Raw genomic sequence first — 57,671 nt, 5'->3', positions numbered from 1 at the left:
ATGGTCGCAATGTGCTCCCGGCGTGCCATCGGCCGGTAATCCCGGATGTATTCCACCCGATCAACCAAACTCGCCGTATTACCAAGGAAGTCCAGCGCAGCAATCCGCCCAGCAGCCCGCCCAACCGGAGCCCGTGTGGGCGGATCGCTGGGGGTCCATTGCGGTAGACGGTGCTCCGAATGGCATTGGCATTGGCATATCCGTCGGTAAGAGGAATAAGCAAGAAGCCGAAAATATTGCGCTCGCCGAATGCCAAAGAAAGGGCGGGCAGGCATGCAAAGTCGGAATTACCTATGCGAACCAATGCGCGGCTATCGCATGGGGGGATACGGGATACGACACAGCGACTGCTTCGACATTGGACCATGCCAAAAAGGCAGCCGTTGAGTCCTGCTCCTCCAGAGGATATGGCAACTGCGATGTCTACTACGCAGAGTGCAACTTTGCAGAGCGGGTCAGGTAGCGCCAAAGGAGTAATACATGCTTCGCGGAAAAATTCTGCTGCCGATACTGATGGCATTCCTCGCAGGTGCGTGCGATAGATCACCCGCGCCCTCAGCATCGATGGCAACTCCCGAAGCGCGGAATAAGCTCACCCCAGCTCGACCAAACGAACAAACAACTTCGGCGGCACTTTCCTGTCCAGCGCAGGAGTTCGATAAGTTCCTGGTGGCGTTTGCCAATGATGTCGAAATTCAGAAGGCATTCGTCACTCAACCTCTGCAAAGTGAATCCGTGGATGCCTCTGCTGAACCAGAGCCGAAACCCGTAACGAAAATGCTGAGTACGGCGGAATTGCACTTTCCTTTAATGCCAAGCTCGCAGCAGCAAGCCAGTGATGGAGTCAAGCTTAGTCAAACGTCGCTGGATTCCAAGGACATGGAAGTGAAGCTCGTCAAAGAGGATACGGATTATCAGATGCTGTTTTTCTTCAAGAACGATGGTTGCTGGAAGCTATATCGCATAAGAGATGATTCTCTCTAAAGACTTAAGGACGATTCGCCATGCCATACGAAGACGTTATGAACATCGTATTGCCGCATCAAGGAAATCGCTCGGCACACCTCACCGCTCACTACGGCGAGCAACGAGCGAAGGGCCCTCATGGTGGCTCCGACTTTAACTATGAAGGTGGTCAGACCGGGATCAATTTGACGCATCCGACGGTGCACTCGTCTGTATCGGGGGAAGTGACCTTTGTCGGCGGTCAGTACGGCACCATCAAGATCAAGGACGCAGAAGGCAACAGCCACGAGATTCTGCATACCCAGACCCAATCGGTTACCGTCGGCCAAAAACTGACGGTAGGTGAAGAAATTGGCACGATGGGCGGGCGCGGCCCCAATGGGGGAGCGCAGTACGCACAGCACGTGCACTATCAGATGAAAGACAGCCAGGGACGACCTGTAAATCCTGAGGAGTTCTGGAGTCAGCGCCCAGTACAAACCTCAACAGGACCACACACTGCCACTGTCGAAAGAACACCGCATGCGCACCTCGATGCAAAGGCGAATGGTTTACTCAAGCATGGAGAGCGCGGCACCGAGGTTCAGGCGCTGCAAACAGCCTTGAACAAACTGGGCTACACCGATGTTCAGGGCAAAACATTGCAGGCTGATGGCGACTTCGGCGCGAACACAAAACATGCGGTAGAAGCATTCCAGCACGATCACGGCTTGAAGGTGGACGGGATAGCCGGCCCGAAGACGCTAGAAGCTATCCATCACCAAAGCCAACGCCAGGAACCCAGGAGTATGCAGACGCCTTCAGCGCCTCTGTCTCGCCTGGATGATGCCAAGCATCCCGACCATGCAATGTATCGACAAGCGCTTAGCGCCGTACATCAAATGGATGCGGAGCAACGACGTACACCCGATCAACACAGCAACAACCTAGCCGCTGCCTTGGTCGTAGCCGCGCGCCGCGATGGCTTGAGCCAGATTCACCACGCCGCGCTGAGTGACGATGCCACCCGCACGTTTGCCGTGCAGGGCGAGCTACGTTCACCACTCAAGCAAATCACCCACGTACAAACCGCCGAAGCGATCAACACACCCGTCGAAAAGAGCAGTGCGGCGTGGGATCAAACCATCCAGCAAAAGCACAAAGAACAGGCGCAACTCACGCAGCAGCAAGAGCAGCATCCGCAGACATCCTCTCGTACGAATACCTCGCCGGGCATGTAACTCAAATGACCATGGAGACACATCGAGCGATCTCGTTTTATGGTTATGGCCATGCCTGCAATGTCGTCTACAGCAAATGTAGTTACGCAGAACGAGTTCGGTGACCTACATCTCAAAATTGCATAACCGCCCCATAGGTAGCGGCAACCTACGCCATAAAATTCGTGACCACCGTGAAATAGGCCCAATGGCCGTTATTCACAAGGAACCAGCTAGAGCATGAGACGTCTCTCCACCATCTGCATGTTCTCGCTGTGCTTTCTGGCATCGGCTGCGTCGGCATTTTCCAGCGAAGCTACGACGCCCGTCGGAGGCAAGTTGCGTGACTCGTATATCCAATGCACGGCGGCCGCCCATGATGTAGCGCCGGCAATGCAGGATTGTGTCGAGAAAGAATTCAAATACCAGGATGGCAGGCTGAATACCGTTTATCGGAAGCTCCAGTCCACTTTGCCGGAAGCTGGAAAAACCAGCCTGCGTCATGAGGAAAGAAGCTGGCTGGCCGACAAGGACAAAGCCTGCTCATTGGACGCAGCAACCGCTGGGCAAGCTCAACGCATTGTGCCGAATGTCTGCTCACTGAAGCAGACGGCTCGCAGAGCGGACGAGCTTGAAGAAATGCTACGCAACGCCGGCACCACATCGGATAGCAGAGGACTGGGGGCAACCCTTGGAGTCGGTTCGCAGGACAAGGAAAGCAAGATGGATGACTTGAAAGCATTCGCCACCGGCGGGGCCAGAATTCTCGACGCTCAGACCGGTGACCTCAATGGCGACGGCCGGCCGGATGCGCTATTGGTCCTGGACCCGCCCAACAAGGGCAACGAGAAGCTCGGCGAAGGCCCCTCACGCGAGGTGTTGCTGCTGGTGCGCGACATGGCCGGGCAGTTGCAGAAATTTGCCCACAACGACCGTATCGTGCCCTGCGCCAGTTGCGGCGGCATCGCCGGCGATCCGTTCGGCTATGTGCGATTGGAGCCGGGCCAGTTCACCATCGTCAATGGCGGCGGTAGCCGCGAGCATTGGGCCGACGAATACACCTTCAAGTATGTCCCCGAACAAAAAGACTGGTTGATCGCCAAGGTCGTTCGCCGCGTGGAAGATCGCGAGACGGGCGAGAAAAAAGTGATCGATTTATCCGCCAAAGATTTGGGCAGCATCAAGTTCAAGGATTTCGACCCCTCCAGTCTCCCGGAGGCCGAACTGCCCTGAATGGGATTTCCGCCACGGCCGGCGGAAACATGGCAGGCAGGGAATAAAGCCGACACGTAAGGGAAGTTAATCAGGAGTTGCACATGACTACGGATCGAGAAACACAGGTGTTGCTGGATGCCACGGCGGCAGGAATCAAGTCGCCCAGGGAATTGGCCAATTACATGGCCCAGGTCACGCATGAATCGAATGGCCTGAACCGGCTAGAGGAAAGTTTTCGGTATACCAAGGGGATTTCGCAGATACCGGTGCAGTCCGCATGGCGCCATGGCGAGGCCGCCCTGGAATCCGCGCGGCTTCAGGCCATGCAGGGAAAACCGGAGCAACTGGCAGAGCTGATGTATGGCGGGCGCAATGGCAACGACCAGCCCGGCGATGGCTATACCTATCGCGGGCGCGGCTATATGCAGCTCACGGGCAAGGACAATTATCGGGCGGCGGGCGAAGCGCTTGGACTCGATCTGGTCAAGCACCCGGAACTCGCCGCCGAACCTAAGAACGCCTCCAAAATTGCGCTCTGGTATTGGGAAACCAACGTGCCGGAAGCCGCGCGTGAAGATGTCAAAGAAGCTACTAAAGCGATCAATGGGAAATACAACGGCCTGGAGGATCGCCGCGAACGATTCGCTAGCTGGGAGAAAAAGCTAACGCCCGAAGTCATGGGGCGCCTGTCGGGCGAAGTCGGACCCGTAGTGCCATCAGCTACCCAGCGGACCCATGACACCTCTACGCATACTCCGGCCGGTGGCGCTGCCCTGCACCTGGACGGGCATGCCGATAGCATACGGAAACTGCAGCAAGGCCTTAGCGAGCTTGGCTATACCGATGCACAACACCAAGCCCTGCGCGCGGACGGCCACTTCGGCCCTGCCACCCGATCCGCCGTGCAAGCTTTCCAGCACGATCATGGCTTGAAAGCCGACGGCATCGCCGGCCCGAAGACCCTGGAAGCCATCCATCGCCAGAGTCAGTTACACGAAACCAAGGCCGCAACGACGCCCTCGGCTCCCCTGCCCCGCCTGGATCATGCGACGCATCCCGATCATGCGCTGTACCAGCAGGCCCGTGGCGCCGTGCAACGGCTCGATACCGAGCGGCAACGCACACCCGACCAGCACAGCGACCACCTGGCCGCCGCACTCGTGGTGGCAGCGCGACGCGACGGCATGAATCAAATCCACCATGTGATGCTGAGCGACGACGCCTCACGCACCTTCGCGGTGCAGGGCGAGCTGAAATCGCCGGTCAAGCAAGTCACGCATGTGGAAACCGCCGAAGCGGTCAAGACACCGATCGAGCAAAGCAGCGTCGCCTGGAAACAGCTCATGCAGCAAAAGCAGCCGCAGGAGCAATCCAGCCCTCAGCTTGGCTCCGGCGATATGACTCGGAGAGCGCCATGAGACACGTCAGCGACTCCACAACGTCAGGCCGCAGTGATGGCGGCTTTACCCCAACGAATCGAATAGCCCAGCCATGTCCATTCGCCTGACCTCTTCGCTCATCCTATCTCTGGCCTTGACCACCTCGGCGTGCAGCTCACCTATGAAAACTCCAGACATCAAACAGAATCCGCATCCGAAGACTCGCTACGAAATTACGGTCACCATCAACGATGCACCCGGACCGTTCGATTCGGTGGCCGGCGTGGTGCATTACATGGTGGAAAACGATCGCTGCGTGCCGTTGACTCCGATTAGCGGCGCCACGCTGGCGCCGGAAAAAAACTTTCCGATTACCTTCACCCGTGTCAGCGACAACGTCTACAAGGGCACGATTTACGCCGATCTCTTGCAGGATGAGGACTATTACGGCCTCGGCGTCTGCCATTGGGCCGTAAATACGATGTGGGCGACTTTGAAGGTCAAGGGTGTCGACTTCAGTCCGGCCATGGATCTGAAGGAGATTGTCTCGCAGAAGCCCACTCCGACTTATTTTGTAAAAGCCGATTACTTCAATACCGATAAGGAACGGAGCGCCTTCGGCACCACTAACCGCTCGCTTTTCCAGACGGAATCCAGCACTGACATTTTCTCGATGACGTTATCTGCCAAAGAGGATTTCCAATGAGCATCAGCACCGCCGATAACGCGTTACTGTCGCAGGATTCCTACAAAGATCACCGATTGAATGAAGTCATCGAGCTCGGTGGCGTCAAATACAAAATCCTCGATCACGCCGACAACCCTTCCACAGGCTATCAGGCCACCGCCTATCAGCGCAGTGATACCGGCGAGGTCGTCATCGCCCATCGCGGTACCGAGTTCAATAGAGAGCCTGTGCATGATGGCGGCGTGGACGCAGGCATGGTTCTCATCGGGCTGAACGCACAAACGCCCGATGCCATGGCCTTCACCAAGAAAGTCATGGACGAGGCGAAAAAAGACGCGGCAGAGCACCATTATCCGCTCAACGTCACCGTCACCGGCCACTCGCTCGGCGGCACACTGGCGGAGATCACCGCTTACAAATACGGCCTGCACGGCGAAACGTTCAATGCCTACGGTGCCGCCGGCCTGATGGAAGGTGTACCCAAGGGCGGCCACCAGGTCATCGACCATGTCCGTGCCACCGATGTAGTCAGCGCGGCCAGCACGCATTTCGGTGAAGTGCGTATCTATGCCGCCAAGCAGGATATCGACATTCTCAGCAAAGCCGGCTACCGCGACGACAGCGGAGCATTGAGTCCGCGCAATCCGATCAAGGCGGTCGACTTTAGCGCTCACGCCATCGACAACTTCGTGCCTAACGGCAAGACCCTCGGCGGATCGATCATCTCCCCGGAAAGCCAAGCGCGCTACAACGAGCATCACGGCATGATCGACCGCTATCGCAGCGATGTGATGGATCTGCGCACCGGGTTATCGGCCTCCTGGGAAGTACCCAGAGCCATCGTCGGTGGCGCGGAAGAACTCGGCCACGCCGCAGGCAAGAGAATCACGCAAGGAGTCCATGTCGCCGAGCATGCGGCGCACTATGTCGCCCACGAAGCTTCGCAGGCTTACGACGCAACGCGCCACACAGTGACCGAAAAAGTTACTCAAGGCGTCCACGCCGCCGAGCACGCGGCTCACTATGTCGCCCATGAGGCCACCCAGGCCTACGATACGGCACGCAAAGAGGTATCGCACGGCGTCCATGCGGTTGAACAGGTAGCGAGCAAGGCCGTCAACGAAACCTCGCATGCGCTTCACGCCGCTGGTCATGCCGTGAGTGAAGCCAGTCATGCCGTGAGCGAAAAGGTGTCGGGCGCGTTCGATACCTTGAGCCATCCCGGTTCGTGGTTCGACAACAAGCCATCCACGCCAGCGGCTGCAGCACCGGCTCGCCTGGACCATAGCTCGCACCCCGATCACGCGCTTTATCAGCAGTCGCTTGGTGCCGTGCATCGGCTGGATGCGGAGAATCACCATGCATCCGATCAGCGCAGCAATAACCTGGCCGCAGCCCTGGTCGTAGCGGCACGGCGCGACGGCTTGAGCCAGATCCACCATGCCGTACTCAGCGACGACGCCAGTCGCACCTATGCCGTGCAAGGTGATCTGCGCTCGTCGTTCAAACAGGTCAGCCATGTGAACACTGCCGAAGCAGTCGCCACGCCCATCGACAAGAGCAGTGCCGCGTGGGAGCAGGCCGCGCAGTCCAAGCACGCGAACCAGGCGCAGCTCGCACAGCAGCAGGTGCATCAGCAAGCACCCACCCAGCCCAATCCCACGCGAACCATGTAATAGGGAATCAAGACCCATGAAATCGACCAACATTATGACGATGCTGTGCGCGTGTTTCTTGGCGGTATGTTCGTCGCCGTCTCAATCGGCGCCGACGAATGTCACGCAAGTCTCCGCCAGAGCGTCGATGTGCGAAAAAGCCGACAAGATCGTTTTTTCATGCCCGCTGGATAACGGCAAGAAAGTCGTATCCATGTGCGCGGCCGGCGATGTCGGCCAGGGCCAGGGGCATTTTTACTACGCCTACGGCCGCCCTTCCGCGCCGGAACTGGTATTTCCCGGCAAAGATCAACCCGCCGACGGGGCGTTCACTCGCACCCATCTCGGCTTTGCCGGCAATACGGGAGGATACGCATACGCGTTTCTTAAAGATGGTTACAAGTACATCGTTTATTCGGTATCCGGTGAAAGCAACCTGCGGGACGGCGGCGTGATCGTGCAGCGCCCTGGGGAAACCACGGCTGCAAAGAAGTCGCCATGTCAGGCCGCCAAAATCATCGAATCCCAGGATGACAACGTGATCGATGCGACGCTGAAATGGAAAAGCGATTCGGACATCCAATCGCATGGCCTTCCCAGCCTGCACTAACCGCCCGCCACCCTGAATTTTGCCGGAGAACGCAATCATGTCATCCAAAGACAACGCGGATTACCTGATGGAAATGGCCACCCGCGAGGGGATTCAAGGCCACAAGGAATTATCCAATTTCATGGGCCAGATGCAGGTCGAGTCGGGCGGGTATTCGCATATGAGCGAAAATCTGAACTACTCCGGCAAGCGTCTGCTCGAAGTGTTCCCGGGACGCAACGGGATGAACGATATCGCGGCTGCCAACAAGGTTGCCGCCGGCGGTCCCGAAGCGGTCGCCAATGAGATCTACGGCGGCCAATGGGGCAAGGTCAATCTCGGCAACACCGAGCCTGGCGACGGCTGGAAATACCATGGCCGCGGTTACGTGCAACTCACCGGCCGCGCCAATTACGAAAGCACCGGCAAAGAGCTGGGGCTGGATCTGGTCAATCACCCGGAGCTGGCGGAAAACCGCGAAGTCGCCGCCAAGATCGCCATCCATTATTGGAAAGACCGAGTCGTCCCCAATCACCATCAAGATGACGTCAAAGCCGCCTGTCACGATATCAACGGCGGCTATAAAGGCTTGTCGGACAGAAGAACCGCCGCTGCCGCCTGGGAATCCAAACTTGAGCACGGCTATGTGCCCGGCGCCCCGGCTCCTGCATCTCCCGCCGCTCCTGGCAACCATGGCTCCACCGACAACAACCGTCATCTTCAACAGATGCTCAATCAGCACGGCTATCACGATGCAGCGGGGCATCCCCTGAAAGCAGACGGCGACTACGGCGCGCGCACCAAGCAGGCGGTGGAAGCCTTCCAGCGCGAGCAACATCTGAAAGTGGATGGTGTTGCCGGTCCTGCCACCATGCACCGACTGGAAGCATTAACCCAACACGCGGGCACCAAACCCGAACAGTCAGCGCCGCGCCTGGACCAGGCATCGCACCCTGACAACGCCATGTATAAGCAGGCCCTCACCGCCGTACACCAACTGGACGCGCAACATCAACGCACACCCGATCAGCACAGCAACAACCTGGCCGCGGCCCTGGTGGTGGCTGCACGCCGTGATGGGATGACGCAGATCAATCACGTCGTACTCAATGACGATGCTTCGCGTGCCTATGCGGTGCAGGGCGATCTCAATTCACCGCATAAGCGCATCGCCGATGTAGCGACCCGGCAAGCCACGGCAACATCGGTGGAGCAAAGCAGTCAAGCGTTGCAACAGGCAGCGGCGCCGAAGCAGCCCGATCAGGCGCAGGCCCCGGTACTTCTGCAGCCGACACAACAGACCGCGAGCCCTGCGCCGAGCCGATAAAGCAAATGCATACATGCCAAGGATTCACAGCGGGGATAACGATCCGGCTCCACTGTGCTTCAAACCGTCTCTTCAGGGTCACAGTATCTTGACTTACCTTGTAATCACCCTGGTCGGCAGTAGCATTTCCGACCGGCCCAAAACCACATAATGGTTTCACCTTAGTACGGAAACAAAGGAGTTTGCATGAAAGGTTGGATTTTTACGGCCGCGATGCTTGTATCAATGCAAGCCAGCGCGCAGTTTTATGAGTACATCAATTATCGAAGCAATGATCCCTTTGTGTTTTGTACTAAAGGGCAAGGCATTCCGACTCAATGCTGGTGGCCGCTGCCTCCATATACCGGCGCCTTCATGGTAAATCCTGCTTGCCGACCGCCTAATCCATATGGGAAGCAATGGACGTCGGATGACTGGGGATCGTATTACCAATACCTATCGGTTTGTCCTATGGCCATAACATCCGGCTCCTGGTCAGGCGGTGGATCGCCCGAATTAACACCGTTCAAGCATTAATCACCGAGTAGCTGTCGCGCCATGCATACCGCAGGCAGCGCAATGCGGTGATCTATTTTGCCCTGCAAAGGCCAAGATAGGTTTTAACGACCCCCCAAGCTTTTCCAGAATAAACGTCCCCGCAAGGGGAAACCGGCACCAGGGTAGAATTTCATGAGCAAGGCTAAATGGTATTGGGCGGCCGGACTGATCTTGGTCGCCCTGGTTGCAGGGGAATATTTTTCCGGTCTTCTGATACTTCTTTTTCTTAAGCTGGGTTCCGGTCAGCTCCAATGGGATACCTATTGGAGTTATCTGCGTGCGCTGAATTTGCCGCAGGTGCAACCCTATCTCAGTCACATCAAGTTGGCGGGCTATATAGGGTTTGGCTTGCCGGTCCTGCTCTGGCTGATCGCGCTGTATTTCCTGGCCAGAAAGAAAAAGCAGTCGATGCACGGCGATGCTCGCTTTGCCAGGGCGCATGACTTGAGCAAGCACGGCATGTTCAAGCCGTCGGACAACGGCATCCTGGTCGGAAAATTCAAGGGCGACCTGGTTCGACTCAGCGGCCAGCAGTTCGTCATCCTGGCTGCGCCGACGCGTTCGGGCAAAGGTGTCGGTGTGGTTATTCCGAACTTGCTCGAATACCAGGAATCGACGGTGGTCCTGGATATCAAGCAGGAGAACTTCGAACTGACCAGCGGCTGGCGCGCCAGCCAGGGCCAGGAGGTCTACCTGTTCAATCCCTTTGCCGAAGATCGCCGCAGCCATCGCTGGAATCCGCTCAGCTATGTGTCGAAAGATCCGGCCTTCCGCGTTTCGGACTTGATGAGCATTGCGGCGATGCTTTATCCCGATGGTTCTGACGATCAGAAATTCTGGGTCAGCCAGGCGCGCAATGCGTTTATGGCCTTCACGCTGTATCTGTTTGAGAAATGGGAGGAGGACGAGAAGAACGACATACCGCAGAAACTCAGAATCAGGCCCACCCTCGGCGCCGTCTATCGGCTGTCTTCCGGCGACGGCTCAGAATTGAGAACGCTCTATCAGTGGCTGGCTCAGCAAGCTTTCCTCAGCGGCAATGCGCATTCCGCTTTCGCCAATCTGCTGTCGCAGGCGAACGAAACTTTCGCCTCGATTCTCGGCACCTTCAAAGAGCCGCTCAATGCCTGGATCAATCCGGTGCTGGACGCCGCCACCAGCGAAGACGATTTCTTGCTGACCGATGTCCGCCGCAAAAAGATGACCATCTATATCGGCATTCAGCCGAACAAGCTGGCCGAAAGCCGTTTGATCGTGAATCTTTTCTTCAGCCAGCTAATCAATCTCAATACCAAGGAACTGCCGCAGAACAACCCGGCATTGAAGTACCAATGCCTGCTGTTGATGGACGAGTTCACCTCAATCGGCAAGGTGGAAATTATCGCCACGGCAGTTTCGTACATGGCCGGCTACAACATTCGCTTGTTGCCGATCATCCAGAGCATGGCCCAGCTCGACGCCACCTACGGCAAAGACGTCTCACGCACCTTGATGACCAATCACGCGCTGCAAATCGTCTACGCGCCGCGCGAGCAGCAAGACGCGAACGATTACTCCGACATGCTGGGTTACACCACGGTGCGCAAGGAAAACATCACGCGCGGTGGCGGTGGCCGGGGCGATGTCTCCCGCAGCCAGTCCGAAGAGCGGCGCGCCTTGATGCTGCCACAGGAGCTGAAAGCGATGGGGCATGAGAAAGAAGTTTTCCTGTATGAAGGCATCGCCTTTCCGGTGATGTGCGAGAAAATCCGTTATTACCAGGACAAGTACTTCACCGCCCGCTTGCTGCCGAAAGTGGAGATAGCCACGCTGGCGATCTAAGAAGCGTTTCCGAAGCTGCGGGCACCTCACTCGCAGCTTCGGAGCTAGACTTAAGCGCATGACGCTCCCCCCGGCCCTGCTCAACCTTCTCCGCCAGACCTTCGCGGCCGACGCCTGCTCATTCGATGAGGCCGAGCGGCTCGCTTACGCCTACGACAACTCGCGCCGCCATGCCATGCCCGATGCGGTGGTATTCCCTACCGAACACGCGCAAGTCGAGGCCCTGGTACAAGCCTGCCGCGCTCATCGCATCCCGGTGATCGCACGCGGACGCGGCACCAACACCACCGGCGCCACCGTACCCGTCGATGGCGGCGTAGTGGTGAGTTTCGAGCGGATGAACCGGATCTTGCGCATCGACCCCGACAATCGCCTGGCCATCGTCGAGCCCGGCGTATTGAATGGCGACCTGCAACAGGCATTGAAACCTCTCGGTTTCTTTTGGCCGCCCGACCCCACCTCTTCGCCCTGGTGCAGCATCGGCGGCAATCTGGCCTGTAACTCGGCCGGCCCGCGCACGGTGAAATACGGCAGCCCGCGCGAGAACACACTAGGCCTGCGCGCCGTGGCTGGCACCGGTGCCGGTTTTCGCTGCGGCACCTATACCAGCAAGGGCTCCACTGGTTACGACCTGACCCGGCTGCTGATCGGCTCCGAAGGCACCTTGGCGCTAATCACCGAAGCCACCCTGAAACTGACCCCCAAGCCCTCGGGCATACGCACGCTGCGCGCTACTTATCGCGATGTCGGCGCCGCGGCGCGTGCGGTGGCGCGGATCATGGCGCAGCCGGTGACGCCTTGCGCGCTGGAGTTCATCGACGATGTGGCGCTGAAACTGGCCCGCGACTACGGTGGTGAAGGCGTACCGCTTGCCGGCGCCATGCTGATGATCGAAGTGGACGGCGAACCGGATACCCTGGCCGGCGCCGCCGAAGCGGTATCACGCGCAGCGCAGGGCGATGGCCTTGAAGAGTTAAAGGTTGCCCAGACCGCCGAAGAAACCCAGGCTTTGTGGTCGGCGCGCAAGGCACTGTCGCCGGCACAGCGAACGATTTCGCCGAACAAGATCAACGAAGACGTCGTGGTACCGGTTAGCCACTTGCCCGAGCTGGTCGACGGCATCAAGCGACTCTCCGCCAAACACGACGTGTTGATCGTGACCTTTGGCCATGCCGGCAACGGCAACCTGCACGTCAATCTGCTGCCGCGCGACGACGCCGAACGCGAACGTGCCCACGCTTGCCTGGCCGAAGTCTTCGCGCTGGTGATATCGCTCGACGGCACCCTGTCCGGCGAGCACGGCATCGGCCTAATCAAACGCGAGTTCATGCCACTGGCGCTGTCGCCTGAAACACTGGGGCTGATGCGCAATGTCAAAGCGGCTTTCGATCCCGATGGCATTCTCAATCCCGGCAAATTGCTGCCCTAAGCCAATCTGAGGAAATTGTATGAAGCTCATTGCATTTGCACTGCTTGTGCTCGCCAGTTTCTGCACAACCTCCTGTAGTCAGCAAGCTTTGATCGACAAGGTCACGCCGCACCCTGAATCCGAATATGCACAGGATGTGATTGCAGAACTACGCGCCGGGCAAATCGATAACGTGATGGCAAAGCTGGATCCGAAGCGACAGACTCCCGAGATTGCGACGAAGCTTCGCGAAATCCAGGCTTACTTTCCAAGCGGCAAGCCAAAATCAATCAAAGTAGTAGGAGCCCACTCCGGTTTTCATGCCATCGTAAGTACGACTACGAAGAGTTCGTCCGATCAACGTTACGGCCTGGTCTATGAATACGAATTCGAGGACAGCTGGGCCATCGTCTACGTCATGCTGATAAAGGTCGACGGCAAACTCATGGTCGATAGCATCAACCTGGATCGAATGACGCAATCACTCGAGCAATCAAATGCTTTTACCTTCCAAGGCAAAGGGGCATTGCATTGGATCTTTGCCGCGCTTGTCTGCGTCATACCGTTGTTTTGCCTTTACGCGTTCATCACGTGTCTGCGCACACCGATGGTCAAACGCAAATGGCTATGGGCGATCTTCACCTTGATCGGCGTCGTTATGGTTAAGCTCAACTGGACCACCGGCGATTTCGATTTCCATATCGTTAATTTCCAACTGTTCTCTGCCTCGGCGTTCGCTGCCCCCTACAGCCCATGGATCTTGGCCGTCTCATTCCCACTAGGTGCGGTTTGGTTCTTGATTCGTCGCAAAAGCCTGATGCCGCAACTCGCCCCGGTGCCGTTAACGGCACCTCCGCAACTGCCAAAAGCGGAATCCTAGGAAATCATCTTGAAGTGCTTGCTGGTCATGGCTCACCCGCTGCCCGACAGCCTTGCCGCTTCGCTTGCCAGTCACGTCCATGACTCGCTCAAAGCGAGTGGCCACGAGGTCGAGATTGAAGATCTTTATAAAAACGCCTTCGCCCCGGCGTTGAGCGCCAGCGAGCGCTCGAGCTACTACACCGCGGCCTATGCAGGTGCCGGGGTAGCCGCGGAAATCGAACGCCTACGCGATGCCGAAGCCATCGTGCTGGTTTTTCCAACGTGGTGGTTCGGCTTTCCGGCCATGCTCAAAGGCTGGTTCGATCGGGTATGGGCACCCGGCATTGCCTACGACCACGCGCAAGACCTGGGCGCGATCACACCGCGCCTAACCGGGCTACGCCGGGTGCTGGTGGTGACCACGCTAGGTTCGCCGTCGTGGGTCGATCGCTGGATCATGCGGCGACCGGTGAGAAGAATCCTCAAGACTGCGATTCTCGGCACCTGTGCCGCACAGTGCAAAATGCAGATGCTCTCTCTTTACCAAAGCGAACGAGTAACGCCAAAACGAGTAGCGCGGTTTCGTCAAAGCATTACGCGAGCGCTCGCATCGTGGTGACTGCGGTCACTTGATATAAGACCGCAGCACCTTAAGCACATCTTCCATTTCCTGCTGATGCTCGGCATCGGCGTTGGGGTCGGCGACATGGGTGCGTAAATGCCCCTCCAGTACCTCGCCCATCAAGCCATTGATCGCACCACGCACGGCGGCGATCTGCTGCAAGGTTTCGGCGCAGCCGCGCTCTTCGGACAGGCCGCGCTCCAGCGCATCCACTTGGCCCTTGATGCGCCGCACGCGGGCGATCAACTTGCTCTTATTTGCAACGGTATGGCCCATAGCTGCTCGAATCCGTATACTAGGGGGCAGTATATGCCCAGGTGGTGAAACGCATGTTGCCCGATCTTGTTCAACTCTTGAGCCAAGGCAGCAGCCATCTATGGCTGTTCATCCCCACCGCGATCCTGCTCGGCGCCCTGCATGGGCTGGAGCCGGGGCATTCGAAGACCATGATGGCGGCCTTCATCATCGCGATCCGGGGCACTGCCACACAGGCCGCACTGCTTGGTCTGTCCGCCGCATTTTCACACACGTTGATCGTATGGCTGGTTGCGCTGCTCGGCCTGTACCTGGGCTCGCGTTTCGATATGAATGCCAGCGAGCCGTACTTTCAGCTCGCCTCGGGCGTTTTGATCGTGTGCATCGCGCTGTGGATCTTGCACCGTACCTGGCGCGAGCATCAGCACGAACTGGCTCATGCACGCGAGCATCACCACGGTCATACACACGATCATCATGCACATGCGCCCTCCCCGGTGCGCAGCTATGCACATGCCTTTACCGCGTCTTCGCCGTTACCCACCGAAGGCCTCGTGTTCACCCAGCCGACCTCTCAGCCGGCCGACTATGAAGATGCTCACGAGCGAGAGCATGCGCGTGACATTCAACGCCGCTTTGCCGACCGCAACGTCAGCACGGCGCAAATCGTCATGTTCGGCCTCACCGGCGGCTTGATCCCCTGCCCGGCGGCTATCACCGTGCTGTTGCTTTGTTTGCAGCTCAAGCGAATTTCGCTGGGCGCGACCCTGGTGATCTCGTTCAGTATCGGCCTGGCCTTGACCATGGTGCTGGTCGGGGTGGCCGCCGCGATGGGCATGAATCAGGCGATGCGTCGCTGGCCGTCGCTCGGCCAATGGGTGCGACGTGCCCCATATGCATCAAGTGTATTGATCGTGCTGATCGGGTTTTATGTGGCGTGGCAGGGCTGGGTCGCACTGCACTGATAGGTCTCTTTGCGGGCATCAAGCTCCGCGACGGGTAAAGATCAGATGCAGGCCGAACAGCACAAATACCGTGCCGGCAAAACCGTCGATCCAGCGCGACAAACGCAGATAACCGCGACGCATCGCCGGCAGGGCAAACAGTGCCGCCACCAGCGCGAACCAGATAAAGGTTTCCACCAGGACCAGGGTCCACAGCCCCCAGCGCACGCCGGTACTGACCTGATCGCCGATAAAGGCAGAGAACACGCTGCCGAAGTAGATCACCGCCTTCGGATTAGCCAGGTTGGTGAGCAAACCGGCCCGCAAGGTCGCCAGATCGCCCTGCTGCAACACCGGTTGCGGGGTCGCGCTCGTGCTGGGTACGCGCCATGCGCCGCGCAACATCTTTACCCCCATCCAGGCCAGATACAGGCCGCCGGCAACGGCAATCAAGCGCTCCAGCCACAACAATCGCTGCAATAACAACTGCAGGCCAAGCAAGGCCAGCGTCGACCACACGACGACCCCAAGGGTAATCCCCATCACGCCGAACAAGGCCTGTCGGCGCGAGCGACTTACCGCCGTCTGCGAAACGAAGAAAAAATCCGGCCCGGGGCTGAGCAAGGCGATCAGGTGCACGATGGCAATGGTCAGAAACAAACTCATGCAAAGCTCCCGTAGCCGCAGTGATGGCGAGGAAGCATAGAGCCTGCGTAACATCTCAGAGTAGCCCGCTCGGAGATGTTAGGCAGGCTCTTAAGACTTCAGCGGCAAAGTCACCCCGCCCCGCATTGCAGCTTGCCGCAACAAGGCCGGCTCATCTACGCTGCCAGCGTCTTGCCGTTGGTACCCGCAACTGTGCTCACGCCACTTGGCCCTGAGTAGACCGGGTATCCCGAGGGGGAGTCACTTGATCGCCGCTGGCAGTGTTTTCCTGGTCGCCGGGAAATGCTCTGTGCTCGTGATCGCCTGGGTACGACCCCCACTCACTTACGCTACGTAGAGTCCATGAGCATCAAATTTCGACTGATACTGATGAATTTCCTGCAGTTCTTTATCTGGGGGTCGTGGCTCATCACCATCGGTGCCTACTGGTTTCAGAACAAGCATTGGTCGGGCTCTCAGTTCGGCGCGATTTTCTCCACCATGGGCCTGGCTTCGCTATGCATGCCGTCCATTCTTGGCATGATCGCCGACCGCTGGATCAACGCGGAAAAGCTCTACGGCATGTTGCATATCGGCGGCGCCGCAGTGCTGTTCATGGTGCCGATGGTCGACAACCCGCACACCATGTTCTGGGTCATGCTGCTGAACATGGCGTGCTACATGCCGACCATCGCCCTGGCCATTACGGTCGCTTACAACGCGCTCAAGGGCAGCGGCAAAGACATCATCAAGGTTTACCCGCCGATCCGCGTGTGGGGAACGGTCGGCTTTATCGCCGCCCTGTGGGTGGTCAGCCTGCTGCATCTGGAAACCACCTCGGGGCAGTTCTATGTCGCTTCGGGCGCATCGCTGCTGCTTGGCCTGTACGCCTTCACCTTGCCCAAGTGCCCGCCCAAAATGGAGCGCAAGAGCAGCGACTCGCTAGGCGAGACTCTGGGGTTTACCTCGTTTGCGCTGTTCAAGAACAGCAAGATGGCAGTCTTTTTCATTTTCGCGATGCTGCTGGGCGCGTCGCTGCAATTGACCAATGCCTACGGCGATACCTTCCTGCATGACTTCGCCAAGGTCGATGCCTACAAAGACCTGATACCGGTGAAATACCCCGCCATCATCATGTCGATTTCGCAGATCTCCGAGACGTTGTTCATCCTGGCGATTCCGTTCTTTCTGAAGAATTTCGGCATCAAGACAGTGATGTTCACCAGCATGATGGCCTGGGCATTGCGCTTTGGGCTGTTTGCCTACGGCGATCCGGGCAGCGGCCTGTGGATGATCGTGCTGTCGTGCATCGTCTACGGCATGGCGTTCGACTTCTTCAATATCTCCGGCTCGCTTTTCGTGGAGACGCAGAGCGATCCGAAGATTCGCGCCAGCGCGCAAGGGCTTTTCATGATGATGACCAACGGGGTCGGCGCCGTACTCGGCAGTTCCATCAGCGGCATCGTGATCGAAAAGTTCTACACCTCCCCCATCGATCACAGCAAGAACTGGCACGGCATCTGGCTCGCCTTTGCGCTGTACTCGTTGATTGTCGCGGTGCTGTTTTTCTTCCTGTTCAAGCACAAGCACCAGCCGGCCTCGGAGCAAGGACCACCCCCTCTTCCGATCTGAGCCCCGGCCACGGCCAGCAGCCAAAGACTTTCACGCCGTGGCGACCCGCTCAAGCATGCGCTGAGCCTGCCCGCACCGCCACACCCGCTACAATGCGCGAATGCTGATCGGCCCCTACCGCATCGATCCGCCGGTCGTGCTTGCACCGATGGCCGGCGTCACCGACAAACCTTTTCGCCTGCTGTGCAAACGGCTGGGCGCGGGTTTGGCCGTGTCGGAGATGACCAACGCCGATCCGCGTCTATGGCAGACGCGCAAATCACTCAAGCGCATGGATCACCTGGGCGAACCCGAGCCGGTCAGTGTGCAGATCGCTGGCTACGACCCAGCCATGCTGGCCGATGCGGCGCGCTACAACGCCGACCACGGCGCGCAAATCATCGACATCAACATGGGTTGCCCGGCCAAGAAAGTTTGCAACGTGTGGTCCGGCTCAGCCTTGCTGCAAGACGAGCCGCTGGTAGCGCGCATTCTCAGCGCCGTGGCGCAAGCCGTCTCGATACCCGTCACGTTGAAAATTCGCACGGGTTGGGATCGCGAACATAAAAACGCCCTGACCATCGCGCGGATCGCCGAAGACTCCGGCATCGCCGCATTGGCCGTACACGGCCGTACCCGCGCCGACAAATACGAAGGCGAGGCCGAATACGAAACCATCGCAGCCGTGAAAGCGGCTGTGCGCATTCCCGTACTGGCCAATGGCGATGTGCTGACACCGCAGCAAGCCAAGCACGTACTGCATGTCACCGGCGCAGATGCGGTGATGATTGGCCGAGGCGCGCAAGGCCGGCCGTGGATTTTTCGCGAAATTGCTCATTACCTCGCCACCGGCGAACAACTCCCCGAACCCACACCAGCTGAAGTCGCCACGATTCTGCTCGATCATCTCGAACAGCTCTACGCGTTCTACGGTGAGCTGCAAGGCCTGCGCATCGCCCGCAAGCACCTGGGCTGGTACGCCAAAGATCGCGCCGAGAATGCGGCTTTCCGCCACGTGGTCAATCGTGCGGAAACTGCCAGCGACCAGCTACGGCTGACTCGGGATTACTTTGCGGCGCTGGAAGATGGGGCGCAGTTGGCGGCCTAGCGCGACAGGCTTGCCTGCGCACCGGGAGAAGAGTGAAGGCTGCTGCAAGAACGCACCCCCTCCCAGCCTCCCCCTGCACGCAGGGGGAGGGGCAAAAGCGCAGCGCGCTCTGCTTTTGACGTTGCTCTTGACCTCGGGGCCCCTGTGCGTCGGTGAGGGTCGGACGACAAGGCCCGCAGGGGCATCGACATGGATGTCGATGCCTTTTCGCCAGGGCAGGAAGCCCTGTCGAAAAGCCCGGCCGGCCCTCACGTACCCGAAGGGCGACTCACCGGGGTGCTCTTTCTTTTGGTTACTTTTCTTTGAGCAAGCAAAGAAAAGTGACTCGACCACCGGCAGGTGGCCGAAAGCCCGCCGCAGGCGAGCCAGATCACGACACCCCCTCCATTGACTTCAGCCATCCATGCATCTAACGTCCCCCTTGCTGAAGGTTTCCATCTCTCCATCCGAATAGAGAGATGAAATTAAAAGGGAAGCCGGTGAGAATCCGGCGCTGCCCCGCAGCGGTATGTGGAAACGACCCCCGTCATTGGCACTGAGCGCGATGCGCCTGGGAAGCGACGGACAGTAGGCGACGCCTCGCGGCGTCGGGTCCATGAGCCCGAAGACCTGCCCCAGCCGAGTACCGGCCGCGAAAGCGGTCACGGGCTCGACCGACCTGGAATCCCGCGGGGGAATCCGGCGCGCTACCGCAGCGATGCGTCGGTGTGCCTTGCCCGTGGTGAAACCGGCTCGCCCGCGGGGGCGAAGGTCATCGGTTCACGCGTCCGGCAACGGCTGCGTGCCGCCCTTCGTTCCTCTTTGCCATCGATCCGCAAGAGGAATACGACATGTCATCGCAAGCCAACACCACCACCCACCCACACATCACCTATCTCGGCTTTCCGCGCATGGGCCGACGCCGCGAACTCAAGCGCGCGCTGGAAACCTATTGGCGCGGCGAAACCGACGCCGCCGCCCTGCTCGCCACCGCCCGCGAACTGCGCCAGCGGCATTGGCAGCAGGCCCGTACAGCGGGCGCCTGTAGCGTGCCGGTGAATGATTTTTCGTTGTACGACCACGTGCTCGACACCGCCGTGCTGTTCGACGCCGTGCCTGAGCGCTACCGCGCCCTGCGCCAGGCCGACCCTTTGGCCGGCTATTTCGCCATGGCACGCGGCGGCCACGGCTTGCACGCACTGGAGATGACCAAATGGTTCGATACCAACTACCACTACCTGGTACCGGAGCTACACGCAGGCCAGCGCTTTCAACTGACCGGAGATAAACCGCTGGCGGAATGGCGCGAAGCACAGGCATTCGGGCTGGATGCGCGCCCGGTGCTGTTAGGGCCGGTGTCGTTCCTGCGCCTGGCCAAGACCACCGATGGCAGCGACCCGCTCGCCCTGCTCGATGCCCTGCTGCCGGCCTACGCACAACTGCTGCAGCAATGGGCAGACGCCGGCGTGCCCTGGGTGCAACTCGATGAACCCTGTCTGGCACTCGACTTAGACCCAGCCAGCCGCGAAGCCTATGCCCATGCTTACGCCGTACTCGCGCGTGGCCGCACGCCGCGGCGGCTATTGGCTACGTATTTCGGCGCCCTGGATGACAACCTCGCGCTCGCCGCCTCATTGCCGGTAGATGGCCTGCATATCGATCTCGCCCGCGCACCCGAACAGCTCGATGCCGTGTTGGCCGCGCTACCGCCCGGACGCGTACTCAGCGCCGGGGTGATCGACGGCCGTAACATCTGGCGCAGCCAGCCCACCCGCGTGTTGCCCTTGCTGGAAAAAGCCATCGCGAAACTCGGCACCGAACATCTGTGGCTGGCGCCCTCGTGTTCGCTGCTGCACGTGCCGATCGATGCCGCACAAGAAACCACTCTTGCACCTGAATTACGCGCCTGGCTGGCCTTCGCGCTGCAAAAGCTCGAAGAGCTGAAACAGTACGCGCAAACGCTGGCCGGCGACGAAGCCGCACGCGCCGCACTAAGCGGCCAAAGCGCCCTGCTTGCCGCACGCGCCAAGGCCCCCGGCGTGCAACGCAGCGACGTACGCGCGCGACTGAACGCGCTCAGTCCGCAGGCCGCGCAACGGCGTTCCGCGCTTACCCATCGACGCGTCGTACAAGCGCAAGCATTGGCACTACCGCTGTTGCCGACTACTACCATCGGCTCTTTTCCGCAGACCGATGCCTTGCGCCACGCGCGCGCCGAACACCGAGCCGGCCGTCTAAACAACGACGCTTACGAGACCTTTCTGGCCGAGGAAATCGCCCAGGCGCTACGCCATCAAGAAGCCATTGGCCTGGATGTGCTGGTACACGGCGAGCCCGAGCGCAATGACATGGTGGAGTACTTTGGCGAACAACTCGAAGGCTTCGCCTTCACCCGCCAGGGCTGGGTGCAAAGCTACGGCTCGCGCTGCGTCAAACCGCCACTGATCTGGGGCGATGTAGCGCGCACCGCGCCGATGACGGTGCGCTGGTCGGCCTACGCACAATCGCTCACCGAGAAACCGGTGAAAGGCATGCTGACCGGGCCGGTAACCGTGCTGCAATGGTCCTTCGTGCGTGATGACTTGCCGCGCGAAACCGTCTGCCGCCAGCTCGCCCTGGCCTTGCGCGACGAGGTACATGACCTGGAACACGCGGGTATTCAAGTTATCCAGATCGATGAACCGGCGTTACGCGAAGGCCTGCCGCTACGCCAGGCCCAGCAGGCGAGCTACCTGGCATGGGCGGTGCAATGTTTCCGTATTGCCGCCGGTGGCGTGCGCGATACCACGCAGATCCACACTCACATGTGCTACGCCGAATTCAACGACATCCTGGAGGCCGTGGCGGCCCTGGATGCGGACGTGATCTCGATCGAAAGCAGCCGCTCACGGATGGAGCTGCTGACCGCGTTCGAGCAATTTCGCTACCCCGGCGATATCGGCCCCGGCGTTTACGACATCCATTCGCCACGGATTCCCGGCCATGAGGAAATCACCGAACTGCTGCGCAAAGCCCTGGTCGTGCTCGATCCACGTCAACTATGGGTCAACCCCGATTGCGGCCTGAAAACCCGCCATTGGGCGGAGGTGATCCCGGCGCTGGAGGCGATGGTGAATGCCGCGCGGGCGCTGCGTGGCGAGTTGGCCTTGCAAGACTGAACTAGCGCGCTGCAGCCCCTGCCCTGCGCGCAGGGCAGGGGCTGACTGAGGCGGGCCAGTCCCTGCGCAGAGAGGGCGTTCTACCGAGTTAGACGGCTGAACACCCCCTCACTGCCATTTTCTTGCGCTACCCTTCCCGGTGAAATCCGTCCCCGCCGCGTGTATCATGCGCGACTTCCTCCATTCATCTCTCTATCCGTAGAGAAGGATATATGCCGCGATGAGCAGCCATCTCTTCACCTCCGAGTCGGTCTCCGAAGGCCATCCGGACAAAGTTGCCGACCAAATTTCTGACGCCGTGCTTGACGCGATCATCGCGCAAGACCCGCGCGCCCGCGTTGCCTGCGAAACCATGGTGAAGACCGGTGTGGCGATTGTCGCTGGCGAAGTCACCACCAGCGCCTGGATCGACCTGGAAGCGCTGACCCGCAAGGTCATCATCGACATCGGCTACGACTCTTCGGACGTCGGCTTTGATGGCGAGACCTGCGGCGTGCTGAACCTGATCGGCAAGCAGTCGCCCGACATCAACCAGGGCGTGGACCGCAAGAAGCCCGAAGAACAGGGCGCTGGCGACCAGGGCCTGATGTTCGGCTACGCCACCAACGAAACCAAAGATTACATGCCGGCGGCGATCTACTACTCGCACCGCCTGGTCGAGCAGCAGGCCAAGGTCCGCAAGAAGAAAAACTCGCCGCTGCCGTGGCTGCGCCCGGACGCCAAGAGCCAGGTCACCCTGCGTTACGAGAACGACGTAGCCGTCGCTATCGACGCCGTGGTGCTGTCGACCCAGCACGACCCGAGCGTCAAGCAGAAAGACCTGATCGAAGCCGTGCGCGAATACATCTTGAAGCCGGTACTGCCGTCCAAGCTGCTGCACAAAGGCACCAAGTTCCACATCAACCCGACCGGCAAGTTCGTCATCGGTGGCCCGGTGGGCGATTGCGGCCTGACCGGCCGCAAGATCATCGTCGACACCTACGGCGGCTGGGCTCGTCACGGTGGCGGTGCGTTCTCGGGTAAAGATCCGTCCAAGGTCGATCGCTCGGCGGCTTATGCCGCGCGCTATGTGGCGAAAAACATCGTCGCCGCCGGCATCGCCGACCGTTGCGAAGTGCAGGTCAGCTACGCCATTGGCGTGGCCGAGCCGACCTCGATCTCGGTGACCACCTTCGGCACCGGCAAGATCAGCGACGACAAGATCGAAAAACTGATCCGCAAGCATTTCGATCTGCGTCCGTACGGCATCATCAAGATGCTCGACCTGATCCACCCGATGTACCAGCAGACCGCCAGCTACGGCCACTTCGGCCGTACCCCGTACGAAGTGAAGGGTGCCGACGGCAAGACCTACACCGCGTTCTCGTGGGAAAAAACCGACAAGGCCGACGCCCTGCGCGCCGATGCCAAGCTGAAGTAAGCATTACTACAGCAGTAAGACAAACGGGCCGCCTTGTGCGGCCCGTTTTTTATGGTCCCGACAGGCATGCGAGACGGCGATAGCCGGCTTTCCACGCGTATACGGCTACAATAGCGCCATGTCCCTTATCCAACTCCAGCGCGTCGATTTCAGCATCGGCGGCCCCCTCTTGCTCCAAAGTGTCGATCTTTCGGTCGAAGCGAATGAGCGCGTGTGCATCGTCGGTCGTAACGGCGAAGGCAAATCCACCCTGATGAAGCTGATCGCCGGCGAGTTGCATGCCGACGACGGTGAAATTCGTCTGCAAAGCGGCGTTGTCGTCGCACGCATGGCGCAGGAGGTGCCGCAGGACACCGCCGGTACGGTCTTCGACGTGGTGTCCGACGGTCTTGGCGATCTCGGCCATTTGCTGGCGCGTTACCACCACCTGTTGGCCGAAGGCGACTTTGATGCGCTGGGCGACGTGCAGACGCAGATCGAAGCGCAACACGGCTGGGATCTCGACCGCCGCGTCACCGAAGTGCTGACCAAGCTGGAGCTGCCGGCCGACACCGACTTCGCCGCCTTGTCCGGTGGCATGAAGCGCCGCGTGCTGCTGGCGCAGGCGCTGGTGCGCAAGCCCGACGTACTGTTGCTGGACGAGCCGACCAACCATCTCGATATCGAAGCCATCGGCTGGCTGGAAAATTTTCTCAAGCAGTTCGCCGGCAGCATCATCTTCATCACCCATGACCGCAGCTTTCTGCGCGCCTTGGCTACTCGCATCGTCGAGATCGATCGTGGTCAGCTAACCAGTTGGCCGGGCGATTACGACAACTACCTGCGCCGCCGCGAAGAGCGTCTGCACGCCGAGGCCCAGGCCAATGCGTTGTTCGACAAAAAGCTGGCGCAAGAAGAGGTCTGGATTCGCCAAGGCATCAAGGCGCGCCGCACCCGCAACGAAGGCCGCGTGCGCGCACTGAAGGCGCTGCGCAATGAGCGCGCCGAGCGGCGTAATCTGGTCGGCAACGTCAAGATGGCCTTGGCCAATGCGCAGGCCTCGGGCAAGAAGGTGATCGACCTGGAGCACGTGCACCAGGCCTACGGCGGTCGTGTGCTGATCGACGATCTCACCACCACGCTGATGCGCGGCGACCGTGTCGGCATCATCGGCCCGAACGGCGCCGGCAAGAGCACCTTGCTCAAGATCATGCTGGGCGAGCTGGCCCCGCAGCGCGGCGAAGCCACCATCGGCACCGGTATCCAGATCGCCTACTTCGACCAGCACCGCGTGCAGCTCAACGACAAGCTCAACGCGCTGGACAACGTAGCCGAGGGCCGCGAATTCATCGAATTGAACGGTCAGCGCAAGCACATCATCGGCTACCTGCAAGACTTTTTATTCTCGCCTGAGCGCGCACGCGCGCCGATCACCCGACTCTCGGGCGGCGAGCGCAATCGCCTGCTGCTGGCTAAGTTGTTCGCCCAGCCATCCAACCTGTTGGTGATGGATGAACCGACCAACGATCTCGACGTCGAGACGCTGGAGCTGCTGGAAGAACTGCTTACCGAATACCAGGGCACCTTGCTGCTGGTCTCGCACGATCGCGAATTTCTCGACAACGTGGTCAGCAGCACCCTGGTGCTGGAAGGCAACGGCCGCGTCGGCGAATACATCGGCGGTTATAGCGACTGGCTGCGGCAACGTCCGGCCGCCGCACAAGCGGTGGCCGCGGCGGCAGCCAAGCCCGGCCTGACGCGACAAGATTCGGCACCGGCACCGAAGCGCAAGCTGAGCTTTAAGGAACAACGCGAGCTTGAGCAATTGCCGGCGCGGCTGGAGCAGCTTGAGGCTGATATCGCCAAGCGCAGCGAAGCCATGAACGACCCGGCGTTTTTTCAGCAGGATAGCGCTGCGATCGTCAAAGCCAACGAGGCGCTTGCCGCCTTGCAAGCTGAGCACGACAAGGTCTTTGCGCGCTGGGCTGAATTAGACGGCTAAACGCCTTACCCCCTACATAGAGCCAAAAGCTCGCCTCAGTCAGCCCCCTCCTTGCGACCGAAGGGAGTCCCTTTTTCGGGACTCACAGGGGAGGGCTGGGGAGGGGTCTGCGTTCTGCGTTCAACCCGTATTCTGCAACCCCTGCGACACCCCATTCACACAAGCCACCAGCGCAGCAAGCAAAGCCTCGTCCTGCTCGCCGCTAGCGCGCCAACGCCGCAACAAATCCACTTGCAGCAGGCTCATCGGGTCGATGTAGGGGTTGCGCAGTTGAATCGACACGGCGAGTCGCCGGTTGTCGTGCAGCAGTTCGTCACCGCCTTTCAAGCGCAGCAACCAGTGTCGGGTGCGTTCAAATTCGGCGTGGATCAAGCTGAAGAACGATTCGTGCAACGGCCCGGCCAGGCGAGAGAAGGCTTCGGCAATATCCAGATCGCACTTGGCCAGCACCATCTCGACGTCATCGAGCATATTGGCGAAGAACGGCCAGTCGCGAGCCATCTCGATCAAGGCCGCCTCGCCATAATCGGCCACACCGCGCTCCAGCGCCGCGCCCAAACCGTACCAGCCAGTGATGATCGAGCGGCACTGGGTCCAGGCGAATACCCATGGAATCGCGCGCAGGTCTTCTACGCCGCGCATGCTGCGTCGGCGCGAGGGGCGTGAGCCCAGGGTCATGCGCTCGATCACATCGATCGGCGTCGCCGCGCGAAAGTAGTCGATAAACCCCTCACGCTCGACCAGTGCACGGTAGGCCTGCCGACTGTTGGCCGCCAGGGCGTTCATTCGCTCGCGCCAACTGTCCTCGCGCGGGTCGGGCGTGCGCGGCCGCAGGCTGGCGCGCAGCACCGCGCCCACGGTCTGTTCGAGATTGCGCAACGCCAGCGCGCGAATACCGTACTTGCGATGAATCACTTCGCCTTGCTCGGTCACCCGCAATACGCCGGCGACCGAGCCACGCGGCGACGACATCAGCGCCGGCGTAATACGCGCGCCACCACGGCTGGCCGAGCCGCCGCGGCCGTGGAAAAACGACAAACGAATATCGGCTTCGCCCGCCACCGCCAGCAACTCGACTTGCGCGCGTTGCAGACCCCAGCGCGACGCCAGCGTGCCGCCGTCTTTGCCGCTGTCGGAATAACCCAGCATGACCCATTGGCGATTGCCGCGCGCCGCGAGATGGCGGCGATAAACCGGGTCGTCGAACAAGGCGCGCAAGGTGGCCGGCGCATTGCTTAAATCATCGACCGTTTCAAATAGCGGGGCGATATCCAGCGGCACACCGGTCTGCCCGAGCAGGCCGCCGTATCTGGCCAATGCCAGCACCGCCAGCACATCGGCGGCCGAACGCGCCATGCTGATGATGTACAGACCCACCGCTTCGGCACCGTAGCGATGACGCGAATCATGCAAGGTGGCGAAAACGGCGTGCAGCGCAACGGCATTCGCCTCGGCGCTTGGCGCAAACGATTGCTCGCCGCTGGCATACGGCCGCAACCGCTCGATGCGCGCCACCGGATCGCGCTCAAGCCAGCCGGCCTCATTCAGCAGCGCCGCCAGCGCCTCGTCGTGTACGCGCGAATCCTGCCGCACGTCGAGCCGCGCCATATGAAAACCAAAACTGCGCACGCGCCAGATCAAGCGCTGTATCGCGTAAGCGCCGGCATACAAGCCACGGTGGTCGATCAGGCTGGCTGCGATCAGTTTCAGGTCATCGAGCAATTCATCGGCGGACGTATAGCCTTCCAGATGCGTATCGTCGTCGGTGGCCTGCAGCCGTGCGCCGATCATCGTCAGCAGGCTGCGATAAGGCATGTCGGCGTGGCGTGGCCGCACTTGCGCCGCCGCGCCGGGGAAACGGGCTCGATAGTCGGCCAAGCGCTCGACCAGGCTTGTGTCCAGCGCGACACGCCCTTCGGTCTGGCTGAGCAGCCGCGCCAATCCGGCGACATCGGCCTGGTAATGCTCCAGCACATGAGTGCGCTGGGTGGCGAGGCTGGCGGCGATGGTGTCGGCACCGACATTCGGGTTGCCGTCCATATCGCCGCCGACCCAGGTGGCGAAACTCAGCAAGCGCGGCAATGGCACGGCCACGCCATACACCTGCTGCAAGGCATCGGCGAGCGACTCGTACAGCGCCGGCACGATGCGGTAGATCGGGTTGGCGAGGTAAAAGCCGACGTGGTGGTGTTCGTCCTGCACACTGGGCCGCACCGGTGACGCCTCGGCGGTTTGCCAGGTGGCGTTGAGCGCCATAAAGATGCGGTCGTCGTCTTCTTTGCGCTCTTGCGGCGTGCGGGTGGGGTCGAAGTTATCCACCAGCGCGCGCACGATGGCCTGCTCTTTTTCCAGCAACGAGCGGCGCACCGCCTCAGTGGGGTGGGCCGTGAATACCGGCTCGACCTGCAGCCGCATAAGCCAATCGAGCAACTCGTCGGCCTGCACCCCTTGCACCTTCAATTGCGTCAGCACGTCGAGCAATGATTCGGGCTGCGGCGCACGGCCCTCACGCTGATAGTCGCGGCGGCGGCGAATGCGATGCACCCGCTCGGCAATATTCACCGCCTGGAAATAACTGGCGAAAGCGCGCGCCAGCGCTTCGGCATGAGTCGGTGTCAATTCGGTCAACAGACTCGCCAGCGACGGCGACAAGGGCTGCGTTTGCTCGGCATGCTGGCGGCGCGCGATGGCGGCAATGCGCACACGTTCGACTTCGGCAAGAAAGTCTGGCGAGACTTGCTCGGCCAGCATGTCGCCGACCATGGCGCCCAATCGGCGCACGTCATCGCGTAGCGGGGCTTCGGAAAGGGCGAACTCGGGGCTGCGTAGCTGGTTCATCGAGGCGATGCGGTCCGCAGGGAGTGGAAACTGAAGAGACTACCCCAAGCCGCCGGCTTTTGCTGCACTGCCACAAGTCGCTCTCGACTTGACGCTTATCTGCACGCGGCGTAGTTTCCTTCGGGTCGCCGCATATCGGCGACCGGGCGTGACAACCCGACTACAAAGGCGCAGAAAAAGCGCCTCCAGGCGCTTTTTTGTTTGCGCGGCACACCGGCTTATGGCGGGCGTGTCGGGCAGGCTTAGGCCTGGCCGGGATCCTTTGTACTCGGTTGTCACCCCGGCACGTCCGCCACCCTGTGTTCGACAGGGTGGCGGCTCCATCTAAAAAGGAGCTTCAAGATGGCCGCAACCGAAACCACACCATCCACTGAGCGCACTCGCTTCAGCGACAGCTACCAGATCGATCCGAACGCTACGCCCGAGAGCCTGCACGACGATGTGAACGAAATGCTGGATCACGCTCGCGCCATTTCTCTGGCGTTGTGCCACTCGCTTACGCCACATGCCGAGGTGGATTTCAACCACCTCTCCAGCGTGTTCGCTGCCATCGCCAATATGATCGATATGGCGCAAAGCGCCTCGGACCATGCGCACATGCAGTTGCAGCGTGAGCGGGTCAAACCCAAATCCAAACCACTTTAAAAACCCGGTAGGTTGGGGTGAGCGCAAGCGAACCCCAACGTTGCGCAACGTTGGGGTTCACGGCGAATCTCGACTACGCCATGTTGGGTGTCACGGCGAATCTCAACGTGCGCCTGTTGGGTATCAGGGCGAGCCTCAATGGTGCGCAACGTTGGGCATCACTTCGTTCAGCCCAACCTACCGAGCTATGCCACTCGCTTACGCCGAACGCCGAGGTGGATTTCAGCCATCTCTCCAGCGTGTTCGCCGCCATCGCCAATATGATCGATATGGCGCAAAGCGCATCGGACCATGCGCACATGCAATTGCAGCGTGAGCGGGTCAAACCCAAATCCAAACCACTTTAAAAACCCGTAGGTTGGGGTGAGCGCACGCGAACCCCAACGTTGCGCAACGTTGGGGTTCACGGCGAATCTCGACTACGCCATGTTGGGTGTCACGGCGAATCTCAACATGCGCCTGTTGGGTATCAGGGCGAATCTCAATGGTGCGCAACGTTGGCATCACTTCGTTCAGCCCAACCTACGAGGTGGTGCGTTTAGTGCTTGCCTGCCACTTTGCCTGGGCCGATATATCGCTCTAGCCAACGGTTAGTTTCAGCCAACATCTGCATCACCGATTCGCGTGCCCGATAGGCATGCGCCTCGTTCGGTAGCAGCACCAGGCGCGCCGTGCCGCCCAGGCCCTTGACCGCGGCGTACATGCGCTCGCTTTGAATCGGGAAGGTGCCGGAGTTGTTGTCTTGCTCGCCGTGAATCATCAGCAAGGCGTCTTTGATCTGGTCGGCATAGTTGAACGGTGACATGGACTGATAGACGTCTTTGGCCTGCCAGTAGTTACGCTCCTCGGCCTGAAAGCCGAACGGTGTCAACGTGCGGTTATAGGCGCCGCTGCGTGCGATGCCGGCTTTGAACAAGCGCGTATGCGCAAGCAGGTTGGCAGTCATGAAGGCGCCGTAGGAGTGGCCGCCTACCGCGATGCGGTTGCGGTCGGCGACACCACGGCGTACCACTTCGTCCACCGCTGCCTCGGCGCTGGCGACTAGCTGCGGCACATAGCTGTCGTTGGGCTCTTTATTGCCCTCGCCGACGATCGGCACCGAGAAGTTATCCAGCACCGCATAGCCCATGGCCAAGAAAGCCTGCGGCCCCCAATAACTGATGCGGTTGAAGCGATACGGCGAGTCGGTGACCTGGCCGGCGGCATCGGCCGATTTGAACTCGGCCGGGTAAGCCCACATCAGCATCGGCAGCGGGCCGTCGCGCTTGGCATCGTAGTGCGGCGGTAGATACAGCGTGCCGGTCAGCTCCACACCGTCTTTGCGCTTGTAGCGAATCTGCTGCTTGTTCACGCCGCTGAGTTGCGGCGTGGGGTTGGCGAAGCGGGTGAGCGCGCGTGGTGCCGCGGCGGGTTGAGCGCCGAGACTGCGTACAAAGTAATTGGTGGGCTCGCTAGGCGACTCGCGTGCGGTCAATACCGATTGACCATCCTTGTCGAGCATGGCCTTGGGCGCTTCGTAATACGGCGCTTGGGAGCGAAATAGCTCGGTGGTTTGTCCGTCGCGCAGGCTGACTTTATGCAGAAATGGTCGATCGCCCTCGGGTGAAGCACCTTCGCCGATGCGATAAATGCTTTCGCCATCCGCCGCGATCAGCAAGTGCGCCTGCCCGTGCTCGTCATGCACCATCACCGGCTCGCCGGGATCTTTGTAGCGGTCTTCGGACGATGCTTCGCGGATCAATTGCGGCGCGCGCTCCGGGTGATCCGGTGCGATTCGCCATTGTTTGATTTTTCGCGTCTTCCACCAGGACTCACTCAGCAGCGCCAGCTCGCCATGGCCCCAATAGGTGCCGACGTAACGCATGCTTAAGCGGGCCAGTGTCACGGGCGACTGATTGAATGGCGCCGCCTGCATAAACACGACATCGCGAATATCGGCCTTGCTGGCCGGGTCGCCGCCGTCTTGCGCCTCGGCCCAGACCAGGCTGGCCGTAGCATCGTTGCGCCACTCGATCTCACGCACGCCGGTAGCTACCGCATCGTTGCCGGTGGGCAGGCCTTCGATCAACGGCAGCTCGGCTATTTGTTTAACCAGCTCGCCGTGCAGGTCGAGCACTTCGATGCGACGCGGAAAACTATCGACCGGCACCAGATACGAGAACGGCCGCTCGATGCGCTGACGCAACAGGTAATGCCCATCGGGCGATGGCGCCAGCGACAGTGTGAGTGACGGCGCGCCGATGTTGGCGACCTTGCCTTGCAGGTCGATCAACGCGGCCTGGGTCAGCATGTAGTGCTCGAAACGGCGCGCATCGTCGTCGTTCTTCAATAAATCCTGATAAGTGCGAATGGCTTTGACGCCGGCACCGGCCTGAGTCACCTGCACATTCGGGCCGGTGGGAATGCCATCGGATACCGGCACCGCGCCCTGCCCTTCGGGCCGCAACTGCACCAATAGTTGCTGACTGTCCGGCATCCAGCGATAGCCGGTGCCGGCGACGGTGTTCAGCGGCAAAGCCGTAAGCCGGCGCGCTGTGCGCGCGGCGACATCGACCAGCCACAGCTCGTTGCTGCCGGCCTTCGCGTCGACCTGATTGAAAGCCAGATAGCGTTGATCCGGCGACCATTGCGAACTGGCCACAGCGAGCGGCTTGGGCAAGCCTTGCAGACGGATCTCTTTGCCGCTGGCGATATCCAGCAGCCATAAGTCGCTGCCAAACACGAACCGACTCTGCGCATAGGTGCGCGGATTGATGCGCAGGCCGGCCAGCTTCAGCTCCGGCTGCGCCACCACGTCCATACCCGGCAACGCCGGCGTCTGCGTGAGCGCCAATAGGTCGCGATGCGGGCTGATGGATAACTGCGGCGGCCGCGGGGCATCGACCACGGCCTGCAAGGCGGCCGGTGGCAGCTCGTAGCCACCGACAGGCGCCGTTTGCGCCATCAGCGCCAGCGGCGATAGGGCCAAGAGAACAGCGAGAAGAGCGAAACGCCTGATGGGTTTGTGCATAAGAGCCACGTCGTCGAATGAATTTGCGACCTTACCCGCAGCGGGCGCGCAGGGTCTAGGCCATCAGTCATGCTCATCAGGCGCTTTGTGAGCCGCTACCTACTGCCTCTGGGCCTGCCTGGCGGTATACTCCCCGGTCTTCGCTGAGGGGCGCTGCGACCGTTGCTATGAACGGCCAGGCTCGGTGGAATGACTTTGTAACGGCGCCCGGTTAACCATGCGATATCCCATCGCAAGCTTCCGGAGCCTTATCTATGAACGCTGTTACCAAAGATTCCGCCAACCAGGACTTCAACGTCCGCGATATGTCCCAGGCCGAACTCGGCCGTCGCCGCATCCGCATGGCCGAAGAAGAAATGCCGGGCCTGATGCAGATCCGCGCCCGCTACGCCAAAGAAAAACCGCTGAAGGGCGTGCGCTTGTCCGGCTCGCTGCATGTCACCAAGGAAACCGCCGTGCTTGCCGAAACCCTGCGTGAGCTGGGTGCTTCGGTGCGCTGGGCTTCGTGCAACATCTTCTCGACCCAGGACGACGTCGCTGCCGCCATGGCTGCCGGCGGCCTGCCGGTGTTCGCCTGGAAGGGCGAGACCCTGGAGGAATACTGGGATTGCACGCTCGACATGCTGACCCATCCGGGCGAGCTGGGCCCGGAGCTGATCGTCGACGACGGCGGCGACGCCACCTTGCTGATCCACAAAGGCCTTGAGCTGGAAAACGGCAGCGACTGGGTCAACACCGCCAGCGGCAACCACGAAGAGCAAGTCATCAAGGATCTGCTCAAGCGCGTGTTGAAAGAGCGTCCGGGCTTCTGGAAAAAGGTCGCGGCCGATTGGCGCGGCGTCTCCGAAGAGACCACCACCGGCGTGCACCGCCTGTATCAGCTCGCCGAAGCCGGCCAGCTACTGGTGCCGGCGATCAACGTCAACGACTCGGTGACCAAGAGCAAGTTCGACAACCTCTACGGCTGCCGCGAATCGCTGGCCGACGGCATCAAGCGCGCCACCGATTTGATGGTGGCCGGCAAGGTCGCCGTGGTCTGCGGTTATGGCGATGTGGGCAAGGGCTGCGCGCATTCGCTGAAGGGCTTCGGCGCTCGCGTGATCGTGACCGAGATCGACCCGATCAACGCCCTGCAGGCCGCGATGGAAGGCTTCCAGGTCACCACCATCGAAGAAAGCCTGGGCGTGGCGGACATCTACGTCACCACCACCGGCAACAAGGACATCATCACGCTCGAACACATGGCGGCGATGAAAAACAATGCCCTGGTCTGCAACATCGGCCACTTCGATAACGAGATCCAGATCGACCGCCTGAACACCGCCAAGGGCGTCACCCGCGAAACCATCAAGCCGCAGGTCGACCGCTACACCTTCGCCAGCGGCAACAGCATTTACATGCTGGCCGAAGGTCGCCTGGTGAACCTGGGTTGCGCACATGGCCACCCGAGCTTCGTGATGTCCAACAGCTTCAGCAACCAGACCCTGGCACAGCTTGACCTGTGGGCGAACAAAGACACCTACGAAAAGACCGTTTATCGCTTGCCGAAAAAGCTCGACGAAGAAGTCGCCCGCCTGCACCTGGAGCAGATCGGCGTGAAACTGACCAAGCTCACCCCGGAACAGGCCGCTTACATCGGCGTGCCGGTGGATGGCCCGTACAAGCCGGATCATTACCGTTATTGATCTGTGTTGTTGATGCAAAGGTAAGTGATTGATGAGAGCGGCCTTTGGGCCGCTCTTTTTTTATGTCTGGGCGAGATGCACCCCCTCCCAGCCTCCCCCTTTTTGGGACTTGCAGGGGAGGGCTGGGGAGGGGGGCGCACTCGCGACAAGCCCCCGCTTTTCGCCCATATATCTTTCCATCCCGAGAAAGAGATATATACTCCACGACACCGCCGCCCCGAGACCTGCCGCGATGCCGCCGATCAGCTTTGAATTCTTTCCGCCCAAGACCGACGAACAACGTACCCAGCTCGATCGCACGGCCAAGGCGCTCAAGCCACTGGCCCCGGATTACGTGTCGGTAACCTTTGGCGCGGGTGGCTCCACACTTAGTTACACCAGCGAAACGGTGCAGCATTTGCACCGGGAGCACGGCCTGGATGTCGCTCCGCATCTGTCCTGTGTCGGCGGCACGCGGGCGGAGCTGGCCGCACTGCTGGACACCTATCGTAGCGCCGGCTATCGCCGCATCGTCGCGCTGCGTGGCGACCTGCCTTCGGGCATGGCTACGCCGGGCGATTTTCGCTACGCCGTCGAGCTGGTGCGCTTTATCCGCGAGCACAGCGGCGATCACTTTCATATCGAAGTGGCGGCCTATCCTGAAATGCACCCGCAAGCGGACGACGCGCTGGTGGATCTGCGCCATTTCAAGGCCAAGGTTGATGCCGGCGCCAATGGTGCGATCACGCAATATTTCTACAATGCCGATGCGTATTTCCGCTTTGTCGAAGACGTGCAGCGGCTGGGCGTGAATGTGCCGATCGTGCCGGGGATCATGCCGATCTCCAACTACACCCAGTTGCGGCGCTTCTCCGAAGGCTGCGGCGCGGAAATTCCGCGCTGGATCGCCAAGCGCATGCAGGCACATGGCGATGATGCCGAGTCGGTGCGCTCGCTCGGTGCCGAAGTGGTCGCGCAGCTATGCCGTCGCCTGCTCGATGGCGGCGCGCCAGGCTTGCACTTTTATACGCTTAATCGCGCAAAAACGACGCAGGCGGTGCTGGAGCAGTTGTAGCGCGGCAGCTCCTGCAGATGCCGCATAGTCGAGATTTTCGTTGCCTCCCAGGCGGGTATGCTGTGCGGATGCGCTTGCACTATCTACCTTTGCTGCTGCTCGTATTCGTCACGCCGGCCACTGCGCAAAGCGTGATTCATCGCTGTATCGGCGCCAATGGCAGCCCGGTATTCACTGACCAACCCTGCTCTGCCCAGCAAGCTACGTCCGTGCAGCCTTCAGGCCATTCGGCGGCTCCGGCCAGTACGCTTGAGCCGCCACCGATTCTATGCGCGGCCAACATGGCAGAGCTGCGGCAAAGCGTGCTCGATGCCTTTGCCAACCGCGACCCGAATCGACTCGCCGGCCTGATGCTGTGGAACGGCTACGGCAGCAGCGCCACCGTTGCCAACATCCGCTCGCTCACTGCGCTGATGAAGCAGCCATTGCTTGGTTTCGACCCGGATGACGCGCCGTTGGATGCCGATACCGCCACCGATACCTCAAGCCTTTCTATCGACGGCACTAAGGCGCCGAGCGACGAACCGCCCCCACCCCCGAAAACCAACCGGCTGGTGCTGCGCACCGGCACCGGTGAGGCTGACGGCAATATGCACAAGCAACATTTCACTGTCGTGCGCCAATATGGCTGCCTATGGCTGCGTAACGCGGGGTAAGCGCAAGCGGCTGGAGAGACGTAAAACCTTTGCCAGCGCTTAAGCAGTTATCATGTCGCGCATTTCTTGGAGAATCGACATGGCGCAGCAGTACCCGGAATGGATTTGGCAAAACGGCAATATCAAGCCATGGCAAGAAGCCACCACGCATGTGATGTCCCATGCCCTGCACTACGGCTCATCGGTATTTGAGGGCATCCGCAGCTATGCGACCCCGGATGGCGCGGCGATTTTCCGCCTTACCGACCATCTCAAACGGTTGTATCAGTCGGCAAAGATTTACGACATGGTGCTGCCGTACACGCAAGACGAGCTGGCTGCTGCCTGCCGCAATGTCATCAAAAAGAACGATCTTGGCGCGGCCTATCTGCGCCCGGTGGCCTATCGCGGCCTGGGCGGCTTTGGCCTCTCGGCTGAAACGCCGATCGACGTCGCTGTCGCGGCGTGGCCGATGGGCCCTTATCTCGGCCCAGAGGCGTTGGAGAACGGCATCGACGCCTGCGTATCGAGCTGGCAGCGCTTTGCGCCTAACACCATCCCCGCCGGTGCCAAGGCCGGCGGCAATTACCTTTCAGGCCAGTTGATCGCACGCGAGGCGCGTCGCCTGGGCTTTGGCGAAGGCATTGCACTGGCCTCCAGCGGCCTGCTCAGCGAAGGCGCGGGCGAGAACCTGTTCCTGGTCTTCGACGGCGTATTGCACACCACCCCGGCCAGTGCCTCGATTCTCGCCGGCATTACCCGCGACACGCTGAAAACGCTGGCTCGCGAAGACGGCATCGAAGTGGTCGAACGGGATATTCCGCGCGAGTACCTGTACCTGGCCGACGAGTTGCTCATGTGCGGCACCGCCGCCGAGATCACCCCGATCCGCTCGGTCGATGGCAAGCAAGTCGGCGCTGGCAAAGCGGGCCGGGTAACCCGCCGCCTGCAAGAGTTGTTCTTTGGCCTGTTCAACGGCAAGACCAACGACCAGTGGGGCTGGCTGGAGCCGCTCTAACCCGACGACATGCCGGATTACTCTGCCACCGCGCTGAGTATTCCGGCAAGCTCCGGCACCGCTGCGTCCTGCGCTACATGTTTTTCAAGCAACGCCATGAAGTGATGCTGCACGGCATCGACTTCATCGCGTGTCAGGCATTTCTCGTCGCCCAAATAGATAAACCGCAGGCGACCTTGAAACGAGTGAGTGCCGATGCTCATGAATCTCACGCTGAACGAATGCACGTAGCAGTGAAAATCCGTTACCTGGAACGGTGCCTTATCGTCGATCAGGATCAAGTTGCCCAGATTAGAGAATGAAAACATGCCTCGCCTGGCATAGCGGCTCAATAGATTCTGCAGCCGCGCGATCGTGCGCATCTTGCCCACCGAAGGGATCTTGAGCATTTCCAAAAACTGGTACTTGCCTGGGGTATTGGCTAGCTCCTCGGCGATTTTCTGATTGCTCTCCTGATGAATATCACGCGCCCTGGCCCAGAAATCCACGCCGGCGCTTTGACCGGTCTTGATCTTGAAGCTGCCACCGCCGAAGAACAACATATCGCGCTTGAGCACCGACAGCCGCCCGCGCCGTCCATCGAAAGGAACATCCAGCCATGCCGGCGCGTTTCTGCCCAGCGCCGTCTGGAACGCCAGATCCAGCGCCGTCAGAAACACCGCATTGATAGGCGCCCTCTCAACCTTGCAGCGCCGCCTTAGTGCAGTCGCAAGCTCGGGGCTGAGCGTCCACTCATGGAAGATTTCCTTATTCTGCAAAGGCCGCTTGGAGCTGGGGATAAGTGACAACACGGCGTTGGCGATGCGCGCCGCCCGTTTTCGCTTATGCAGGCTCTCATCATCAGGCAGGTCGCCGATGATGTCCTTGATGGTGATCGGCTCGTAAGCAACCAGCTCGTCTTCGCTATACAGCGACTTCAGCAGCTCTCTGCCGAGCGTAAGCATGCTCATGCCGTCACACACGCGATGGGGTGACGAAACGAACAAGTCACCGCCCTGTGCAGACTTCAGCCAGGCAACGCGCAACTGTGGCTGATCGTGTGGAAACGGCGTCATCAACTCGGCATCACGCACGTTGACGAAATCATCCTCGGCAGTTCGCTCGATCACGCGCAATGGAACGCTTTTGGCGGTATCGGGCACGTAATAGTAAAGCTCACCACGCTCTTCGCTAAGCAGCACTCTCAATGCAGGATGCTTGCGCTGCACCTTATCGATCGCGACACGAAGTTGCTCGGTAGAAATGCTGCCGGCGATGCTGATAACGATGGTGCCATTGACGTCGACCAGATGCTCTACGGTGGAAAGCCTCCGTTTCATGCGTGCCCCCTATTTGGCAGTTACCGACGAATTGGCGCCAACGGCGATTTTTTCTCGCGTGGATTTTTTGCAGAATGAGGCAATCGTCGGATGCCTGCTTTCAAAGGTACCCAGCTTGCCGAGTCGGCCGTCCAGATAGCCGCAGGCAATCGCCACGATCTTGCGCAGCTTCTGCGGCTCAAACAGCAATACGCACAGCCCCTGATGGAACGCCAGCACACCGCTCCACCAATGCAGCGACCAGTGCGACCGGTATAGCCGGAAGGCATGGACGATATTGCGCGCGCCGTAATAGCGCCGCCACGCGGCGTGGTTAGTAGTAAACAGCTTGCCATGCCGCTCGATGTGGCCGGTGGTCTGGCGCATGGTCACCGCCGCATTCATATAAACCGGAATGCCCTGACTCGATGCACGCAGACCATATTCGACGTCGACAGCCTCGATGAAATAGTCCTCTCTGAAGGCACCGAGCGTGCGACAGGCCGCGGCAGATATCGCCGAGCCCGAGGAAATAACGAACAACGTCGGAAACAGACCCTCGGTTTCTTTGTCGATGCGAAAGGGCTTGGGCATTCTTCGCCCCGGTGGCACGACAGGCATGCAACGCTGCAGGTTGATCTCGTAAATCTTCGGCCCCACGATGAAAGCATCCGTGCCCAGCTCGGCACATGCCTGCATCATCTTGCTGAAAAAGGATTCGTCGATATCCGAATCCTGATCGAGCAAAAAGATGATCTCGCAACCCTGGGTGAGCAGAGCCTCGGCGCCTTTATTGTAGGCACCGGCGAGCCCGCCCTGGTTGTGATTGAAGATCACGCGGGTACCGTCTTGCCGCAACGCCTCGTGCAGATGCAGATCCGGCACCGGTGAATTATCCACGGCGATAACGTGCGGGCACATCGCACGGGCCTTGCCGAGATTGCGCAAAAACTCCGCCGTGGGATGGTAGAGGACAAAGATCACGCCAAAGGTTTTCATATCGCCTCCGCACGCATCGGCTCTGGCTCGCTGGCGGGTGCCGGCTCATCGAGTATTTCCGACGCAATGCATGCGAGCAGCATCGCCATGGCCTTCTCCTTGATGATTAACGCTTGCTCGTAAGGCAGCGAAAGCTGGTCCGAAATAAACGAGAAATTCATTCGATCCGCAAAGCTGGACATGGCGATCAGATGGGCTGGCGTCGGCGCCAACATCGCCGAAAGGCAATGAACCGCCTCCAGTTGGAAGCTGCGGTAATCCTGGGCCAGCTCTAGACGGCCCAGGTAGCTCAGCCGCACATCGCGTCCACCATGCCCGGATCGCGAAGAGGCAATGATCTTGTCGAACCATCCATGCAGATGCTCCATACCGAAGAAAGTCTCATAGACTTTGCGGCCCATGCCGGCAACCTTCGCGGCCAGATCCTGTTTGAAGGCACGCGCCAGGCCCCAGAAATCGGTACCGGATGATTTCTTGAAGCAGGCTTTGTCCAACGACAAGGTGACGGTCGGCGCGATGGCGAACAGCGAGTCGGCGCGCAACTTCGGCAGAAATTTTCGTGCATCTACGGGCGCGACGAATTTGTCGACGCCGCGCGGCCCAAGCACGGCGTGAAACGCCAACATAAAGGCCACGCTGGCCGCTGCGAAAAAACTGACGCCTTCGGTTTTACAGCGCTCGATCAGACGCTGCGCGATGGCTGCATCGACGACCCAATGTAGCTGATAGACCTCACCATAGATGCGTGCCGGGCCACTACGGCGGGTCAGAATAAACAGCTTGAATAAAGCGGCTTTCAAGCGTGCGCGCCATTGCAGGCCCCGGTTGCGTATGGCCTCGGCTGGAAAGAGATCGTCGAATGCGTGAAGCGACTCCTCGGTACCCATCTCTTTCTCGGGCTGATCGCATAGCTGCAGAATCTCGTTCAACAGCGTAACCATAGAACGGCCATCGCAAATGCAGTGATGGCATACCAAGAGCAATTCGCTTACGTCGTCGCCACGCAGCCAGGTCAGCCTGACCATGGGATGCCGGCCGGCATCGAACAACTGATTGACCTCGGCCTTGGAGTACTCCTGCCAATCGTTGTCGCTCTTGCGCTCGATGATGTTCAACGGAATCGGCGGCGCATGCTCTTGCAGCACAAACCAGGGGCGGCCGGCTTCTTCGGCAACCAGACAACGCAAGATGGGATGCTTGGCCTGCACGCGCCCCAATGCGTGCCGCAACGATGCTTCGGCGATAGGCCCGCGGATTTTTACCGGTATGACGCTGCTGACAGGCATGAGCCCATCCAGATATAACCCCCGTTCGAACAGCGTCATGGGCCGCTTCATGCCTTGCACTCCCGTCGTTGTTGCTGCCTTTGACAGAGCATCTTCAAGCCCTTGCTCAGTGACCCGGCGAGGGCTCTGGCGAAGATGCCGGCGTCAGCACGGTCACGTGTGCAAAAGCGCTCTGCACACTCTTCAGGCGCAGGGGCACGCGAATGTATTCACCGCGCTGCCACAGCTTTATCTGGTCGAGATAGTTGGCGCTGCCGGCCCAGCCGTCCTGGCCACCCAGCAGTACGAAATCATTGGCATCCAGATCGGATAGATCGGAGATATGCCGCGCGCACGAACCAAAGCTCGCCTCGTGGCGCCCGGTATGCAGCAGGTGGCCGGTCTTGTGTACCGTGTTGTTGCCCCCGCCACTGGCAAAAGCTGGCGCATTGAAGAAACGTGCGAAACCAGGCAGATAACCCAGCGGATGTTTGAGCCGGATGCGATGCGCATCGCCCCAGCGCACGTGCTTTTTCAACTGTTTGACTGCCAGCGGCAAAGCCTGCTCGATCGCCTTGCGCAGCGTTTCTTCAGGCAGGGCGGCGAAATCTTCAAGTAACAGGCTTTGCGTCATCCATACCGTTTGGTAGGCGCGCAATAGACGCTTGTCGTTCAAGCGACCGGCGACACCGGCCAGCAATAATTCAAAGGCCAGCGCGCCGATCGAATCCTCGCTGTAATCGCCATTCCAATAATTAAGCGCATCCTGCAATCGCTGTTGCCCGGCGTGGCGCGGTGAGCGCGGCCAGGCAGCCAGCAAGGCGTCGCGAAGGCGCAGGCTTCCCGGCCCAATCACGTCGCGCTGCACCAGACGCAGGTCATCCATATCCAATGGCTGGGGTCCACTAAGTAACGCTGCCAGACGTTCGCCACGGGCCGGCGGCGCAAAGAAATACCCCACCGGAAAATCGCCGCAGCGTGGACGCTCGTTGGCTGAGGCGACAAAACCTTCCGGCGGATCGAGACGAACCGGCATGCCCATCGTGTCGGCGACCTGATGCCAGTGCTTGGCAGCCGACGGCTGCAGTACCAGATCGTCTGGCGCTTCGTGCGTGCGCTTAGGCAAATGGGCCGCCAGCACGTGCGCGACACGACCGTCGTTACCGGCGAAAACCACATTGATGCCGGACACCCCATAGCCGCGCAATGCCTGCTGAAAGGATCCCCAGTCACGCGCACGCGCAACGCCCAGCATGGCGCCGATTTCGTGGCTGGGCTGATGTCCCATCCAGCGCAATGCCAACGGTTGTTTTGATGACAGCAAGGGACCGTCGGAAACGATCGGACCGAACTCGCTCTCGCGCAGTCGCAAGCGTCGACTGCGCGCACCACGCGCACGCACGGTCACGGTACGTGTGCGGATCGCCTCGACAGACTGCGCGCTGACGTCGTACAAATCGCTGGCTTGCGCATGCAAGCTAGTGGCGCCCCAGGCAATCCATCGATTGCGGCCAAGCAGCATGAAGGGCAACGCGGGCATCATCACCCCCACGCAGTGAAAGCCTGGCGAGTGCATGCCGACGATCAACCAGGGGTTAGGCAGACCCAGCGGCAGATGGGGATCGCTGGCAATCATCGCCGCGCCGCTGCGCGTGCGGCGCGCTGCTACCGCTGCGCTATTGCTGCCGCTGCGCAACATCGCTGCCAAGGCCCGCTCGCCCAGATTGCGCTCCTGCGCCGCCAGCGATGAGGGCATGCCGCCAGTGAGCAGGCGCGACCACAAGGCGCTCCATACCGCCGGCGCCAGACGCTCGCGCTGCGGCAACAGGCGCATCCAGACCAACCAGCTAATGTCCGCTGCGGCCAACCGGCCCACGGTGAGCAAGTCGCTCAACGTCCAGGGTTCCACGTTGAAACCCAATAGCTTGAACTCGGCCGGCTTCTCGCCACCGTCCAGCAGCACATGATTGATGCCGGCAACAAAACCCTCGGCCAGTTGCCGGTCTTCTTGGCCCATGCTGTCGAGCATCGCCGGCACCGCACGGCCGAAATCGAACAAACGCAGCGAGCGATCCACCTCGACGCCTAGCGGACCGATCATCTCGGCCACGCGGCCATATGCGATACGCCGCATCACTTCGATCTGACCCAAGCGCAGATGCGCGTGCACGACACCTAATGCCACCATCAGATCAACGTCATGGGCCGCCTCGATAAAAGGCACTTGACGATCATTCCAACGAATAGTCACCGCCGCTGTGGTGGGCGCGTTCTTGAGCGGCAACATAGCCAGGCGTTGCTGCAGATCGAGCGCCACCGGCTTGCGCGCAAACGCGGCTTTGCCGAGCAAGGCCACCGCCACGCCGATACCGCCAAGCACGTTGGACCAGCCCAGTTTCATGCAGCGCTCCGTGCTGACGCCATCGATGCAGGTTGCGGCGCGAGTACTGGCAGCAGCTTCCACGCCTGCAACTGGCGCACGGCGACGTCCACGCCGTCCTCGGCACGTACTAATTGCCCCAGGCGCTGCGCGGCCTGCTGCATCGCCGGCTGTTGCGCGGCCAGCAGCGCCTCGACCAACGGCTCGGGACGCGACTCCAGGCGATCCAATGCCGGTGGAGCAACACCCTCGCGCTGCAGGCAGCGCGCCCAGAACGGCTGATCGCCGAAGAACGGCACGATCACCGATGGAATCCCCGCACGGACGGCGGCAGCGGTGGTGCCGGCGCCACCGTGGTGTACAGCGCACGACATACGCGGCAGCAACCAATCGTGCGGGGCATGGCGGATAAAAAATATCTGCCCGTCCTGGGTACCGTCCATGCCGTCCAACCCGCCCCAGCCGGTAGCCAGCACAGCACGCTGGCCGCTCTTGCGCACGGCGTCGAGCACCGTCGCGGTGAACGCCTTGGTGTTGCTGGCCAACATGCTGCCGAAACCGATATAAATCGGTTTCGGGCCGGCATCGAGAAAGGCGCTCAGAGCCTCCGGCGGTTGCCACTGCGGCTGATCGAGAAACCAATAGCCGGCCACTTGCACGGTATCGGGCCAATCGGCCGGTGGCGGCATCACGTGGCGGCTGAAACCGTAGAGGACACGGGTACTCAACAGGCTTTTACTGAAATAAGGGCCGTACCAGGGATATTTGCGCAGACCCAGGCGCGGACGCACGATGCCGTTGATGCATGGTTTCATCACCGACCACACCAGCAACCGCAGCAATTGATAGGCCCCCATATTCAAGGCCGGCGACAGCTTGCGCTTGGATCCCACGAACACCGTCGGCGGCAAAATTTTCGATGGCGTCAGCGGCTGCAACTGAACCCTGATAAACGGCAAGTTACGCGCCTCCGCCAGCGATTCGGCCAGCAACGTGACATTGCCTACCCCGGCCAGCAGGTCGGCCCCTTCGCAGGCCGCCAACCCCTCGGTGACCCAATGCGGCGCCCACGCGGTGAAGCTCTCGCGAAACGAGCGGGCAATGGCCCGCATATCCAGCCCTTCGTCGACCAGGCCGCGATCATTCTCCAGCAGGGTTTGAAAATTGCTGGTGAGTGGAAAGAAATCCAGCCCGGCGGCACGAATCATCTCGACGAAGTTATCGCTGGTGACGATGCGTACCGAATAACCCGCCTTCTTCAGGCCGATACCGAGGGCCACGCAAGGGCGGATATCGCCCTGCGTACCGATGGTGAAGATCGCGATCGTCGGGCCACTCATGCGGTCGCGCTCCGAGCAAGAGTGGCCGAGGCCACGTGTCGGTTATCCAGACGCTGTTGCAGTACACGCGCAATCTGCCCCGCCGGCAGCGGATCGAGCATCGCCTGGTGATGGCAATCGATGTCGTGCACTTCGAGGCGGCCGTTGACCCATGGCTGCCAGGCACGCGGCTGGTAATGCAGTACCCCGGCGAGATCGGACTGCCCTTTTTGCGTGGCATGGAAGAACAGCACGTCGGCATCGATCCGCACCGGCTGGTAGCGACGCGCCAGCGTAAGGTGATGCCGACTCAACGCGGCAACCCGCTGCACCAATTGCGGATCGTGTTTGAGTAGCTCTTGTATCAGCGGCAGTTCGAACACGTTGTACTCGCGGCACAGCAGCTCGATCAGCGCATCCATATGCGGCGGCGGATTCTCCCGCGCTTGTCGGTGGAAACCGAGAAAATGCAGTACCGACTGCACCTCGGCCGCCTCGTCCATGTGGGTCTCGCCCATGACAAACGGAAAGGCATCCAGCATCGCCAGGCACTCCACCCGCTCGCCCTGCTGCTGCAGCAATGCCGCCATGGCGTGCCCAATCAGCCCGCCCAACGACCAGCCGAGCAAGCGATAAGGGCCATGCGGCTGTATCCGGCGGATTTGCGCCACATAGTCGGCGGCGATATGTTCGATGCTGTCTGGCAGCACCGGATCGCGCAGCGCGCGCGACTGCAAGCCATACACCGGCTGGCGGTCATCGAGATGACGCAACAGACCGCTATACGCCCAACTCAAACCGGCCACCGGATGAATGCAGAACAGCGGCCGGTCACCTGCGGCCGCACGCAAAGGCAGGATCGCGCCGAGCAAGTCGCCTTCATGCTCGGAATGCTGCAGATAGCGCGCCAGTCCGGCAATCGTCGATGCCTCGAACAAACTGGCGAGCGGCAACTCCATTGCGAAATGCGCCGGGAACCGCGTAATCATTTCGGCCGCACTCAGCGAATCGCCGCCCAGGGCGAAGAAATTGTCGTGGATGCCGACACGCTCCAAACCCAGCGTCTCGCACCATAGCGCCGCCAGCTTCTGTTCCAACGGTGTACGCGGCGCCTCGTAGGCGGCATGACGAACGCGCTGCGGCGCCGGCAGCGCCGCCCGATTGAGTTTGCCGCTGGCGCTCAGCGGCAGGCTTTCCAGCGCCAGCAGGTGCGGTGGAATCATATGCTCGGGCAAATGCAACGCCAGCTCGCCGCGTAGCTGGTCCGAATCGATCACCGCACCTGTCGCCGGCACTACATAGGCGACCAGCATCGGCTCCCCTTCGTCGCCGCTATGCGCCACAACGGCGGCGGCCGCCACGGTACGAAGCTGCAATAGCTCGTGCTCGATCTCGCCCAACTCGATCCGATGACCGCGAATTTTCACTTGCTGGTCGCGGCGGCCGACGAATTCCAGGCAGCCGTCATCGCGCCAGCGCACGCTATCGCCGGTGCGATACATGCGACTGCCATCCGCAGCGAAGGGATCATCGACAAAGCGCTCGGCCGTCAGTTGCGAGCGATGCAGATAACCTTTAGCAACCCCGGCACCGGCGATATACAGCTCGCCCACCGCACCGGTAATCACCGGCTGCTGCCGTTCGTCCAAAACGTAGACACGGGTATTGCGAATCGGCCGGCCGATGGACGGCGGATCCAGCGCATCTGCGCTCAGCCGCATGGCCGTGGACCACACGGTGGTCTCGGTCGGACCATACAACTGCGTGACCCGAGCCGCGCGCTGCAATAAGCGGGCGGCCAGTTCACTACCCAGGGCCTCGCCACCGACCAAGGCATGCACGCCATCCAGACGCAATTCGGCGCTGGTCAACAATACTCGCCATAGCGACGGCGTAGCCTGTACTACATTGACTCCGGCGCGCTGAATCAGGCGGGCCAGCGCCGGTGGTTGCCGCACCGTCTCGCCATCGGCGATCACCACTTCGGCACCTACCGTCAAGGGCAAAAAGAGTTCCAGGCCGGCGATATCGAAGGTCACCGTCGTCAATGCCAGGAAACGATCCTCGGCACGGGGAGCAAGCTCATGCTGCATCGCTTGCAAGAAGCTGCCGAGATTACGGTGCGTCACCTCGACGCCTTTCGGACGTCCGGTAGAGCCCGAGGTGTAGAGCACATAAGCCACGCCCTCCGGGGTGGAGTGATCGGGTTCGGCGGCTACTGTCGCAGGCAACTCGTGCTTGTCTTCGGGGTGCACCACCATCAAACCGCCGCGGGCAAAACGCTCGCGCAGCTCGGGTGTGGTCACCAGAACGACCGGCTTGGCATCGTCGAGCATGCTGCCCAAGCGCCCGACGGGCCCTTCTGCATCCAGCGGCAAATAGGCAGCGCCGCTACGCATGATCGCCAGCAACACGATCAAGAGCTGCTCGCTGCGTGGCAGTGCGACCGCTACGATGTCGCCCGGCTCCACGCCGTCGCCGATCAACAAGCGCGCTTGTTGCACGCTGCGCGCATGCAATTGGCGATAGCTCAGTTGACGACCATTGCACTGCACCGCCGGCGCATCGGGTGTGCGCATCGCTTGTGCTGCCAGCCAAGCCGGCAAGCTGCGTGAATCGAGCGGCGCGGCGGTGTCGTTGCAAGCCACCAACAGGCGTTGGCGTTCGTTGTCACCGAGCAGGTCGATCTGGCTCAACGGCTGGGTCGGATCGGCCAGCACTTGCTCGATCAAGTGGACCAGGCGACGCCGGTGCTCGTCGAGTTCGGCCATGCTGTACAGCGCGGGATTGCCATCGAAGTCGAAACGCAGATCGGCTGCCGTGCCGCGGTCATAAACGAATACGGTGAGGTCCTGGATCGAACCGTTGGAGATGTTGTGCGGAATGGCGCTGGCGCCGGCGAAATCCAGCGTGTAGTCGAACGGTTCGATGTTCACGCCAAGCCAGGCAATCTGCTGGGTCTGACCGATAAGGCCCAACTCACGGCGTAGATCTTCAAAACGATACTGTTGATGACGAAGCGCCTGGCGTATTACTCGCGCAACCTGGGCGAACAGTTCGACGGCGCTCAACGATGGAGTAAAGCTCAGGCACAGCGTCACTACGTTGGCGAGCATGCCAGGAGCGGCGCGCAGCGCAGCGTTGACACGCCCGGACACCGGCATGCCGATGACCAGATCTTTGGCCCCGGTAACACGGTGGTAGTACGCGGTGATAAGCGCGATCAGTACTTGCGGCAGACTCGCCGCATGTTGCTTGCCCAATTCACGCAGACGCTCGACCGTCGCACTGGGCAGATGTCCGATACTGCGTTGCAGGCCGCCCATGCCTTGCCGGCGACTACCACGCGCCAGGGTCACCGCTTCGGGCAATGCCGCTAGCTGCTCGCTCCAGAAACGGCGGTCGCGTTGAAATCGTTCGGAATCACGGTAGGCCGCTTCCGCTTCGACCAGATCGGACAGCGCACCGAACTCGCAAGGAGCCGGCTCGCGCCCTTGCACATAGGCGGTATACAGCTCGGCCAGGCGCTGCGCGACCATCGCGACACTGTGACCATCGTAGACCGCATGGTGCGCGCGCTGATACCAGAAATAGCGATCATCGGCGGCCTTGAACAGGGCGCTCACCCAAAGCGGATCGTTAGCCATATCCACCGGCCCACTCAGCTCGGCCAGCATCCATGCCTCGGCGGCAGCGCGTGGATCGACTTCGTGACTAACGTCGATAAAAGGAAATTCGCCGTTGTATTCGGGTCGCACGATCTGCCGTGGCCGGCCGTCTTGCTCGACGATGCGCACTCGCAAGGTCTCTGCTTCACAGGACACCTGGCGCAGCGCGCGCAGAAACAATTCAGGCTGCACGGGACCGCAGATTTCCACCGCTTCGGCGATGTTCATCGTCGCGTCGGCGGCACCGATCTTCTGGCTGACCCACAGGCCACGCTGGGCGGTGGTCAGCGGTAGCGAAACACTGCGCTCGTCGTTCATCGCACTCCTTCCTTACGAGTACGTCAGGCGTCGCTGCGGTCCGACGTTACAGCCGTCCCGCCGCGACGGCGGACTTCTCGTCGCTCGTGGCCAATGATGTTGTCGTTCGCATGGGCACTTGCCGATGCGGCGCTGCGTTTTATTGCGGCAATACAAAGCCGTCACGGTCCATGATGACCATGCCTTAAAAAGCTTTCCTTGCCTTGTTTTTTAACGCGAATGACGGCGCGGCCTAACCGCTGTCAATCATCGCTATTAACACCATCGATTATTGAATACGTATATTCTGAATAACCGAGATGAAAGTTCCGTGATGCTTATGACAAGCCCAGCCAAACATAGAAGCCTGTCGAACAGTGCGTCTGGACTTGAGTATCGGCAGCCATTTATGGCTTGTCTACATGACATTATGTGTTTCGCATCACACTTTGTGCGTCGCAGCAAAACACTGCCAGGCGCAGCCGTCGCCGGTTATCGCCTAGCAGATTGATAATGAATTATTTGTCAATGCGATAAATCGTTGATGTCGTATTGACTTAATAATGAAATTAAATCGACAAAGTCGACTTAATTATCATTCGGAACGGTAGGCATCCATCAACCGAATTTGATGCTCGCAATCGCCCCATTCGCATCACTGCGCGGACGCATCGATACATGCCAGCCGTATAGCTCGCATAGCCTGCGCACGATCGCCAGACCGAGGCCAGCGCCGCTGCCGCCTGCGCCTTCGCCACGCACACCGCGTTGGAACAAGCGCTCGGCATCCTCGGGCTTGATGCCGGGGCCGGTATCGATGACCTCGATACTGCCCTGTCCGATCACCACGGTGACCATGCCCGCCAAGGTGTATTTGATCGCGTTACCGATCAGGTTGGTCAATGCCACCGACAGCACTGAAGCCGGCGCATTCACGCTTATGCCTTCATGCACCACCAGCTCGACTTCCAGCGGTTTGTCACGCATCTGCGGGCGCTGGCTTTCGATCACGTCGGCCGCCACTTTGCTCACGTCTGTCGTTTCGCCGCGCGTAGGGCCGCGTCGCTCGGCTCGCGACAACAGCAGCAAGGCCTCGATCATTTCATTGGCTTGGCGCGAGGCGCGCTCGATGCGCTTGAGGCGTTCGCGCAATTTGTCGGTGAGATCGGGCGAGCCTTGCAGCAACTCAGTCGTGCTGGAAATCACCGCCAATGGCGTGCGTAGTTCGTGGCTGACGTCGGAGTTGAACTCGCGGTCACGCTCGACCATCGCGGTAAGCCGGCCGGAGTACTCGTCCAGCGCCAACGCCAACTCGCCTACTTCGTCATCGGCGAAATGCGGCGCCAACGGCTCGGCCTTGCCGCTCTTGCGAAAGTCGCGCAAACGACGGGCGAGATCGCTCACCGGCTTCAACACTTTGCGCGAAAGCCACAAACCCAGCGCCAGCGAAAGCAGGCCGAACAAAAAGACCGCACCGATCACACTGATAAGCAACTGCCGCTTACCCAATTCTTCGCGGGAGGCGTCATAGCGAACAAAGCTGATGATGCCGTTCTCGCGATAGACGGCCAGCTTGTAGTGTCGAATCTGCGCAGTATCGGGATCGGGCTCGTTGATGTTGTGCACGCCCGTCGGCAGGTTTTGCCAGGACAGGGGCGCCTTGTAAATGGTGCGGTCACTCAGTACCGAACCGGTGAGCAGGCGCGATCCGCTGGGTTTTCCGGCGTACGCCTGCTGATTCGCCCACTTGGCATCGTCAAGCAAGCTGGAGTTGACCAACTGATCTTCGACCCGTGAGCGAATATTCAACGCCGCAAACGCGAACAACGCGCTGAGGCCGAAGCCGAACAGCGCGAATGAGACGACGAGGCGAAACCGCAGCTTACGCCTAGACTGCATCCTGCTCGACCATGCGATAACCAATGCCATGCCGCGTATGGATCAACGGCTTGTCGAACGGTTTGTCGATCGACGCACGCAGGCCATGGATATGCACGCGCAGCGAATCGCTGTCGGGCAGACCCTCGCCCCACACGCGCTGCTCCAACTGTTGCCGGGTGACCACCGATGGGCTTGCCTCCATCAAGGCTTGCAGCAGCTTCAAGCCGATCGGGTTGAGCTGGATGGATTTGCCCGCGCGGGTCACCGTAAGGGTGTCGAGGTTGTAGGTAAGGTCGTCCACTTTAAGCACGCGGCTTTGCGGGCCCTTGCCACGACGCGCCAACACTTCCAGTCGCGCCACCAACTCTTGCAGCGCAAAGGGTTTGGTCATGTAGTCGTCGGCGCCGGAATCGAAACCGGTGAGCTTGTGCTCCAAGGAGTCGCGTGCGGTCAGCATCAGCACCGGGGTCTGCTTGTGTGCCTCGTGGCGCAGCTTGCGCGCCACATCCAGGCCGTCCATGCCCGGCAGGGTCAAATCGAGCACGATCACGTCGAAATCGTGGACTACCGCCAGATGCAGGCCGGTTACGCCGTCTCCGGCAAAATCGACCACGTGGCCACGATCTTCGAGATAGTCGCCGATGTTGGTCGCGATATCGCTATTGTCTTCGATTACCAGTACGCGCATGCGTCACTCCGCTACGCAGCCGACGCACAGGCCGGCCGGGCTGCAAGCTTAACAATTAACAAGTTGGATGGGGTGGGAAGGTGACAGATCGCTGGCGCGAAACTGAACAAAGCCTCGTCCCATCCTCATGGCAGAAAGAAAAAGGCCCAGGTACGTCGACAATGGCCGACGCGCCTGGGCTCAAGCTACTGCCCCGATACCGTCATCTGACGTCACTGACCTTTCGGTTGAAGTGTCGAACAGCTAACAGCGATCCCTTTATAGGGCGGCATGAGTTACGGCGCAGTTAACCCTTGCTCATTGGGCCGTTAACTCTCACTTTTTCGGCTTCGCGTGCTTCTCTAGATGCTGAATGATCTGCGCCGACACATTCACCCCGGTGGCCGCCTCGATACCTTCCAGGCCCGGTGAAGCATTCACTTCGAGCAGCAGCGGACCACGCTTGGAGCGAAGCAAATCCACGCCGGCGATGCCCAGGCCCAGTGCGGCGGCGGCACGCACGGCAATGCGCTTTTCCTCCGCACTCAAAATGGCGGCACTGGCGCTGCCGCCACGGTGCAGGTTGGCGCGAAACTCACCGGGGCTGGCATCGCGCTGCATCGCCGCGACGACTTTTTTGCCGACCACGAAGCAACGCAGGTCGCTGCCGTTGGCCTCGCCGATAAACTCTTGCACCAGGAAATTGGCGTACAGACCGCGAAACGCCTCGACCACGCTCTGCGAAGCACTGCGCTTCTCTGCCAATACCACGCCGGTGCCCTGGCTACCCTCGTTGAGCTTGATGACATGCGGCGGATCGCCCAGCATGGCCAGCACGTCGTTGGTGTCGTCGGGGTTGTCGCCGAATACCGTTACCGGCATGTCCAGGCCCTGCGCGGCCAAAATCTGCAGGCAGCGCAGTTTGTCGCGGGCACGCAGCACGGCATCCGATGGATTGGGGGTATACACACCCATCATTTCCAATTGACGCAGCACGGCGGTGCCATAGAAGGTGCTGGAGGTGCCGATGCGCGGAATCACCGCATCGATGTCGCGCAAAGCCTTGCCTTTGTAACGAATGGCGACGTCGCCGGGGGCAATTCGCACATAACAGCGCAACGGATCGAGTACACGCACGACGTGGCCGCGCTCGCGCGCCGCCTCGACCAGTCGCGCGGTCGAATACAGGCGGGCATTGCGGGACAAAATAGCAATCTTCATGGGGTGTCCGTAACCACGGCCAATGACCGCGGCTGGGTGTAAGAAAGCGCTGGATCGACCGCAAACCGCCCAAGCAGCGCGGTACGCCCCAGCAACATGGGAAACAGCATATGGCGACGATCGGTCAGATTGATGTCGGCATGAAAGGTGCGCCCGGCCAACGTGACCTCGCTGCGGATAAACCAGCGTTCGGTGCGGCGCCCGCCGGTATCGGTGACCACCCGACGATCCAGCGCCGGCGCTTCACAGTGCACCTGGGTGTGCTGGCGGCGGTCGGTGTCGACGGTGAAGCGCAGCCAGGTCACGCCATCGCGCTCAAAGCTCTCCAGCGTGTCCACGTGCAGCGAGCTGCTGCGGGCGCCGGTATCGAGCTTGACCTTGAGTGTGGCAATGCCAAGCTGCGGCAACGCCAGCCGCTCCCGCCAACCGAGAGTGATTAGTTCTGCCATATCGGTGCAGGGTCTAGGTAAGCTCGTGGAGCAAGGGGGGATGGAGCGGGTGAAGGGAATCGAACCCTCGTCAGTAGCTTGGGAAGCTACAGCTCTACCATTGAGCTACACCCGCGTCGTCGGCGGATGGTAACCGGGAGCGGCAAGCATTGGAACTGCCATGGATACGGTCATGGCGCTGGTATCTGGTGCGCTCGCCGTCAATGCCTGCTCGCCAGGCCGCTATCGCTACAATAGCCCGATGCACATCACGCTCAACGGCAGTCCGCGAGACTGCGCCACCGCTATCACCATTGCCCAATTACTGCAGGAAGCCGGTTATGGCGACCGCCGCGTGGCGGTGGAACTGAATCACGAGATCGTCCCGCGCAGCCTGCATGTCAGTCAGATACTGCATGAAGGCGATCAGGTCGAGATCGTTCACGCTATCGGCGGCGGTTAGTCCGCGCCCCTTCGCCATGCCGCGCCGGCATTACCGCAATCTTTAGAGCCTGTCCAAGACCCCCTCCGATGAATATCCAACTTCACGATTCCGCCGACCCGCTCATCATCGCCGGCACCAGCTACGGCTCGCGCCTGCTCACCGGCACCGGTAAGTACAAGGATTTCGACGAAACCCGCCGCGCCACCCAGGCTGCCGGCGCGCAAATCGTCACGCTGGCGATTCGCCGCGTAAATATCGGCCAGGACAGCAGCCAGCCCAACTTGCTCGACGCACTGCCGCCGGAAGAATTCACCCTGCTGCCGAACACTGCGGGCTGCTACAACGCGGTCGATGCCGTGCGCACCTGCAAACTGGCGCGTGAGCTGCTGGATGGTCACAAACTGGTCAAGCTGGAAGTGCTGGCCGATCAGCGCACCTTGTTCCCGGACGTGGTGGAGACGCTCAAGGCGGCTGAAATCCTGGTCGCCGATGGTTTCGACGTAATGGTCTATACCAGCGACGACCCGATTCTGGCCAAACGCCTGGAGAACATCGGCTGCGCGGCGGTGATGCCGCTGGCTTCGCCCATCGGCTCCGGCCTGGGCATCCAGAACCGCTACAACCTGCTGGAAATCATCGAGAACGCCAATGTGCCGATCATCATCGACGCCGGCGTAGGCACGGCCTCTGACGCGGCCATCGCGATGGAGCTGGGTTGCGATGGCGTGTTGATGAATTCGGCCATTGCCGGCGCCAAAAACCCCGTCTTGATGGCGCATGCGATGAAATTGGCGATTCAGGCCGGGCGTGCCGCCTTTCACGCCGGGCGCATTCCGCGCAAACGCTTCGCTTCGGCCTCCAGCCCGATCGACGGCACGATTGGTTGATGACCATGACCGATACCCCCGACCACAGCAGCGGCAACGTCCCGGAATATATGCGCCGCATCCGCAGCTTCGTACTGCGCGAAGGCCGCATGACGCCAGCGCAGCAACGCGCATTCGATGAGCACTGGTCGCGTTACGGCATCGACTACAGCGGTGCCGCGCAGGATTATTCCAGCCGTTTCGGCCGCTCCGCTCCGCTGGTGCTGGAAATCGGCTTTGGCAACGGCGAGGCACTGGCTTGGGCCAGCGAGCACGACCGGGCGCGGGATTTCATCGGCATCGAAGTGCACGGCCCCGGTGTCGGCCGACTGATGAATGCGCTGGCTGCCCGCGATGCGAGCAATGTGCGGCTATACAAGCACGATGCCGTTGAGGTGCTTGAAAACGAGATCGCCCCCAGCACGCTGGCTGAGGCGCGCATCTGGTTTCCCGACCCATGGCATAAGAAACGCCATAACAAGCGCCGCATCATCCAGCCCGACTTCGTCGCCATGCTTGCCTCGCGCATGGCGCCAGATGGCCTGCTGCATCTGGCGACTGATTGGCAACCCTATGCCGAACACATGCTGGAAGTGATGGAAGCCGCACCGGACTGGCGCAATCAACTTGGCCCAGGCGAGTATGCGGAGAAGCCGGAGTGGCGCATCGAAACCCATTTCGAGCGGCGTGGCTTGAAGCTCGGCCATGGCGTATGGGATTTGTTGTACCGAAAGATCTAGGGATGCTGGCGCGCGGTTCACCAGCAACCGTGCCGCCACGCTTATACTCGCGCATCAAACAGGGATGAGTCGCCGCAGCGTGAGAGCCTGTCTACTGCACAATCGCATCTACCTCTGCCCGTCGTCGCAGCAGGACGATCGCTAGTGGGACTCTCGCTCAGCCCCGAAATGATCCTGGTGCTCTGCCTGGTCGGCTTCACCATGCTGATGCTGGTGCTGGAATGGATCCGCGCCGACATGGTGGCCTTGCTGGTGGTGGTGGTCATCGGCCTCACCGGGCTGATCCCTTCCGAACGCGTATTCAACGGCTTTGCCGGTAATGCCGTCATCGCGATCATCGCGATCATGATTATGGGCGCCGGGCTCGACCGCGCCGGCGTACTCTCGCTTACCGCCAGCTTCGTGATGCGCATGGCGCGCGGGGTGGAATCGCGTCTTGGCCTGGTCATCAACCTGGTCACCAGCTTGTTCAGTGCGGTGATTCCAAGCCAGGCGCTGGCGGCGTTGATGATCCCGGTGACCAGCCGCCTGGCGGCGCGTACCGGCGTGCCGATCTCGCGCCTGCTTTTGCCGATGGCGTTCTGCATTCTTACCGCGACCAACACTACCCTGATCGCGAACTCGCCGCTGATCGTGCTGAACGATTTGATCGCCAGCGCCAACGCCAATCTACCGGCGGGTGCCCACACGATTCCGAAATTCGGCTTGTTCAGCGTCACTCCGGTGGGCCTGGTGCTGGCGCTGACTGGCGTGCTGTTCTTTTATCTGTTCACCCGAAAACTGCTGCCGGAACGCGAAGACCAACGCCTTAAAGTGACGCCCGGCCGTACCGAGAGCTACTTCGCCGAGACCTACGGCATCGTCGGTGAAACCGCCGAACTCACCGTCACCGCCGAAAGCCCCTTGGTCGGCATGAGCATCGGCGAGGTCGAACAGCTATATGGCGCGCCGCTGATCCTGGCGATCAAAAGCGGCACCGAAGCACGCATGGCGCCGCCGGTCGACCTGGTGATCTGGGTCGGCTCGGTGCTTGGCGTACTCGGGCCACGCGATCAGCTCAATCAGTTCGCCAATAACCAACTCTGCCGGCTATCGCCGCGCATGCGCCAGTTGGGCGAGTTGTTCAACCCAAGCCGCGCAGGTATTTCCGAGGCGGTGATTCCGCCCAGCTCGCGCTTTATCAAGCAGACCGTCGGCGATCTGCGCTTGCGCAAGCGCTATGGCGTATCGGTACTGGCGGTGAATCGCGGCGATCAGGTCTTTCGCGACGATGTGCGCTCGGTCAGCCTGCGCGCCGGCGATAGCCTGGTGCTGCACTCAAGTTGGCGCGATCTGGTGCTGGCATCGGAAGACAAAGACCTGGTCGTGGTGACCGACATTCCCAAGGAAGAACAACGTCCAGGCAAGATCTGGCAGGCGGTGGGCTTCTTTGTACTTGCCAAATGCCTGGCTTTGTTCACTCACCTCGATCTGTCCGTGGCGATGATGACCGGCGCCATCGGCATGCTGCTCACCGGCGTGCTGAACATGGACGAGGCTTACAAAGCGATCAACTGGAAAACCATCTTTGTTACCGCCTGCCTGATTCCATTGGGCTGGTCGATGGATGCCACCGGCACGGCCGCCTGGGTCGCGCAAGAAGTGCTGCAACACCTGGGCAGCGCCTCGCCATGGGTGCTGCAGTTGTCATTGGCCGTGCTGACCTTGCTGTTTTCGCAAGTGATGTCGAACGTCGGCGCAACGGTGATGATGGTGCCGATCGCCATCAGCGTCGCGGTGGCTACCGGTGGCAATCCATCGGCTTATGCGTTGATTGTCGCGGTGTCCTCGTCCAACACCTTTTTGCTCAGCTCGGGTCATCCCGCGCTGATGATGATCGCCGGCCCCGGCGGCTACCGCGGCAAGGATTTTCTGCGTGTGGGCTTGCCGCTGACCGCGCTGGTGCTGGTAATCACTTTGGTCGTGATTAATTTGATGTTTCGGTGAGGGCTGGGGCGAAAAAGCTTAACTCCCTCCCCTGCCTGCAGGGGAGGGTTGGGGAGGGGGCCGCCTTGCGATAACGCCAAACCCCTAAACCAACTTAACGTCACCGCCATCCACCCGCACCGGCACATGGTGCAAATGCTCGCCACGACATGGCCCGGCAATACAGCGACCATCGTCGCTGCGAAAACTGGCGCCATGAGCGGCGCAAACCAGGATGTCGTTCTTCAATAGAAATTTACCCGGCGCCCAATCCAGCCGACGGCCAGCGTGCGGGCAGATATTGAGATAGGCATGTACCGCCTCGCCCCGGCGCAGCAAGATCAAGCTCTCTTCACCATCGGCCAGCATGGCATCGACGGCAATCGCCTCGCCATCGGGAATATCCTCAAGCTGGCAAAGAACGGCTTGAGCGGGTGTCACTGTATCCATCGGCACTTGTCTCTCGGGCCATCAGGCCCCATCGTTGCACGCGTAAGTCGTTGATTTTACCACACGGATTTTTAACACATGCGCTTCGTCCTGCTCTCTCCGCGTCGTTCCCGCCATCCTCTGGTCCGTGCATTGTCGCTGCTGATCGGCCTTGCGTTGGTTGGCGTGTTGCTGGTGTTCGGGCTGATTGTGGCCGGTGTGCTGCTGGTCGGCGGCGCCGTGCTGTTCGCCTTGCGCCAATGGACCCAAAACCGCAACGCCCAGCGCCCAGCGACGGCCAAGGCGCATGAGCCGGAAGTTCTCGAAGGCGAGTTCGTCGTTTTGCAGCAAACCAACCGCACTGCGCATTAAGCGCAACATTCGGATAGTTGCCGTTACCGACCCGGACTAATCTGACGGCATTCATCTACGGATGCCGCCATGAATATGCGTAATGCCACCACCGACACTGCCCTCGAACGCGTTCGCGGCTTGATCGAACACGCCGACGAGGCGCCCAGCCTGGCTACGCTGGCCGAGGCCGCCGGGTTAAGCCCCAGCCATTTGCAGCGCGTCTTTCGCCGCCGCTACGGCATGAGCCCGGCCGAATACCACCGTGCCCGCCGCTTCGGCCAGTTGAAAGCTGCGCTGCGCGACGGCGCGCGCGTAACCGATGCGGTATACGACGCCGGTTTCGGCTCCGGCAGCCGGGTGTATGAGCATAGCGATCGCCTGTTCGGCATGACCCCGGCCAGCTACCGTGCCGGCGGCGCCGGCGCCAGCATTCGCTACACCACCACGGATACACCGCTGGGCCGGCTGCTGGTCGCCACCACCACGCGCGGCATCTGCTCGGTCACCCTGGGCGATGACGACGCCGAACTGAAGGCGCGCCTGATCGCCGAATTTCCGCAGGCAACACATGAGCGCGTCGATGCCGGGCGCGAGGAATGGCTGGACGCGGTGATCGCCCGTATCGCCAGCGAACTAGGCTGGAGCAACACCGCCGCACCGGCGATGCCGCCACTGGATGTCGCCGCCACGGCGTTTCAATGGCGCGTGTGGGAAGCATTGACGCGCATCCCCGAAGGCGTCACCAAGAGCTATGGCGAGCTGGCCAGCGAACTGGGCATGCCGCGTGCGGCACGTGCGATCGGTAACGCCTGCGGCAATAACCGACTGGCGCTGCTGGTGCCCTGCCATCGCATCGTGCGCGAGGACGGCAGCCTCGGTGGCTGGCGTTGGGGTGTGGAGCGCAAACGCGAGCTGTTGGCGCGTGAACATCGGCGCACGGCAGCACGGGAGACGGTGGCGTACGCCTGACCCGCCTGCGCAGCCCCTTGAGCGCACTTCAAGTCTGACTTGCAAAAGCCTCGCTACGGCTTATCCATTTATTGCATAAGCCGCAGTTAGAATAGTCAGGCATCCACCCCGCGATGCCCTGCCTGCGTCCCCGCTCATGACCGATTCCACCACCGACTCCGCGACTCGCGGGGCGCCTCTCGTTTTCGCCAACACGCGCGTCCTGGTGCCGCTGTCGCTGTTAGCGC

Annotated in this window: 48 protein-coding genes, 1 tRNA gene and 2 riboswitches (2 of these 51 cut by a window edge); of the genes, 33 read left to right on the top strand and 16 right to left on the bottom strand. The window is 60.7% G+C overall.

Annotated features, from left to right (window positions below; genetic code table 11):
- The 14 genes from DVJ77_RS21690 to DVJ77_RS04580 all read left to right on the top strand — a co-directional run.
- Positions 1 to 463: the 3' portion of a DUF4189 domain-containing protein gene (locus tag DVJ77_RS21690; protein WP_114844323.1), read on the top strand. The gene continues 53 nt to the left of window position 1, outside the view; the window shows 463 of its 516 coding nt (coding positions 54-516); its start codon lies off the left edge, out of view; it ends in the stop codon at positions 461 to 463.
- Positions 464 to 480: 17 nt separating this feature from the next.
- Positions 481 to 984 carry a hypothetical protein gene (locus tag DVJ77_RS04635; protein ID WP_114844322.1) on the top strand — a complete coding sequence of 168 codons (504 nt, stop codon included), beginning with the start codon at positions 481 to 483 and terminating at the stop codon, positions 982 to 984.
- Positions 985 to 1,022: 38 nt separating this feature from the next.
- On the top strand, positions 1,023 to 2,186 hold the full coding sequence (locus DVJ77_RS04630; RefSeq protein WP_225427816.1) for an XVIPCD domain-containing protein: 1,164 nt from the start codon (positions 1,023 to 1,025) through the stop codon (positions 2,184 to 2,186).
- 219 nt (positions 2,187 to 2,405) lie between these two features.
- Positions 2,406 to 3,398: a lysozyme inhibitor LprI family protein gene (locus DVJ77_RS04625; protein ID WP_114844320.1), complete on the top strand. Its 993-nt coding sequence runs from the start codon at positions 2,406 to 2,408 to the stop codon at positions 3,396 to 3,398.
- 83 nt (positions 3,399 to 3,481) lie between these two features.
- The gene (locus DVJ77_RS21625) at positions 3,482 to 4,798 is read left to right on the top strand and encodes an XVIPCD domain-containing protein (protein WP_114844319.1); all 1,317 of its coding nucleotides are present in this window, start codon (positions 3,482 to 3,484) and stop codon (positions 4,796 to 4,798) included.
- 73 nt (positions 4,799 to 4,871) lie between these two features.
- On the top strand, positions 4,872 to 5,465 hold the full coding sequence (locus DVJ77_RS04615) for a hypothetical protein (protein ID WP_162791369.1): 594 nt from the start codon (positions 4,872 to 4,874) through the stop codon (positions 5,463 to 5,465).
- Positions 5,462 to 7,123: an XVIPCD domain-containing protein gene (locus DVJ77_RS04610; RefSeq protein WP_114844317.1), complete on the top strand. Its 1,662-nt coding sequence runs from the start codon at positions 5,462 to 5,464 to the stop codon at positions 7,121 to 7,123. Before DVJ77_RS04615 ends, DVJ77_RS04610 begins: the two co-directional genes overlap by 4 nt.
- Before the next feature lie 16 nt (positions 7,124 to 7,139).
- Complete coding sequence (locus DVJ77_RS04605) at positions 7,140 to 7,712, top strand: hypothetical protein (RefSeq protein ID WP_162791368.1); 573 nt, start codon at positions 7,140 to 7,142, stop codon at positions 7,710 to 7,712.
- Between the two features lie 37 nt (positions 7,713 to 7,749).
- Positions 7,750 to 9,018 (top strand): XVIPCD domain-containing protein, encoded by a 1,269-nt coding sequence (locus DVJ77_RS04600; RefSeq protein WP_114844315.1) that lies wholly within the window; start codon positions 7,750 to 7,752, stop codon positions 9,016 to 9,018.
- Positions 9,019 to 9,204: 186 nt separating this feature from the next.
- The gene (locus DVJ77_RS21025; protein WP_162791367.1) at positions 9,205 to 9,534 is read left to right on the top strand and encodes a hypothetical protein; all 330 of its coding nucleotides are present in this window, start codon (positions 9,205 to 9,207) and stop codon (positions 9,532 to 9,534) included.
- 153 nt (positions 9,535 to 9,687) lie between these two features.
- Positions 9,688 to 11,376, top strand: coding sequence for a type IV secretory system conjugative DNA transfer family protein (locus tag DVJ77_RS04595; RefSeq protein WP_114844314.1), 1,689 nt, complete (start codon positions 9,688 to 9,690; stop codon positions 11,374 to 11,376).
- A gap of 58 nt (positions 11,377 to 11,434) precedes the next feature.
- Positions 11,435 to 12,805, top strand: a complete 1,371-nt coding sequence (locus tag DVJ77_RS04590; protein ID WP_114844313.1) for an FAD-binding oxidoreductase — start codon at positions 11,435 to 11,437, stop codon at positions 12,803 to 12,805.
- Positions 12,806 to 12,824: 19 nt separating this feature from the next.
- Entirely contained in the window at positions 12,825 to 13,664 is an 840-nt protein-coding gene (locus tag DVJ77_RS04585) for a hypothetical protein (protein WP_114844312.1), read from the top strand.
- 9 nt (positions 13,665 to 13,673) lie between these two features.
- Positions 13,674 to 14,264: an NAD(P)H-dependent oxidoreductase gene (locus DVJ77_RS04580; protein ID WP_114844311.1), complete on the top strand. Its 591-nt coding sequence runs from the start codon at positions 13,674 to 13,676 to the stop codon at positions 14,262 to 14,264.
- A gap of 6 nt (positions 14,265 to 14,270) precedes the next feature.
- On the opposite strand, the gene DVJ77_RS04575 is transcribed toward DVJ77_RS04580, so the two are convergent.
- Entirely contained in the window at positions 14,271 to 14,543 is a 273-nt protein-coding gene (locus tag DVJ77_RS04575; RefSeq protein WP_114844310.1) for a metal/formaldehyde-sensitive transcriptional repressor, read from the bottom strand.
- Between the two features lie 53 nt (positions 14,544 to 14,596).
- On the opposite strand from DVJ77_RS04575, the gene DVJ77_RS04570 reads away from it, so the two are divergent.
- Complete coding sequence (locus tag DVJ77_RS04570) at positions 14,597 to 15,487, top strand: nickel/cobalt efflux transporter (protein WP_162791366.1); 891 nt, start codon at positions 14,597 to 14,599, stop codon at positions 15,485 to 15,487.
- Between the two features lie 18 nt (positions 15,488 to 15,505).
- Here the strand turns inward: DVJ77_RS04570 and rhtC are convergent, their stop codons facing one another.
- Positions 15,506 to 16,132: a threonine export protein RhtC gene (gene rhtC / locus DVJ77_RS04565; protein ID WP_114844309.1), complete on the bottom strand. Its 627-nt coding sequence runs from the start codon at positions 16,130 to 16,132 to the stop codon at positions 15,506 to 15,508.
- A gap of 342 nt (positions 16,133 to 16,474) precedes the next feature.
- Here rhtC and DVJ77_RS04560 point away from each other — a divergent pair, with 342 nt between their 5' ends.
- The 5 genes from DVJ77_RS04560 to DVJ77_RS04540 all read left to right on the top strand — a co-directional run bounded on the left by DVJ77_RS04560 (position 16,475) and on the right by DVJ77_RS04540 (position 25,368).
- Positions 16,475 to 17,743, top strand: coding sequence for a nucleoside permease (locus DVJ77_RS04560; RefSeq protein WP_114844308.1), 1,269 nt, complete (start codon positions 16,475 to 16,477; stop codon positions 17,741 to 17,743).
- Between the two features lie 100 nt (positions 17,744 to 17,843).
- A complete protein-coding gene (dusB, locus tag DVJ77_RS04555; protein ID WP_114844307.1) occupies positions 17,844 to 18,830 on the top strand; it encodes a tRNA dihydrouridine synthase DusB in 987 nt (328 codons plus the stop codon).
- A gap of 410 nt (positions 18,831 to 19,240) precedes the next feature.
- A riboswitch (cobalamin riboswitch) is annotated at positions 19,241 to 19,461 on the top strand.
- Between the two features lie 199 nt (positions 19,462 to 19,660).
- Positions 19,661 to 21,967 (top strand): 5-methyltetrahydropteroyltriglutamate--homocysteine S-methyltransferase, encoded by a 2,307-nt coding sequence (gene metE / locus DVJ77_RS04550; RefSeq protein ID WP_114844306.1) that lies wholly within the window; start codon positions 19,661 to 19,663, stop codon positions 21,965 to 21,967.
- Positions 21,968 to 22,187: 220 nt separating this feature from the next.
- Positions 22,188 to 23,387, top strand: coding sequence for a methionine adenosyltransferase (gene metK / locus DVJ77_RS04545; protein WP_114844305.1), 1,200 nt, complete (start codon positions 22,188 to 22,190; stop codon positions 23,385 to 23,387).
- Positions 23,388 to 23,505: 118 nt separating this feature from the next.
- On the top strand, positions 23,506 to 25,368 hold the full coding sequence (locus tag DVJ77_RS04540) for an ATP-binding cassette domain-containing protein (protein WP_114844304.1): 1,863 nt from the start codon (positions 23,506 to 23,508) through the stop codon (positions 25,366 to 25,368).
- A gap of 120 nt (positions 25,369 to 25,488) precedes the next feature.
- On the opposite strand, the gene ppc is transcribed toward DVJ77_RS04540, so the two are convergent.
- A complete protein-coding gene (gene ppc / locus DVJ77_RS04535) occupies positions 25,489 to 28,206 on the bottom strand; it encodes a phosphoenolpyruvate carboxylase (RefSeq protein WP_114844303.1) in 2,718 nt (905 codons plus the stop codon).
- Positions 28,207 to 28,548: 342 nt separating this feature from the next.
- On the opposite strand from ppc, the gene DVJ77_RS04530 reads away from it, so the two are divergent.
- Both DVJ77_RS04530 and DVJ77_RS04525 read left to right on the top strand, forming a co-directional pair.
- On the top strand, positions 28,549 to 28,851 hold the full coding sequence (locus DVJ77_RS04530; RefSeq protein ID WP_114844302.1) for a hypothetical protein: 303 nt from the start codon (positions 28,549 to 28,551) through the stop codon (positions 28,849 to 28,851).
- A gap of 17 nt (positions 28,852 to 28,868) precedes the next feature.
- Positions 28,869 to 29,198, top strand: coding sequence for a hypothetical protein (locus DVJ77_RS04525; RefSeq protein ID WP_162791365.1), 330 nt, complete (start codon positions 28,869 to 28,871; stop codon positions 29,196 to 29,198).
- A 191-nt stretch (positions 29,199 to 29,389) separates the two neighbouring features.
- Here the strand turns inward: DVJ77_RS04525 and DVJ77_RS04520 are convergent, their stop codons facing one another.
- Positions 29,390 to 31,861 carry a S9 family peptidase gene (locus DVJ77_RS04520; protein WP_114844300.1) on the bottom strand — a complete coding sequence of 824 codons (2,472 nt, stop codon included), beginning with the start codon at positions 31,859 to 31,861 and terminating at the stop codon, positions 29,390 to 29,392.
- 139 nt (positions 31,862 to 32,000) lie between these two features.
- A riboswitch (S-adenosyl-L-homocysteine riboswitch) is annotated at positions 32,001 to 32,077 on the top strand.
- A 38-nt stretch (positions 32,078 to 32,115) separates the two neighbouring features.
- On the opposite strand from DVJ77_RS04520, the gene ahcY reads away from it, so the two are divergent.
- From ahcY to DVJ77_RS04500, 4 genes are all read left to right on the top strand, one after another.
- Complete coding sequence (ahcY, locus tag DVJ77_RS04515) at positions 32,116 to 33,546, top strand: adenosylhomocysteinase (RefSeq protein ID WP_114844299.1); 1,431 nt, start codon at positions 32,116 to 32,118, stop codon at positions 33,544 to 33,546.
- Positions 33,547 to 33,778: 232 nt separating this feature from the next.
- Positions 33,779 to 34,600: a methylenetetrahydrofolate reductase [NAD(P)H] gene (metF, locus tag DVJ77_RS04510; RefSeq protein WP_114844298.1), complete on the top strand. Its 822-nt coding sequence runs from the start codon at positions 33,779 to 33,781 to the stop codon at positions 34,598 to 34,600.
- 74 nt (positions 34,601 to 34,674) lie between these two features.
- Positions 34,675 to 35,256, top strand: coding sequence for a DUF4124 domain-containing protein (locus DVJ77_RS04505; protein ID WP_225427815.1), 582 nt, complete (start codon positions 34,675 to 34,677; stop codon positions 35,254 to 35,256).
- Positions 35,257 to 35,335: 79 nt separating this feature from the next.
- Positions 35,336 to 36,253, top strand: coding sequence for a branched-chain amino acid transaminase (locus tag DVJ77_RS04500; protein WP_114844296.1), 918 nt, complete (start codon positions 35,336 to 35,338; stop codon positions 36,251 to 36,253).
- Between the two features lie 17 nt (positions 36,254 to 36,270).
- On the opposite strand, the gene DVJ77_RS04495 is transcribed toward DVJ77_RS04500, so the two are convergent.
- The 11 genes from DVJ77_RS04495 to DVJ77_RS04445 form a co-directional block, all read right to left on the bottom strand.
- A complete protein-coding gene (locus DVJ77_RS04495; RefSeq protein ID WP_114844295.1) occupies positions 36,271 to 37,572 on the bottom strand; it encodes a condensation domain-containing protein in 1,302 nt (433 codons plus the stop codon).
- Positions 37,573 to 37,581: 9 nt separating this feature from the next.
- Positions 37,582 to 38,550, bottom strand: a complete 969-nt coding sequence (locus DVJ77_RS04490; protein ID WP_114844294.1) for a glycosyltransferase — start codon at positions 38,548 to 38,550, stop codon at positions 37,582 to 37,584.
- The gene (locus tag DVJ77_RS04485; RefSeq protein WP_162791364.1) at positions 38,547 to 39,836 is read right to left on the bottom strand and encodes a condensation domain-containing protein; all 1,290 of its coding nucleotides are present in this window, start codon (positions 39,834 to 39,836) and stop codon (positions 38,547 to 38,549) included. The genes DVJ77_RS04490 and DVJ77_RS04485 overlap by 4 nt, the downstream gene beginning before the upstream one ends.
- Before the next feature lie 106 nt (positions 39,837 to 39,942).
- Complete coding sequence (locus DVJ77_RS04480) at positions 39,943 to 42,216, bottom strand: penicillin acylase family protein (protein ID WP_114844292.1); 2,274 nt, start codon at positions 42,214 to 42,216, stop codon at positions 39,943 to 39,945.
- Positions 42,213 to 43,535, bottom strand: coding sequence for a glycosyltransferase (locus DVJ77_RS04475; protein WP_114844291.1), 1,323 nt, complete (start codon positions 43,533 to 43,535; stop codon positions 42,213 to 42,215). The genes DVJ77_RS04480 and DVJ77_RS04475 overlap by 4 nt, the downstream gene beginning before the upstream one ends.
- Positions 43,532 to 47,500, bottom strand: a complete 3,969-nt coding sequence (locus tag DVJ77_RS04470) for a non-ribosomal peptide synthetase (protein WP_114844290.1) — start codon at positions 47,498 to 47,500, stop codon at positions 43,532 to 43,534. The genes DVJ77_RS04475 and DVJ77_RS04470 overlap by 4 nt, the downstream gene beginning before the upstream one ends.
- 597 nt (positions 47,501 to 48,097) lie before the next feature.
- The gene (locus DVJ77_RS04465) at positions 48,098 to 49,378 is read right to left on the bottom strand and encodes a sensor histidine kinase (RefSeq protein ID WP_114844289.1); all 1,281 of its coding nucleotides are present in this window, start codon (positions 49,376 to 49,378) and stop codon (positions 48,098 to 48,100) included.
- Complete coding sequence (locus tag DVJ77_RS04460) at positions 49,368 to 50,048, bottom strand: response regulator transcription factor (RefSeq protein ID WP_114844288.1); 681 nt, start codon at positions 50,046 to 50,048, stop codon at positions 49,368 to 49,370. Before DVJ77_RS04460 ends, DVJ77_RS04465 begins: the two co-directional genes overlap by 11 nt.
- 315 nt (positions 50,049 to 50,363) lie before the next feature.
- Entirely contained in the window at positions 50,364 to 51,248 is an 885-nt protein-coding gene (gene rimK / locus DVJ77_RS04455; protein ID WP_114844287.1) for a 30S ribosomal protein S6--L-glutamate ligase, read from the bottom strand.
- Positions 51,245 to 51,697 (bottom strand): ATP-dependent zinc protease family protein, encoded by a 453-nt coding sequence (locus tag DVJ77_RS04450; RefSeq protein ID WP_114844286.1) that lies wholly within the window; start codon positions 51,695 to 51,697, stop codon positions 51,245 to 51,247. Before DVJ77_RS04450 ends, rimK begins: the two co-directional genes overlap by 4 nt.
- Before the next feature lie 41 nt (positions 51,698 to 51,738).
- Positions 51,739 to 51,812, bottom strand: a tRNA-Gly gene (locus tag DVJ77_RS04445).
- 57 nt (positions 51,813 to 51,869) lie between these two features.
- Here DVJ77_RS04445 and thiS point away from each other — a divergent pair.
- From thiS to DVJ77_RS04425, 4 genes are all read left to right on the top strand, one after another.
- On the top strand, positions 51,870 to 52,139 hold the full coding sequence (thiS, locus tag DVJ77_RS04440; RefSeq protein WP_380037026.1) for a sulfur carrier protein ThiS: 270 nt from the start codon (positions 51,870 to 51,872) through the stop codon (positions 52,137 to 52,139).
- A gap of 68 nt (positions 52,140 to 52,207) precedes the next feature.
- On the top strand, positions 52,208 to 53,008 hold the full coding sequence (locus tag DVJ77_RS04435; protein ID WP_114844285.1) for a thiazole synthase: 801 nt from the start codon (positions 52,208 to 52,210) through the stop codon (positions 53,006 to 53,008).
- Positions 53,008 to 53,727, top strand: a complete 720-nt coding sequence (trmB, locus tag DVJ77_RS04430) for a tRNA (guanosine(46)-N7)-methyltransferase TrmB (protein WP_380037021.1) — start codon at positions 53,008 to 53,010, stop codon at positions 53,725 to 53,727. Before DVJ77_RS04435 ends, trmB begins: the two co-directional genes overlap by 1 nt.
- Before the next feature lie 168 nt (positions 53,728 to 53,895).
- Complete coding sequence (locus tag DVJ77_RS04425) at positions 53,896 to 55,713, top strand: SLC13 family permease (RefSeq protein ID WP_114844284.1); 1,818 nt, start codon at positions 53,896 to 53,898, stop codon at positions 55,711 to 55,713.
- 84 nt (positions 55,714 to 55,797) lie between these two features.
- Here DVJ77_RS04425 and DVJ77_RS04420 read toward each other — a convergent pair whose 3' ends face one another.
- Positions 55,798 to 56,142 (bottom strand): Rieske (2Fe-2S) protein, encoded by a 345-nt coding sequence (locus tag DVJ77_RS04420; RefSeq protein ID WP_114844283.1) that lies wholly within the window; start codon positions 56,140 to 56,142, stop codon positions 55,798 to 55,800.
- Positions 56,143 to 56,220: 78 nt separating this feature from the next.
- On the opposite strand from DVJ77_RS04420, the gene DVJ77_RS04415 reads away from it, so the two are divergent.
- The 3 genes from DVJ77_RS04415 to yedA form a co-directional block, all read left to right on the top strand.
- Positions 56,221 to 56,493, top strand: a complete 273-nt coding sequence (locus DVJ77_RS04415; RefSeq protein ID WP_114844282.1) for a hypothetical protein — start codon at positions 56,221 to 56,223, stop codon at positions 56,491 to 56,493.
- Between the two features lie 69 nt (positions 56,494 to 56,562).
- On the top strand, positions 56,563 to 57,444 hold the full coding sequence (locus DVJ77_RS04410; RefSeq protein WP_114844281.1) for a methylated-DNA--[protein]-cysteine S-methyltransferase: 882 nt from the start codon (positions 56,563 to 56,565) through the stop codon (positions 57,442 to 57,444).
- A gap of 136 nt (positions 57,445 to 57,580) precedes the next feature.
- A protein-coding gene (yedA, locus tag DVJ77_RS04405; protein ID WP_114844280.1) for a drug/metabolite exporter YedA crosses the window boundary here: on the top strand, positions 57,581 to 57,671 show its beginning. The gene runs 830 nt beyond the window's last position; 91 of the gene's 921 nt are visible here — the first part of the coding sequence; the start codon lies at positions 57,581 to 57,583; the stop codon falls past the right edge of the window.

Origin of the sequence: Dyella tabacisoli (assembly GCF_003350925.1) — a bacterium.
Taxonomy (GTDB): domain Bacteria; phylum Pseudomonadota; class Gammaproteobacteria; order Xanthomonadales; family Rhodanobacteraceae; genus Dyella_C; species Dyella_C tabacisoli.
The sequence above is the reverse complement of the archived record's forward strand: the minus strand, read 5'-3'. Positions and strand labels throughout refer to the sequence as shown.

Bases quoted from the DNA above. Each gene is read 5' to 3' on its own strand.
- DVJ77_RS04420 (WP_114844283.1), bottom strand. From the start codon at position 56,142: ATGGATACAGTGACACCCGCTCAAGCCGTTCTTTGCCAGCTTGAGGAT.
- rimK (WP_114844287.1), bottom strand. From the start codon at position 51,248: ATGAAGATTGCTATTTTGTCCCGCAATGCCCGCCTGTATTCGACCGCG.
- DVJ77_RS04520 (WP_114844300.1), bottom strand. From the start codon at position 31,861: ATGCACAAACCCATCAGGCGTTTCGCTCTTCTCGCTGTTCTCTTGGCC.
- dusB (WP_114844307.1), top strand. From the start codon at position 17,844: ATGCTGATCGGCCCCTACCGCATCGATCCGCCGGTCGTGCTTGCACCG.
- DVJ77_RS04490 (WP_114844294.1), bottom strand. From the start codon at position 38,550: ATGAAAACCTTTGGCGTGATCTTTGTCCTCTACCATCCCACGGCGGAG.
- DVJ77_RS04560 (WP_114844308.1), top strand. From the start codon at position 16,475: ATGAGCATCAAATTTCGACTGATACTGATGAATTTCCTGCAGTTCTTT.
- DVJ77_RS04595 (WP_114844314.1), top strand. From the start codon at position 9,688: ATGAGCAAGGCTAAATGGTATTGGGCGGCCGGACTGATCTTGGTCGCC.
- metK (WP_114844305.1), top strand. From the start codon at position 22,188: ATGAGCAGCCATCTCTTCACCTCCGAGTCGGTCTCCGAAGGCCATCCG.
- DVJ77_RS04575 (WP_114844310.1), bottom strand. From the start codon at position 14,543: ATGGGCCATACCGTTGCAAATAAGAGCAAGTTGATCGCCCGCGTGCGG.
- trmB (WP_380037021.1), top strand. From the start codon at position 53,008: ATGACCATGACCGATACCCCCGACCACAGCAGCGGCAACGTCCCGGAA.
- DVJ77_RS04540 (WP_114844304.1), top strand. From the start codon at position 23,506: ATGTCCCTTATCCAACTCCAGCGCGTCGATTTCAGCATCGGCGGCCCC.
- DVJ77_RS04625 (WP_114844320.1), top strand. From the start codon at position 2,406: ATGAGACGTCTCTCCACCATCTGCATGTTCTCGCTGTGCTTTCTGGCA.
- ppc (WP_114844303.1), bottom strand. From the start codon at position 28,206: ATGAACCAGCTACGCAGCCCCGAGTTCGCCCTTTCCGAAGCCCCGCTA.
- DVJ77_RS04570 (WP_162791366.1), top strand. From the start codon at position 14,597: ATGTTGCCCGATCTTGTTCAACTCTTGAGCCAAGGCAGCAGCCATCTA.
- DVJ77_RS04600 (WP_114844315.1), top strand. From the start codon at position 7,750: ATGTCATCCAAAGACAACGCGGATTACCTGATGGAAATGGCCACCCGC.
- DVJ77_RS04495 (WP_114844295.1), bottom strand. From the start codon at position 37,572: ATGAAACGGAGGCTTTCCACCGTAGAGCATCTGGTCGACGTCAATGGC.
- DVJ77_RS21625 (WP_114844319.1), top strand. From the start codon at position 3,482: ATGACTACGGATCGAGAAACACAGGTGTTGCTGGATGCCACGGCGGCA.
- DVJ77_RS04475 (WP_114844291.1), bottom strand. From the start codon at position 43,535: ATGAGTGGCCCGACGATCGCGATCTTCACCATCGGTACGCAGGGCGAT.
- ahcY (WP_114844299.1), top strand. From the start codon at position 32,116: ATGAACGCTGTTACCAAAGATTCCGCCAACCAGGACTTCAACGTCCGC.
- DVJ77_RS04500 (WP_114844296.1), top strand. From the start codon at position 35,336: ATGGCGCAGCAGTACCCGGAATGGATTTGGCAAAACGGCAATATCAAG.
- DVJ77_RS04630 (WP_225427816.1), top strand. From the start codon at position 1,023: ATGAACATCGTATTGCCGCATCAAGGAAATCGCTCGGCACACCTCACC.
- DVJ77_RS04615 (WP_162791369.1), top strand. From the start codon at position 4,872: ATGTCCATTCGCCTGACCTCTTCGCTCATCCTATCTCTGGCCTTGACC.
- thiS (WP_380037026.1), top strand. From the start codon at position 51,870: ATGGCGCTGGTATCTGGTGCGCTCGCCGTCAATGCCTGCTCGCCAGGC.
- metE (WP_114844306.1), top strand. From the start codon at position 19,661: ATGTCATCGCAAGCCAACACCACCACCCACCCACACATCACCTATCTC.
- DVJ77_RS04590 (WP_114844313.1), top strand. From the start codon at position 11,435: ATGACGCTCCCCCCGGCCCTGCTCAACCTTCTCCGCCAGACCTTCGCG.
- DVJ77_RS04485 (WP_162791364.1), bottom strand. From the start codon at position 39,836: ATGCCTGTCAGCAGCGTCATACCGGTAAAAATCCGCGGGCCTATCGCC.
- DVJ77_RS04415 (WP_114844282.1), top strand. From the start codon at position 56,221: ATGCGCTTCGTCCTGCTCTCTCCGCGTCGTTCCCGCCATCCTCTGGTC.
- DVJ77_RS04635 (WP_114844322.1), top strand. From the start codon at position 481: ATGCTTCGCGGAAAAATTCTGCTGCCGATACTGATGGCATTCCTCGCA.
- DVJ77_RS04450 (WP_114844286.1), bottom strand. From the start codon at position 51,697: ATGGCAGAACTAATCACTCTCGGTTGGCGGGAGCGGCTGGCGTTGCCG.
- DVJ77_RS04530 (WP_114844302.1), top strand. From the start codon at position 28,549: ATGGCCGCAACCGAAACCACACCATCCACTGAGCGCACTCGCTTCAGC.
- DVJ77_RS04585 (WP_114844312.1), top strand. From the start codon at position 12,825: ATGAAGCTCATTGCATTTGCACTGCTTGTGCTCGCCAGTTTCTGCACA.
- metF (WP_114844298.1), top strand. From the start codon at position 33,779: ATGCCGCCGATCAGCTTTGAATTCTTTCCGCCCAAGACCGACGAACAA.
- DVJ77_RS04610 (WP_114844317.1), top strand. From the start codon at position 5,462: ATGAGCATCAGCACCGCCGATAACGCGTTACTGTCGCAGGATTCCTAC.
- DVJ77_RS04605 (WP_162791368.1), top strand. From the start codon at position 7,140: ATGAAATCGACCAACATTATGACGATGCTGTGCGCGTGTTTCTTGGCG.
- DVJ77_RS04410 (WP_114844281.1), top strand. From the start codon at position 56,563: ATGAATATGCGTAATGCCACCACCGACACTGCCCTCGAACGCGTTCGC.
- rhtC (WP_114844309.1), bottom strand. From the start codon at position 16,132: ATGAGTTTGTTTCTGACCATTGCCATCGTGCACCTGATCGCCTTGCTC.
- DVJ77_RS04480 (WP_114844292.1), bottom strand. From the start codon at position 42,216: ATGAAACTGGGCTGGTCCAACGTGCTTGGCGGTATCGGCGTGGCGGTG.
- DVJ77_RS04470 (WP_114844290.1), bottom strand. From the start codon at position 47,500: ATGAACGACGAGCGCAGTGTTTCGCTACCGCTGACCACCGCCCAGCGT.
- DVJ77_RS04435 (WP_114844285.1), top strand. From the start codon at position 52,208: ATGAATATCCAACTTCACGATTCCGCCGACCCGCTCATCATCGCCGGC.
- DVJ77_RS21025 (WP_162791367.1), top strand. From the start codon at position 9,205: ATGAAAGGTTGGATTTTTACGGCCGCGATGCTTGTATCAATGCAAGCC.
- DVJ77_RS04460 (WP_114844288.1), bottom strand. From the start codon at position 50,048: ATGCGCGTACTGGTAATCGAAGACAATAGCGATATCGCGACCAACATC.
- DVJ77_RS04425 (WP_114844284.1), top strand. From the start codon at position 53,896: ATGATCCTGGTGCTCTGCCTGGTCGGCTTCACCATGCTGATGCTGGTG.
- DVJ77_RS04465 (WP_114844289.1), bottom strand. From the start codon at position 49,378: ATGCAGTCTAGGCGTAAGCTGCGGTTTCGCCTCGTCGTCTCATTCGCG.